Source organism: Thalassoroseus sp., assembly GCF_984380535.1.
The window spans coordinates 115343-167956 of record NZ_CFHRBF010000015.1 but is presented as its reverse complement, the minus strand read 5'-3'; the positions used below and the strand labels follow the sequence as shown (position 1 = coordinate 167956).

Annotated in this window: 37 protein-coding genes (1 of these 37 running past the window's edge); 19 read left to right on the top strand and 18 right to left on the bottom strand. The window is 54.9% G+C overall.

The features are described 5' to 3' along the window. Positions 1 to 113: 113 nt before the first annotated feature. On the bottom strand, positions 114 to 1568 hold the full coding sequence (locus AC5DDB_RS20755) for a sigma-54 interaction domain-containing protein (RefSeq protein ID WP_491741678.1): 1455 nt from the start codon (positions 1566 to 1568) through the stop codon (positions 114 to 116). 377 nt (positions 1569 to 1945) lie between these two features. Between AC5DDB_RS20755 and ispD the strand changes: the two genes are divergently transcribed. Then, entirely contained in the window at positions 1946 to 2701 is a 756-nt protein-coding gene (ispD, locus tag AC5DDB_RS20750; RefSeq protein WP_491741677.1) for a 2-C-methyl-D-erythritol 4-phosphate cytidylyltransferase, read from the top strand. A 12-nt stretch (positions 2702 to 2713) separates the two neighbouring features. Here the strand turns inward: ispD and AC5DDB_RS20745 are convergent, their stop codons facing one another. The 3 genes from AC5DDB_RS20745 to AC5DDB_RS20735 are packed head-to-tail and all read right to left on the bottom strand — an operon-like array spanning position 2714 to position 8074. After that, the gene (locus AC5DDB_RS20745; RefSeq protein WP_491741676.1) at positions 2714 to 4171 is read right to left on the bottom strand and encodes a DUF1501 domain-containing protein; all 1458 of its coding nucleotides are present in this window, start codon (positions 4169 to 4171) and stop codon (positions 2714 to 2716) included. Positions 4172 to 4177: 6 nt separating this feature from the next. Continuing rightward, entirely contained in the window at positions 4178 to 6466 is a 2289-nt protein-coding gene (locus tag AC5DDB_RS20740) for a PSD1 and planctomycete cytochrome C domain-containing protein (RefSeq protein WP_491741675.1), read from the bottom strand. Positions 6467 to 6508: 42 nt separating this feature from the next. Then, entirely contained in the window at positions 6509 to 8074 is a 1566-nt protein-coding gene (locus AC5DDB_RS20735; RefSeq protein WP_491741674.1) for a glycoside hydrolase family 88 protein, read from the bottom strand. 301 nt (positions 8075 to 8375) lie between these two features. Here AC5DDB_RS20735 and AC5DDB_RS20730 point away from each other — a divergent pair, with 301 nt between their 5' ends. Both AC5DDB_RS20730 and AC5DDB_RS20725 read left to right on the top strand, forming a co-directional pair. Next, positions 8376 to 8579 (top strand): small basic protein, encoded by a 204-nt coding sequence (locus tag AC5DDB_RS20730; RefSeq protein ID WP_491741673.1) that lies wholly within the window; start codon positions 8376 to 8378, stop codon positions 8577 to 8579. 187 nt (positions 8580 to 8766) lie between these two features. Further along, positions 8767 to 10449 carry a GH3 auxin-responsive promoter family protein gene (locus AC5DDB_RS20725; RefSeq protein WP_491741672.1) on the top strand — a complete coding sequence of 561 codons (1683 nt, stop codon included), beginning with the start codon at positions 8767 to 8769 and terminating at the stop codon, positions 10447 to 10449. Here the strand turns inward: AC5DDB_RS20725 and AC5DDB_RS20720 are convergent. Beyond that, entirely contained in the window at positions 10442 to 11434 is a 993-nt protein-coding gene (locus AC5DDB_RS20720; protein ID WP_491741671.1) for a galactose-1-phosphate uridylyltransferase, read from the bottom strand. The two genes, AC5DDB_RS20725 and AC5DDB_RS20720, sit on opposite strands and share 8 nt — an antisense overlap. A gap of 194 nt (positions 11435 to 11628) precedes the next feature. Between AC5DDB_RS20720 and AC5DDB_RS20715 the strand changes: the two genes are divergently transcribed. The 8 genes from AC5DDB_RS20715 (at position 11629) to AC5DDB_RS20680 (ending at position 22966) form a co-directional block, all read left to right on the top strand. Continuing rightward, positions 11629 to 12744, top strand: coding sequence for a D-TA family PLP-dependent enzyme (locus AC5DDB_RS20715; RefSeq protein WP_491741670.1), 1116 nt, complete (start codon positions 11629 to 11631; stop codon positions 12742 to 12744). A 173-nt stretch (positions 12745 to 12917) separates the two neighbouring features. Continuing rightward, positions 12918 to 13799, top strand: a complete 882-nt coding sequence (locus AC5DDB_RS20710; RefSeq protein ID WP_491741669.1) for an RAD55 family ATPase — start codon at positions 12918 to 12920, stop codon at positions 13797 to 13799. A 230-nt stretch (positions 13800 to 14029) separates the two neighbouring features. Continuing rightward, positions 14030 to 15034, top strand: a complete 1005-nt coding sequence (locus AC5DDB_RS20705) for a DUF1559 domain-containing protein (protein ID WP_491741668.1) — start codon at positions 14030 to 14032, stop codon at positions 15032 to 15034. Positions 15035 to 15181: 147 nt separating this feature from the next. Beyond that, the gene (locus AC5DDB_RS20700; protein ID WP_491741667.1) at positions 15182 to 15604 is read left to right on the top strand and encodes a carboxypeptidase-like regulatory domain-containing protein; all 423 of its coding nucleotides are present in this window, start codon (positions 15182 to 15184) and stop codon (positions 15602 to 15604) included. Between the two features lie 141 nt (positions 15605 to 15745). Beyond that, entirely contained in the window at positions 15746 to 18631 is a 2886-nt protein-coding gene (locus tag AC5DDB_RS20695) for a DUF1549 domain-containing protein (RefSeq protein WP_491741666.1), read from the top strand. Between the two features lie 57 nt (positions 18632 to 18688). Further along, positions 18689 to 20128, top strand: coding sequence for a DUF1501 domain-containing protein (locus tag AC5DDB_RS20690; RefSeq protein WP_491741665.1), 1440 nt, complete (start codon positions 18689 to 18691; stop codon positions 20126 to 20128). Positions 20129 to 20228: 100 nt separating this feature from the next. Continuing rightward, the gene (gene uvrB, locus AC5DDB_RS20685) at positions 20229 to 22334 is read left to right on the top strand and encodes an excinuclease ABC subunit UvrB (protein WP_491741664.1); all 2106 of its coding nucleotides are present in this window, start codon (positions 20229 to 20231) and stop codon (positions 22332 to 22334) included. Between the two features lie 191 nt (positions 22335 to 22525). Beyond that, positions 22526 to 22966 carry a DUF2721 domain-containing protein gene (locus AC5DDB_RS20680; protein WP_491741663.1) on the top strand — a complete coding sequence of 147 codons (441 nt, stop codon included), beginning with the start codon at positions 22526 to 22528 and terminating at the stop codon, positions 22964 to 22966. 3 nt (positions 22967 to 22969) lie between these two features. On the opposite strand, the gene AC5DDB_RS20675 is transcribed toward AC5DDB_RS20680, so the two are convergent. The 5 genes from AC5DDB_RS20675 to AC5DDB_RS20655 all read right to left on the bottom strand — a co-directional run bounded on the left by AC5DDB_RS20675 (position 22970) and on the right by AC5DDB_RS20655 (position 27185). Beyond that, a complete protein-coding gene (locus AC5DDB_RS20675; RefSeq protein ID WP_491741662.1) occupies positions 22970 to 23257 on the bottom strand; it encodes a hypothetical protein in 288 nt (95 codons plus the stop codon). 68 nt (positions 23258 to 23325) lie between these two features. After that, positions 23326 to 24342 (bottom strand): NAD-dependent epimerase/dehydratase family protein, encoded by a 1017-nt coding sequence (locus tag AC5DDB_RS20670; RefSeq protein ID WP_491741661.1) that lies wholly within the window; start codon positions 24340 to 24342, stop codon positions 23326 to 23328. A 35-nt stretch (positions 24343 to 24377) separates the two neighbouring features. Next, positions 24378 to 25463, bottom strand: coding sequence for an undecaprenyldiphospho-muramoylpentapeptide beta-N-acetylglucosaminyltransferase (gene murG / locus AC5DDB_RS20665; RefSeq protein WP_491741660.1), 1086 nt, complete (start codon positions 25461 to 25463; stop codon positions 24378 to 24380). Between the two features lie 6 nt (positions 25464 to 25469). Further along, the gene (locus tag AC5DDB_RS20660) at positions 25470 to 26108 is read right to left on the bottom strand and encodes a DNA-3-methyladenine glycosylase family protein (protein ID WP_491741659.1); all 639 of its coding nucleotides are present in this window, start codon (positions 26106 to 26108) and stop codon (positions 25470 to 25472) included. Positions 26109 to 26132: 24 nt separating this feature from the next. After that, a complete protein-coding gene (locus AC5DDB_RS20655; protein WP_491741658.1) occupies positions 26133 to 27185 on the bottom strand; it encodes a 3-keto-disaccharide hydrolase in 1053 nt (350 codons plus the stop codon). A gap of 198 nt (positions 27186 to 27383) precedes the next feature. Here AC5DDB_RS20655 and AC5DDB_RS20650 point away from each other — a divergent pair, with 198 nt between their 5' ends. Beyond that, entirely contained in the window at positions 27384 to 28283 is a 900-nt protein-coding gene (locus AC5DDB_RS20650; RefSeq protein ID WP_491741657.1) for a histone deacetylase family protein, read from the top strand. A 5-nt stretch (positions 28284 to 28288) separates the two neighbouring features. Here AC5DDB_RS20650 and AC5DDB_RS20645 read toward each other — a convergent pair whose 3' ends face one another. The 5 genes from AC5DDB_RS20645 to AC5DDB_RS20625 form a co-directional block, all read right to left on the bottom strand. Then, positions 28289 to 29497 (bottom strand): CpaE/TadZ family protein, encoded by a 1209-nt coding sequence (locus AC5DDB_RS20645; protein WP_491741656.1) that lies wholly within the window; start codon positions 29495 to 29497, stop codon positions 28289 to 28291. 360 nt (positions 29498 to 29857) lie between these two features. After that, positions 29858 to 31765, bottom strand: a complete 1908-nt coding sequence (locus tag AC5DDB_RS20640; protein WP_491741655.1) for a type II and III secretion system protein family protein — start codon at positions 31763 to 31765, stop codon at positions 29858 to 29860. Between the two features lie 166 nt (positions 31766 to 31931). Then, positions 31932 to 32936 carry a Flp pilus assembly protein CpaB gene (cpaB, locus tag AC5DDB_RS20635; protein ID WP_491741654.1) on the bottom strand — a complete coding sequence of 335 codons (1005 nt, stop codon included), beginning with the start codon at positions 32934 to 32936 and terminating at the stop codon, positions 31932 to 31934. A gap of 87 nt (positions 32937 to 33023) precedes the next feature. After that, on the bottom strand, positions 33024 to 33578 hold the full coding sequence (locus AC5DDB_RS20630) for an A24 family peptidase (RefSeq protein WP_491741653.1): 555 nt from the start codon (positions 33576 to 33578) through the stop codon (positions 33024 to 33026). Between the two features lie 515 nt (positions 33579 to 34093). Further along, positions 34094 to 34267 carry a Flp family type IVb pilin gene (locus tag AC5DDB_RS20625; protein ID WP_166824357.1) on the bottom strand — a complete coding sequence of 58 codons (174 nt, stop codon included), beginning with the start codon at positions 34265 to 34267 and terminating at the stop codon, positions 34094 to 34096. Positions 34268 to 34773: 506 nt separating this feature from the next. Here AC5DDB_RS20625 and AC5DDB_RS20620 point away from each other — a divergent pair. Genes AC5DDB_RS20620 through AC5DDB_RS20610 form a run of 3 tightly spaced genes read left to right on the top strand, consistent with a single transcriptional unit; the run spans position 34774 to position 36457 of the window. Next, entirely contained in the window at positions 34774 to 35220 is a 447-nt protein-coding gene (locus AC5DDB_RS20620; RefSeq protein ID WP_491741652.1) for a PGPGW domain-containing protein, read from the top strand. Positions 35221 to 35224: 4 nt separating this feature from the next. Then, complete coding sequence (locus AC5DDB_RS20615) at positions 35225 to 35476, top strand: hypothetical protein (RefSeq protein ID WP_491741651.1); 252 nt, start codon at positions 35225 to 35227, stop codon at positions 35474 to 35476. A gap of 27 nt (positions 35477 to 35503) precedes the next feature. Continuing rightward, positions 35504 to 36457, top strand: coding sequence for a dihydrodipicolinate synthase family protein (locus tag AC5DDB_RS20610; RefSeq protein ID WP_491741650.1), 954 nt, complete (start codon positions 35504 to 35506; stop codon positions 36455 to 36457). Positions 36458 to 36595: 138 nt separating this feature from the next. Here the strand turns inward: AC5DDB_RS20610 and AC5DDB_RS20605 are convergent, their stop codons facing one another. Next, entirely contained in the window at positions 36596 to 37405 is an 810-nt protein-coding gene (locus AC5DDB_RS20605) for an enoyl-ACP reductase FabI (protein WP_491741649.1), read from the bottom strand. A gap of 526 nt (positions 37406 to 37931) precedes the next feature. Between AC5DDB_RS20605 and phoU the strand changes: the two genes are divergently transcribed. The 4 genes from phoU (at position 37932) to AC5DDB_RS20585 (ending at position 43472) form a co-directional block, all read left to right on the top strand. Beyond that, positions 37932 to 38624, top strand: coding sequence for a phosphate signaling complex protein PhoU (gene phoU, locus AC5DDB_RS20600; protein WP_491741648.1), 693 nt, complete (start codon positions 37932 to 37934; stop codon positions 38622 to 38624). Between the two features lie 31 nt (positions 38625 to 38655). Further along, positions 38656 to 39357: a response regulator gene (locus AC5DDB_RS20595; protein WP_491741647.1), complete on the top strand. Its 702-nt coding sequence runs from the start codon at positions 38656 to 38658 to the stop codon at positions 39355 to 39357. 29 nt (positions 39358 to 39386) lie between these two features. After that, positions 39387 to 41267, top strand: a complete 1881-nt coding sequence (locus AC5DDB_RS20590) for a MutS family DNA mismatch repair protein (protein ID WP_491741646.1) — start codon at positions 39387 to 39389, stop codon at positions 41265 to 41267. 84 nt (positions 41268 to 41351) lie between these two features. Then, positions 41352 to 43472 (top strand): prenyltransferase/squalene oxidase repeat-containing protein, encoded by a 2121-nt coding sequence (locus tag AC5DDB_RS20585; RefSeq protein WP_491741645.1) that lies wholly within the window; start codon positions 41352 to 41354, stop codon positions 43470 to 43472. A 26-nt stretch (positions 43473 to 43498) separates the two neighbouring features. Here the strand turns inward: AC5DDB_RS20585 and AC5DDB_RS20580 are convergent, their stop codons facing one another. Together AC5DDB_RS20580 and AC5DDB_RS20575 are read right to left on the bottom strand one after the other, a co-directional pair. Further along, entirely contained in the window at positions 43499 to 44152 is a 654-nt protein-coding gene (locus AC5DDB_RS20580) for a YMGG-like glycine zipper-containing protein (protein WP_491741644.1), read from the bottom strand. Between the two features lie 196 nt (positions 44153 to 44348). Continuing rightward, positions 44349 to 52614, bottom strand: the end of a protein-coding gene (locus AC5DDB_RS20575) for a Calx-beta domain-containing protein (protein WP_491741643.1). 9791 nt of this gene lie beyond the right edge of the window; only the last 8266 of its 18057 coding nucleotides appear in the window; its start codon lies off the right edge, out of view; the stop codon is at positions 44349 to 44351.

Below are 52614 nucleotides of genomic sequence, written 5' to 3'. Positions count from 1 at the left end.
TAATCCCCAACTCCTAATCCCCAACTCCTAATCCCCAACTCCTAATCCCCAACTCCTAATCCCCAACTCTTAATCCCCAACTCCTAATCCCTAACCCCCAATCCCTAATTCATTCACTTCATCATGTCATACTTCTTCATCTTGTTATACAAAGTGACACGGCTGATCCCGAGTTCCTTGGCGGTCTTCGTTCGGCTATAGCTGTTATGGAACAACGCTTGCTCGATGATTTCCTTCTCGGTGAGTTGAATTTGGTCGTTCAAACTCTCCGGTTCGACCGCAATGCGTCGATGCCCCAATTGCACCGATGGGTCGTTTGTCGGCCCGACCATTCCGCTGAGGATATGATCCGGAAGTTGCTCGGCGGAGAGCACACCGTCCTGGCAATAAATGACTGCCCGCTGAATGACGTTTTCCAACTCCCGCACGTTCCCCGGCCAGGGGTAGTCGTAGAGGGCATCGAACAAACCGCGTTCGATGCGGTGAATCACAACGCCGTGTTTCTGCTGCTGAGCCTGAATGAATTTCTTCGCCAAAGGCATGATGTCGGCTTTCCGCGCCCGCAAGGGCGGAATCTCGAACTTCAGCATGTTGAGTCGGTAGTACAAGTCCGGCCGGAACTTGCCGCCTTCCACAAGGGGTTGCAAATTGAGGTTGCTCGCCACGATCAAACGGGCTTGCGACTTCATCGTGATATTGGAACCGACCGCCTCGAATTCGCCGGTCTCGATGACCCGTAGCAACTTGACTTGTTGCTCCAGCCCAAGCACGTCGATTTCGTCGAGCAACATCGAACCGCCACGTGCCGCGACAAACTTGCCTTCTTTGTCCGCGTGGGCACTTGTGAACGAACCCTTCACATGCCCGAACAATTCGCTTTCGATCAGTTCGTTCGGCAACGCTCCACAGGCAACGTTCACAAACGGTTCGTTTCGTCGCGGAGAGACTTCGTGGATCAAACGCGACAGAAATGTTTTCCCCGATCCGGTTTCGCCGATGAGCAAGATCGTCACATTATGCTTGGCGGCGACTTCCAAGTCGCGGAGCATCGTTTTGAGTTGTGGCGAATTGGTTTCGAACCGGCGAGAGATGCCTGAGAGCACCGTTTCCGCACCGAGTTCGTTCGAATCATCGGCCTGCGAACCGAACGAAGTAGAAGACTTCGCTTCCGGTGTCCGTACCGAAGGTTCTCCGTTCGTTTTCGATTGTTCATTGCCCACGACAGTGTCGATCAAATCGAAGTCGAAGGGAATACCCACGCGGGATGCCTGCGTACTTCCGATGGCGTGTGTCAGCTTTTCGCTGCAAACTCGTGGCGGAATCACCATCAGCCGACATTCACCGTCTTGGTGACGTAAACTCTCCAAAAGACCGGCTTCGTGCGTACCGTCTCCTTGGGCTGTCTCGAAATCTAACAGAAATGTCTGCGGTTGATGACTCGTCAGAAATCCTCGCAACTCATCCGTTGTTTCCGCCAGCAGTAGGACGCAACGTCCGGCCCATTGGAGAGCGAGTTCGGAGGTGAGTCGAGGGTTCCGCGATAGAACGGCGACGATATGCTGAGACATGAAAAACCTGATCTGCTTCGCATTGCAATCGACTAAAACAGAATTCCGCCTAGTTCGACCCTGCGTGATTGGGTGTCGTTTGAACGAGGACGATCAATCTCAGAACAAATCGAATGCCGGAACGTCAAGCTGCTGAAACACGGTTGACGCAAGCCATTCCCCTCCAACCACTTGCCGTTTTGCAGAAAGGTTAAACTCTTGAAATTCTGCATATGCGAACGTTGCTCAAAGACAACATTTATTTGTGGAACGATGAGATTCGACAACGTGTTGCCCTTGAGAAACACGAATCGTATTTGCCAGGTCTTCAACTTTGGAAACGCTTTCAGGTATGATGCCCGTCTGACCGTTGGAGAGGAACATCGAGGAGTCGACCAATGCCCCAGTTTGCCGTCATCTTGCCTGCCGCCGGACGTAGCACGCGGTTTCGCATGCAGCAACGCAAAAAAACCTTTGTCGAACTGAAGGGGCGACCGGTGTGGGTCCGGTCGGCGGAACACTTCGCGAATCGTGAGGATGTGACACAAACGCTCGTTGTCGTCAGCCCCGATGACAAAGAATGGTTCCGCGAGAAGTTCCGCCCGCACCTGGCATTCATGGATGTGCAAATCGTCGAAGGTGGTGCGGAACGTGCCGACAGCGTGCAGAATGCGCTCGCCCAGGTGAATGCGGACGTCGATTACGTCGCTGTCCACGACGCCGCTCGCCCGCTGCTCGTAAAATCATGGATTGATGACGTCTTCGCCGCTGCGACCAAAAGCGGAGCGGCCATTCCCGCCGTTCGGGTTTCTAGCACGCTCAAACGCGGTGAATCGAAAGATGGCACGCACACGATCAGTGAAACCGTGTCGCGAGAAAATCTCTGGTACGCCCAGACGCCGCAAGTGTTCCGTCGAGAACTACTCATTGATGCCTACGCCCAACGTGGCGATTTTGTGCCGACCGATGAAGCCAGTCTCGTCGAACGACTCGGCCATCCGGTCACGCTTGTGGAGAGTTCGCCGATGAACCTCAAAATCACCACTCAAGAAGACTTCCGCATTGCCGAAGCCCTCCTCGACAAACTCCCCAAAGAGAAAAGCCTCAAAAACCTCCACCCGTTCTCCGATGAGAGGTTGGATTTCTTTTCGTAAGAATGCCGTCGATTAGGTGAGAATCTCATTCACGACGCGGCCGTGGACGTCGGTGAGGCGGAAGTGGCGGCCTTGGTAGCGGTAGGTGAGCTTTTCGTGGTCGACGCCGAGTTGGTGCAGGATCGTGGCTTGCAGGTCATGCACGTGCACAGGGTCTTTGACGACGTTCACACTGTAATCGTCGGTTTCCCCATACGTCATGCCGCCTTTCACGCCACCGCCGGCTAACCAATAGGTGAAGCAGTTCGGGTGGTGGTCGCGTCCGTAGTTGTTTTTCTGGAGTTTGCCTTGGCAGTAGATCGTGCGTCCGAATTCGCCGCCCCACACGACCAGCGTGTCGTCGAGCATTCCGCGTTGCTTCAAATCTTTGAGTAGAGCCGCGGTGGGTTGATCCGTATCGCGACATTGGGCTTCCACGCCTTTCGGCGCGTTGCCATGCGCATCCCATCCGCGATGATACAGTTGAATGAACCGCACACCCCGCTCGGCCAACCGCCGCGCGAGCAAACAGTTGTAAGCATATTTGCCGACCTGTGTGGCTTGCGGGCCGTACATGTCGAGGACGCTCTTCGGTTCGCTACGGACGTCGATCAACTCCGGTACACTCATTTGCATGCGAAAGGCCAGTTCATACTGGGCAATGCGAGTCGAGATCGCCGGGTCGTTGTATTGCTCGGCTTGCTGGTTATTGAGTTTTTGTAGGGAGTCCAATGTCCGTCGTCGTTGTTCGCGTGTCATGCCGGCTGGGTTATACAGATCGAGAATCGGATCGCCTTGGCCACGGAACTTCACACCCTGGAACCGCCCCGGAAGAAAACCGGCTCCCCATAAACGATCGTACAACGGTTGTCCTTGCTTGGCGGTTCCGTTCGATGTAAACGCGACGAACGCCGGCAGATTCGCATTTTCACTTCCCAGTCCATAACTGACCCACGCGCCCATGCTCGGTCTTCCTGCGGTCACCGAACCGGTTTGGAACAGCGTTGCAGCCGGATCGTGGTTGATCGCTTCCGTGTGCATACTTTTGACAACGCAGATATCGTCGACGACTTCCGCCAAGTGTTTTTGCGGTTCGCTGAGCCACGTGCCACTTTCGCCATGCTGCTGAAACTTAAACGACGACGGTGCGACCGGGAATGAGTTCTGTCCCGAAGTCATCGTCGTTTTGCGTTCGTCGGGATACACCGACGTGGGCACTTCTTCGCCGAATCGCTTCGTGAGTTCCGGTTTGTAATCAAACAGGTCCATCTGGGAAGGACCGCCGGACTGAAACAGGTAAATCACTCGGCTGACTTTGGGCGGAAAGTGAGGCAACCCAGCCAGTCCGCCGTGTCGCGTGCGTTGAGCGTCGGCAGCGTGCGTTTCCCTGGATTCCAGTGCGCCCAATGCCATCGCCCCGAGTCCCAAAACGCCGCCTCCTAAAAAAGCTCGGCGTGTTTGTTGCGTTAGAAATTCATTGGCAATGTTCATGACAACTCAATTTTGGCTCATCGATTCATCGAGGTTCAACATCGTGTTTGCGACCAAGGTGTAAGCCGCAAGTGCGGGCACATCGAGTTTCGCGTCGTACGGTTTCTCTCCAATCGTCAACAGTTTCTTCGCAGAGGAGGGGTCGGCTCGAAACTCTTTTAGGTATGCGGAGAAATCGTCGGCCAATACGTTCACTTCGTCTTTGCGAGGTTCGCGACTAGTGACCAACCGGAACGCCCAGCGGATGCGTTCAGCCGGGTCGTCTGCGTCTTGCCTGAGCATGCGTTCGGCTAAAAACCGGGCCGATTCGACAAAGGTCACGTTGTTCAACATCGTGAGTGCTTGCAACGGCGTCGTCGTATGGTCGCTGCGAACGATGCACGTCTCCCGAGCGGCGGCATTGAACGCCATCATCGTGGGCGGCGGAACCGTGCGACGCCAATAAGTGTACATGCTGCGGCGATAGAGTTTGTCGCCTTTGTCTTGAACGTATTTCGCATTCGAAATGCTCTTCCAAATTCCCGGCGGCATATACGGTTTAACCGAGGGTCCACCGATTTCTTCGACGAGCAAACCGCTCTGAAACAACGCCGCATCTCGGATGGCAAACGGTGATAATCGTCGACGCGGCCCGCGTGCCAACAGCCGATTCTCCGGATCACGTCGTAGCAGCTTATTGTTCGCAACCGAAGACTGTCGATACGTCGCACTCATCACGATTCGCTTGTGAAGAGCTTTCACATTCCAACCGCTCTCGACGAATTCCGTCGCTAACCAATCGAGCAACTCCGGATGCGACGGCATCTCCCCTTGGACACCGAAGTTCTCGCTGGTCTTCACCAGTCCCACGCCGAAGTAATGTTGCCAAATGCGATTGACCGTGACCCGTGCGGTCAACGGGTTCTCGGGATCGACCAACCAATTCGCCAACCCCAACCGATTCTCAGGCCAATCATTTTTCCAACCGCCGATGACCTTAGGGACTGCCGGTGAGAGTTCTTCACTTCGGTCAGGTTGATCGTACTTACCACGAATCAAACGGTACGTGGTCCGCGGTTCTTTTAACTCGTGCAACACCATCACGGTTTGCGGCGAACCCGGTTGCGGTCGCGGGACGGACGTCTGCACGACCTTGATTTTCACCGGCTCTGGTTCCACGAACTTCGCTTCCTCTTCGGAAAGATTCGGCCACGATTTCGGCACCGGAATAAATGGCGGACTATTGCCATTGTTCGGCCCCAGACCGGCTTCGGCAATATTGTTGAAGAACGCGAACAAGCTGTAGAAGTCTCGCTGTGTGATCGGATCGTATTTGTGGTCGTGGCAACGCGAGCACGTCAGCGTGAGGCCGAGGAACATGGTGCCCATCGTTTCCACGCGGTCGGCGACGTATTCGACAATCCACTCATCGGGAATCGATCCGCCTTCGGAATTGATTCGGTGATTGCGGTTAAACCCGGTTGCGACCTGCGTGTAGAAATTGCGATTCGGTAGCAGATCGCCCGCCATTTGTTCGGTCACAAACTGATCGAACGGCATGTTCTCATTTAGTGCCCGGATGAGCCAGTCTCGCCAGACCCACATATATCGTAAACGATCGTTCTGATAGCCGTCGGTGTCCGCATATCGTGATGCCTCTAGCCAGTCGAGTGCCATATGTTCGCCATACCGTTCCGAGGCCAACAAGCGATCGACAGCGTGTTCGTACGCATCTGCGGAATCATCGGCCAAGAACGCATCGAGTTCGGCAATCGTCGGCGGCAAACCGGTCAGGTCAAACGTGACCCGCCTAAGCAATGTCGCTTTGTCCGCCGGTTTCGATGGTTCGAGCCCTGAGTGTGCGAGTCGGGTGAGTACAAAATGATCGATGGCATTATGGGGCCAATCCGACTTCTCGACGGAAGGCAAATTCGGTCGCAGGGGTGGAATGAACGCCCAATGTCGGTCGTCTTCCGGCCAATTGCCACCCGCTTTCAACCACGCGATCAATTTGAGTCGATCATCACTGGCGAGAACACGATTGGAATCAGGCGGCGGCATTTGTTCGTGCGGATCGCTCGACTGCAGTCGTAAGAGCATCTCGCCAGAGGATAGCACGTTCGAGTCGATAACCGACTTTCGATCGTCCAACCGCAATTCCGTTTCTCGCGCTTCCGGATCCGGTCCGTGACAGGTGTAGCACGCGTCGGAAAGAATCGGCCGGATATCGCGAGCGAAATCAATGTCCTCGGCAACACCCACGGTTGCGAACAGCAACGCAGCGGCGAGTGCCAAAAATCCCATTGGTTGTGCCATCGTCTTGCTTTTCAATCGTGGAATCTAATCCTCGTGGAGGCATCATTTGGCATTGGCCATTTCGCGTTCCCAGAAAGCCCGTTCGGTAGCCACCATTAATGCCATTGCTCCACCACGGTCATCGCGTCCGAGAATCGCGGTTCGATGGAAATAGGCTTCGAGGTTCTTCTGTTTTCCGGTGCCCGTGCAAACATCAGTCAGATCGAGTCCATTCATACCGATGCGAGACTTGATCGCTCCCCAACTACGAGCGGCCGGTTCTTGGTAGTCGTCAGGGTCCAGCCATCCCATGCGCATTCCCCGCAACATCGCGAAGGTGATCATGCAGGTGCTCGTGAACTCGCGGTAACTTTCGGGACGATCGACAACTTGATGCCACATGCCTGTGGCGTCTTGGTACTTCACAAGGGCTGCGATGTGATCCTGAAATGACTTCAGAATCTCCGACCGTCCTGGCAGATCGGTCGGAAGTTCACCAAGCACCAGAGCCAACCCGAGCGCAGGAAATCCGTTGCCCCGTCCCCACGCGGCCTCATCCAACCGGGAATGCCGATAAATCCCGTCTTCCCGCAGACACATTTTCTGCATGTAGCGGATGTGACTCAAACAAGCAGTGTAATAACGGTTGTCTCCCGTCAGGCGACCGGCAGCGGCCAAAAGCGGCGGGTCCATGAACACGGAATCGCTCATCTCGCTGTGATTGGGCACAATTTGCACGGGCTTGCCAGATTTTTTGTCGATTCCAATCGAGGCAATCTCCAGGACAATTTCCCGTAAACGCGGATCGTGCGTCCGATCAAACGCATCGACAAATACGAGATACCCCGCCACCGTCGATGCCCCCGGTACCTTGCCATCAGCCAGGGTGTGTTTCCGGGCAAGCCAAGGTTTGATCGCTGCGTTGGCCTGTTGATTGTATTCAGGGTTCCCGGTGAGTTCGCCAAGTCGTTGTCGTCCAATGACGGCTAGTGCGGGAATGTACTCAATCGTCCGCAAGTTTTTGCCGTAATGTTGACACAAAGTCGTAGCGACTTCGATCGGCGTGCGATTCCTTCGAGCACGAGTTTGAGCGGCGGCTGAATCCGGTGTGGGTCGGTCGAGGCGTTTCGATTTCAGAGTTTTCGCAACGTCCGCGGCTTTCGGCACCTGAACACAAGCGATCGGCCCCACCTTGCCCACTGGGTTGTTCATCAATGCTTGCTGCAAATTTTCGCCGTCCGCTCCAACGACGAACACCGTGTGGAACCCCTCGGCTCCCATCCACCGCCATAAGTACAAAGCCGCAATGTCGCCCCGGTTGTACGCGGTGCCATTCGGGGGGAAGACGTGGCCCTTGAGCGGAAAGTCAATCGCATACAGCTCAGCCACATCGGCCAAGGCATCAGGTGCCAACCCCGCCAACCATTTCACGCCGCCGATAACCAAAACTTTATCGGTCTCATCGTTCGAATTTTTCGGAACTAACGCGTTCAGGACGGTTCCGTCTGAGTCTCGTCCGATCGGGCGTTTCACCCACTCCGCGACGACCTGAGGCGTACACGTATTCGAACCTAGCCACACAAACAGGAGGAAAAATAAGATTCTGTTTGGGAATTTTGTTCGATTCATGTTCCACAACTCGATTGGAAACGACTCTGCGTGATCATTCGACCGACTATTCATCAAGAATCACCAGTGTAACACGCTGCACTGGAAATCGCACCGCCGTAGGTGACCGTCAGTGTGGACGGAATCTACGAAGCCACATGATATGGTACCGGCCCAAGGCGAATTAGTGGTAATCTGTGGATCGTAGCGTTGACAACAAACATTGGGATGCCATATCTTATTGGACTTGAAATTTCGACGTATTCAACGTGATTGGAGCCGAGTTTCGACGGAGTGCGAAACTGGCTGATAAGGTGATTTGATGACTATTGATAAGAGTCTCAAGCGATCGGGACGTCTCGTGCGGTCTCGGAACGTGCTTAGCCGTGGCGAACGAATTAAGCAGCTCCAAATGGAAGAACGTTGGAGCAGTGGCCAAAGCCCATTCGGTCTGCCGAAGGTCCGCGTGATCAAAACCGTCGTCGGCAAGAAGAAAAAGAAGAAGAAGAACGAAGACGACGAATAATCTCGTCACCTGATTGGTTCACCCAAGCATTCGACATTTCGGTAAGCCGAAATTTGCCGGTTGGGCCACTTCAAAATGCGACGCCGATCGACCGACACAGGCGAATCGGCGTTTTCGCTGCGCTGATCAGCACATACTCTCTCACGACGGCCGATTCCGGCCTTGTGTCGTAAAGGGCGAAACCTGAATGAGTTGGGTCGGAAAACTCCGTCACTGGGTCGGGTCTGTCCCACGTGCGCGAGTTCGCCCGCAACTCCGGGCCTTTCAAGCGGCAACACGCAATTGTCGTGTCGTGCAAGAAACGGTCCTGCGGGACTTGCTGACTCTCAACGCAGACTCGCAATTCGGGCAGCGACACCGTTTGTCGTCGATTCGATCGGTCGCTGACTTCCGTAAACAGTTGCCCCTCACGGATTACGATTTCTATCGGTCCGACATCGACGAAGTCCGCGAAGGTAATTTCAACGCATTGCTGGGGACTGGCAATCGGCTGTTGATGTTCTCCATGAGCAGCGGAACCACGTCGGCGACGAAGTACATTCCGATTACCCAACGCTTCCTCGACGATTACCGTCGCGGTTGGCAGGTGTGGGGTATTCGGATGCTCGACGACTACCCGGGAGTGTCGCAAGGTCGCATCGTGCAACTCAGCAGCAACGACGACCAGTTTCGCACCCCCGGCGGAACACGATGTGGCAGCATCACCGGTTTGGTGGCATCGCTTCAGAAGAAGATTGTGCAATCGATGTACACGGTGCCAGGTGTGTTATCGAAGATCGAAGACGCAGCGACCAGGCATTACACGGCCCTAAGGATTGCGTTGGCCGACCCAGAAGTCGCCCTGATCATGACGGCCAATCCCAGCACTCTGATTCATCTGGCACAACGAGCCGACCGCGAAGCCGAAACGCTCATCCGCGATATTGCCGACGGTACACTCACGGTTGCGAACGAGATCCCTGAGGTTGTCCGTTCCGCCATCGGTCGCCGGATTCGCAAACGCAACCGTCGTCGGGCTGCTGCACTCGACCGGCTGAAAACTACCGTCGGGCGACTCGATCCAAAAGACTATTGGCAGAACCTGAAATTGATCGCGGTTTGGACCGGCGGAAGTGCAGCCGCCTATTTGCCGAGAATGCGGGAATTTTACGGCAATGGCCCGATTCTCGATCCCGGTCTGTCGGCCAGCGAAGGACGCATGACGACACCGCTGCAAGACAATCGGCCAGACGGTGTGCTGGACATCACTAGCCACTTCTTCGAGTTCATCCCGGAATCCGAGTACGAATCCGACACTCCGTCGGTACTCCTGGCCCATGAACTGGATGTGGGGCAGACGTATTACATTTTGCTCACGACATCGTCCGGGTTTTATCGCTATGACATTTGTGATGTCGTCCGTTGCACGGGGTTCTACAACGAGACGCCGATGCTCGAATTCCTGCATAAAGGCGCCCACATTTCGAACCTCACTGGCGAGAAGATCGCAGAATCACAAGCCGTTTGTGCGGTTCGAGAAGCTGCTGAGGAAACCGGAATTCGACTCGAACAGTTCACCCTCGCGCCCGCATGGGGCGATCCGCCGGGTTACGAGATTCTTCTGGAACAGGAACTTTCGGAAGCGGCGAAGTTAGCAGAGGCGATCGACCGCCAATTGAAAATCCACAACAGCGAGTACGCCGACAAACGCGATAGTGGACGTCTGCAACCGCTGCGGTGCGTAACCCTTCCAGCCGGAACCTGGCAGAGATTTGCTAGCCATCGTCAAGGCGGGAAGGGAGGATCTGTGGAGCAATACAAGCATCCGTTTCTCAGCCCGGAAATTGGATTCGGCGAACGAATTCGACGTGAATTTGGTCAGTCTACCTAGTCGATTCCGCATTCCGAAGTTCCTCGGCGGCAACTTCTGGCAGCACAAGATTCACGAATGTGCCCCCGCCAAGTTCGAGTCCCGCCAAACCGGTGATTCGCGGAAAAATGCGAATTTGCCAGCGATACTCCGGGTGTTCCTCGTGAAAGGGAGCGGAGTGCAATACAAAATTCCAAGCGGCATCACCCGTGATAATTTCCAGCCGACGCAACGTGTCTCGAAGCGTTTCCGCCAGTTCCGAGAGTTCCGCATCGGTGACTCGTTCGAAGTGCGAAGACTGCCATTGCGGGAGAATCCACATTTCGTAGGGAAACCGAGACGCAAACGGGCACAACACGACATACCGCGAAGACCGCTGGACAATCCGCGATCTGTCTTCGACTTCAAATTGGATCAGCCGTGTGAAAGGCTCCGGCGACGACTTGTTTGCGAAATTTAGCCCGACTCTCACGATCGGCGGGGCTTCGGCTTGCCCCATCAATTGAGAATGCGCATGTAACAAAGAGGCCCCCGCAAATCGGCCATGATTCTTAAAAATGAAGACATGCCGAATGGTCCCCTCGCGGCTCAGTTGACTCATTCGACTTCCGTAAGCAAGCAGGACATTACGAACTTGCTCGGTTGGCAACCGAGTGAGGTGTGATTCGCGTTGCGGGCATTCGATGATGACCTCATGCACGCCGGTGGCCGGCAATTCGTCACCGGATTGGTGTTCGACTCCGGCATTGATATCGGTTCCCGAGAACACAGGAAATTTATTGGGCACAACTCGCACAGCCCAGCCGGGTGTGTCGGGAGCGGTGTCTCCGTGGCGAATCGCAAAGACTTCATGCGGCGTTTGGTGTTCCTGACCTTCGGCGAATGGGTCGTCTTCGGAGATTCTCCAGTCAATTTGTTCAGACTTCGCGTTGGGGCGACGTAACCGATCGGGCGCGAACAATACCATTTCGCCACTGATTACGTCGCGTCGCCAAACTGCTCCCATTCGGTCACCACCATCGCTGAATCCACGAAGTTGCCAATCGGTTCGCAGTATAGAAGGAGGGCCGGGCGACGGACAATCCGACTCGATTTCACCGGCACGGCGGACAGTCGACAGGAGAGTTGTTAGAATCTTTCCCGTCCAACCGCTCGATCGACCTCACCTTGGAAACCCTCCTCCTTCCTACTGTGTTTGCCATGCCTGAGACCTACAAGATTGCAGATACCAGCGAAATCTTTTCCCCCGCACTCGTGATCTTCACCGAAGTGTTGAATGCGAACATCGCCGAGATGGTCCGCGTTGCCGGTGATCCGAACCGCTTGCGTCCCCACTGTAAGACACACAAAATGCCGGAGGTCGTCAAACGCGAACTGGCCGCGGGCATCACAAAACACAAGGCGGCAACGTTTGCAGAAGCCGAGATGCTTGCGGATGCCGGCGTGAAAGACATCTTCCTGGCTTACAACATGGTCGGTCCGAACATTGGACGTGCGGTCGCGTTTCGCCGACAGTTCCCCGATGTCAAGTTTGCCGTCACTGCAGACGATCCACGGATGCTCTCACAGCTTTCCGAGGCGATGAACTCGGCGGGAACCGACATTGACGTTCTGTTAGACTGCGACACAGGTCTCCATCGCACGGGGCAGAAATTGGTCGCCGAGGCCGAGGCGTTGTATCAACAGATTGCGGACCTGCCCGGTGTGAATCCCGGAGGCTTGCACGTCTACGACGGACATCATCATCAGGTGGATTTCGAAGAACGCAAAACGGCGGTGCTGGCGGACTTCCAGGCGGCCCTCGATTTTCGGGATCGACTCGTCGCACGTGGGTTGAATGTTCCCAAGATTGTCGCTGGCGGGACTGGTTCATTTCCCGTGTACGCCGGTGTCGATGACGCTGCAGTCGAACTTTCCCCCGGCACATGTGTGCTGCACGATTGCAGTTATGGCATCCTTTTTCCCGACCTCGATTTCCAACCGGCTGCATTGATGCTGACCCGCGTGATCAGTCGTCCGACGCCGAATCGCCTCACCCTCGACTTGGGAAATAAGTCGATCGCCGCTGATCCGCCAATGGGTACCCGAGTCGTGTTCCCGGATCTCCCCGATGCAGAGCAAAAACTGCACAACGAGGAACACCTTGTCCTCGAAACACCTCTCGCCGAGAACTACCGACCTGGCGACGAAATTCTTGGTATTCCTCGGCATATCTGTCCCACGTCGGCACTCCATCGGCAAGCATACGTCGTCGAGAGCGGACAGCTGATCGGCCGTTGGGACGTCACCGCCCGCGATCGCCAAATTACGATCTGAACGCGAAGTTCTTCCGTTTCCGACAATGAACTTTCGAAGTCGGAATACCCAAGCACTTCCGCTTTCAGCACGGACACAGTTGACCTAAATTCGGTCTAAGTTCTTCCGGGCTTTGAACTCCAAAGTGTGAAGCCTAGAACCCAATTTATTGAAATCGCAAAAAGAGTTGATCGATGTCACAACGCGTTACGACTGGTCTACCAAAGTTGGATTCGCTACTTGGCGGCGGACTGCTACCAGGCACATTGACCGTAGTGGTGGGTGCGACCGGAATCGGAAAAACCCAGCTTGGTGTCACGTTCGCAAATCAAGGTCGTGAAGAAGACGGCGAGCGGGGAATCATCTTTGACATGACCAGCCGTGGGGATTCCCAAAATCAAATCGACTATGCCAAGCGACTGTTCGACTGGACAATTACGTCAGGTTACACGGACGAAAATATCGATCCCGAAACCGTTTGGGATAGGGCACAGGCTCGGAAGGATTATCTGCACCTCTTTCGTCGCAGTGGTCGACGAGTGACGTTTAGCGATTTGGAAGTCGATGCGAAACGCGAGTGGAAAACGGAACTCGCCAAGAAGTTGAACATTGCGATTGCCTGGTTTTACGGCAACTTCGTTCATGGCGTGCGTCGGTGTGTCATCGATGGAGTCGAACCGACCGAGAAAGCAAGCGATTCGTTTCAGTTCCACACCTTCGATTACGTGTACCATCAGATCTTGCACAAAGACGCGGATTGGGTAGCCAGAGATTTGTTTCGCGTGAAATACCGGCAAAACGCCGACAAGGTCGCAGCGAATCTTTATCGACATGAGGAGATTGCGACCGTGCTGCTTTACACTTCGCACGAAGTCATGTTGGACGACATGTTATCGCGTCCGATCGAGAGCGGCGATGTTCTCTCGAATGCGAATACGATCATCATGATGGGTAAGACACGCGAAGGCAGCAAGATGGGACGGGCTCTTCACGTTGCCAAACACCGAGGCAGCAGTTGCGACGACCGCATCGTGCCATTCCAGATTCAGGAAGGTGGCCTGAAGTTGGAAATTTGAAAAATTTCCCGGTTCCTTTTCGCCGAAACGGGGTTGTGTTTCGGTGGATCATCGCGATACAGGACCTCTCAACTCGGTTTATAATTCTGAGTTGACGAGTCAATCATTCCGATTGTTTCCTCAATAAATTCGTACTTGTTGCGAGCCCTCGATTTCGCGGTTAGCGAATGCTCGCGGTTTTATAAGGATTCTTATTTTCGATCCCTTTTCAATGTATTGGAGACAGTGTCATGGTTAGACCAAACAAGTCCCGTGGTTTCACGCTGATTGAGTTGCTGGTGGTGATTGCCATCATTGCGATTCTGATCGCCCTGCTACTCCCTGCCGTCCAACAGGCCCGAGAAGCAGCCCGTCGAACACAGTGCAAAAGTAATCTCAAGCAAATCGGGATCGCGATACATAACTATTCCGACACATTCGGCTCGTTCCCACCCGGATGTATCAGTGCCACCAACAGTGCGGATCCACCTTCGGGACCTCAACAATGGGGTTGGGGGGTGTTCATCATGCCGATGATCGAACAAGACAACTTGTACACAACCTTGGACCCGACGAATCGCACTTTGGTCGACACTCTCAATGATACAAACCCTAATGACGGCACACCGGATCGCACAATTGTGCAAACGCGAATCGAGGTTTATCGCTGCCCGTCGGACCGCACGAAAGACACGGTCCAAGGCACACCGCAAACCGTGGATTTCGACGGCACGGCTGCTACTGGGACAAACTTCTTTGGCGGGACTTCGAATTACGTCGGTGCCGGTGCATTCGCTGCGCTTGACATCATTGAGCATCCGAGCGGACCACTGTACCGCAACAGTGCCACGACCTTTGCCGACATGATTGACGGGTCGAGCAATACATTCCTCGTCGGGGAAAAAGATTTTGATTGTTCTGCAGGGGTATGGGCCGGTGTGCGAAACGATGGTGGCCCGGGTCCGCGAGGAATCAACTACGTCACCGGACGGGTCAGTATTCCGTTGAACTTCAAGTCGCAAAGAACCGGCAATAATAGTTGCGTGGAAGGCTTCAGTAGCTCACACCCCGGCGGCGCTCAATTCCTGTTTGGCGACGGTGCGGTCGCCTTTATCAGCGAGAACATCAACTTCAGCAACAGCAACGCAAACGTTGGGGACAGCACCGGGCTTGCAGGCAATTTCAACCATGCCAATCTGGGAACTTACCAACGTCTCGGGTTGATGGACGACGAACAACCCGTCAGCGACTTTTAAGCCGCAGACCACGCACACGCAATCAAACCCCTCACGCACCGAAGCGAGAAACTTCGGTGCGTTTTCTTCCCTACGTCCGCACACGGTTGCAAGTTCACGCAGCGGACGGTTGCTTGCTCCCCAAAGAATATCCCCTAAGGACTTTTCATGAAGACTACGCTCAAACGGCTCACCCGTTCTTCCCTTGTTTTCGCGTCAATCAGTTTGCTCATTGGATGCTCGAGCGCTCCGAACGATATGCCAGATGTGGCGGAAGTCAGCGGTCAAGTGACCTACAACGGCGAAGCGTTAGCCGATGCCAGAGTTACGTTCCAACCGGAATCGGGTCGCCCGTCGACCGCAACGACCGACGCCGATGGCAAATACACTCTGATGTACAATGAGAATACGCCCGGAGCAAAAATCGGCAAACATACCGTTCGAATCAGCAAGACCAACGACACAAAAGACGCAAGCGGCGAAGTGGTGAAGTCGGAAGAAATGCTTCCCGCAAAATTCAATCGCGAGACGACACTCGAAGAGACGGTGGAAGACAAGGAAAACGTTATCGATTTCGACCTGCAGCCCTGAACGTGGTTGATCTAGTAGTCGTTCGAATCGTCATTGACAACCAGCTTTTCATGGAAGTTGAGTCGCATCAACAGTGACGTGCGCGTTATACTTGGGAACCGGTTCCTTTCGTGAAATGACTTCACTGGATCGAATTCCACAATGCTTTATCGCCTGCGAAAACTCGCGTTCTTACTAGTACTCCCGTTTCCCGTTTTCGCGCATTCTGCGGCTTCCGCGACCGAACCGATGTTTTCGGCCGACGACGTGCAGTTTTTCGAGCAGAAAATCCGACCGGTGTTGGTCGAGCACTGTTACTCGTGTCACAGCGCGGAAGCCGCCTCGAATGATGAACTGCAAGGCGGTTTGCTAGTCGACACCCGGGCCGGATTGCTCGAAGGCGGTGACAGTGGCCCTGCCGTTCTACCGGGCAAACCAACCGATGGAATGCTCCTTGATGCGTTACGGTACGAAACCTTCGAAATGCCACCCAGTGGGCCGCTGCCCAAGACGGTGATCGCAGACTTCGAAGAATGGATTCGACGAGGAGCGGCCGACCCACGCACCGGCAAATCTCCGTCTACGATCAAACGGGCGATCGACATTGAAGCCGGTCGCGAACACTGGGCCTACCAACCGATCCCCGATGTCGTGGTGCCTCCTAAGACAGGGGACTTCGCCGCGACACCAATCGACGCATTCGTTCAACAGCGGCTGAAGGAAGCCGGTATCCAACCGAATCCTCGGGCAGATCGTCGCACGCTGATTCGGCGACTGTATTTCGATCTGCTCGGTCTACCGCCGAAGCCGCAGCAAATCGATGAATTCATCGCGGACCAGTCATCGGATGCATACGAAAAGTTGGTCGACCGATTGCTCTCATCGCCGGCATTCGGCCAACGGTGGGGACGTCATTGGCTCGATATCGCACGGTTTGCAGAATCGGTCACCTTACGTGGGTTGGTTCAGCATCAAGCGTGGCGGTATCGGGATTACACGATAGAAGCCTTCAATGCCGATCTGCCCTACAACGAGTTCCTAAAACAGCAAATCGCTGGAGATCTGTTGCCTGCCGAGACAATTGCCGAGCAGCGTCGCAACGCGATTGCGACCACGTTTCTCACCATGACCAACGCGAATCTCGAAGACCAAGATAAAGAAAAACTTCGGATGGACGTGGTCGACGAACAACTGACTGTCATCGGCAGTGCGATTCTCGGGCAAACGATTGGATGTGCTCGATGTCACGATCATAAGTTCGATCCGATCCCGACTCGCGACTACTATGCCATGGCGGGCATTCTCAGCAACATTCGCACGTTGCAGACGAGCAATGTCTCTCGCTGGCTCGATTTGCCCCTGGCGGTCGATCCCGAACAGCAAACGCAAATCGATCAATTTGCTCAGAAGACGAAATCTCTCGAAACGGAAATCGCAAGTCTCAAAACGCAACTTGGTCAGGCAGCCCCCAAACCAGTCGTGGCTTCAATCGAGTCGTTGCCCGGTATCATTGTTGACGATGAAGATGCAACATTCGTCGGCGAATGGCAACATTCGACATTCAGCAAACCTTTCGTGGGTCGCGGATATCATCACGATCAAAATACCGCCCGTGGCGAGAAGTTCGCGATTTACAAGACGCAACTACCGATGTCGGGGATCTACGAGGTTCGGGTCTCTGTCTCGATTGGCTCGAATCGAAGTACCCATGTGCCGATCACGATTCACGCTGCCGATGGCAAACACGAGAAGATTATCAACCAACAAGTAAAACCGCCGATCGACGAGTTATTCCATTCGCTCGGAAAGTACGAGTTTCGAGCCGACGAACCCGCGACCGTAACAATCTCGAATGCTGGGGCAACCGGTGTCGTCGTTGCGGAAGCGGTTCAGTTTCTCTCTCCGAAGATTTCTTCGACGACTCCGAAATCTCCGAAAGACAAAGCCAAGGAATTGGAAAAGCAGCAGCGGACGAAAACGCTGACCGCACAATTGAAATCACTTGAGAAAGAACTCAGCACGCTCCGGAAGCAAGCGCCGGTACAACCGGCGTACATGGGCGTTGTCGAGCGGCCGGAAATCAAAGAAACGCGAATCAACATCCGTGGCAATGTCCATAATCTCGGAGCAGTTGCACCGCGTGGTTTCCTGCAAGTGGCGTCCGGCGAGGCTGATTTCGAGATGCCGGCCGATGAAAGTGGTCGAGTGCAATTGGGAGAATGGTTGGCCGATCCTGCGAACCCGTTGCCTGCCCGCGTGATGGCTAACCGGGTGTGGCATTGGCTCTTTGGAGCCGGTTTGGTTCGCACGACCGACAACTTCGGCAAAACGGGTGAAACACCATCGCACCCTGAGTTGCTCGATTATCTAGCGAGACGGTTCATCGACCAGAATTGGTCGGTCAAATCGCTGATTCGTGAAATCGTCTTGTCGGAAACGTATCGACGTGCAAATCACTCGAATCCCGGGGAAGACGAAGCCCATCGCATGACCGTCGACCCAGAGAACCGATTGCTTTGGCGAAGGAATCGCAAGCGGTTGGAAGCGGAATGTCTACTGGATTCCATGCTCTGTGTTAGCCAGGAAATCGACATGCAACATGGCGGCAAGACACTCCGCGATGGGTTGTCTGCCGACTACGATTATCATTACGAAAGTCATCGCCGCGGTGTGTATTGGCCCGTGTTGCGGAATTCATTGCCCGAGATGATGCAGGTTTTCGATGGCGCGAACCCGAGTTTAGTGACCGGTCGTCGGAATACGAGTAGCGTTTCGCCACAAGCACTGTTCCTGATGAACAATCAATGGGTCATCGGTCGCTGTGAGGCCACTGCCAAATGGTTGCTCGCAGACGAAGACGCCACCGATGAAGAGCGAATCCACAGACTGTTTCGAACCGCATTGGGTCGGCCGCCGACATCGGAAGAACTCGCTTTGAGTTTGGAGTTTGTAACAGCCACTACGGACGAAACGACCGACCGTGAAATGCGGTGGTCTCATCTGGTTCAATCGGTATTTTCTTCACTCGATTTTCGATTCGTGGATTAATCCTCCGTAGAGTTTAGCCCTCAAACGCCTCCTATTACGCACGACGAGATTTTCATTATGAACGATCGACGCCACGCCCCGGTTTCTCGACGACAACTTCTGCAGAATGTCGCTTGCGGTTTCGGTGGACTAGCGTTGTCGGCGATGGCTCATCAAAATGCTTCCGCTTCGGCGAAGAAAGCGGGCAACTCGCTCGGAGAGTTACCGACCCATTTTCCGCCGTGTGCCAAGCGTGTGATTTTCATTTTCATGCAAGGCGGCCCCAGTCAAGTCGATACCTTCGACTACAAACCCGCGTTGGCCGAACAAGATGGTAACTCGTTCGAATTCTCCGATGCTCGTGTCAAAGCGAATTCCGGCAAAAAAGTCTCCACACATAAGTTGATGAAATCGCCGTGGAAGTTCCGCCAATACGGCGAAACCGGACGATGGGTTTCCGACCTGTTCCCCGAAACCGCGCGACATGTCGACGACATGGCGATGGTGCATTCGATGCATACCGAAGGGGTCGCTCATGGACCGGCGACAATCTTTCTGCACACCGGAGCCACAAATTTTGTTCGGCCATCGGTTGGTTCGTGGATTACCTACGGCTTAGGAACCGAGAATGCCAACCTGCCTGGTTTCGTCGCGATTTGCCCGTCGGCCGGCAACGGCGGACCGCGAAATTACGGGAGTGCGTTTTTGCCGCCGTCATGTCAGGGAACCGCCATCGGCGATCCGAATTCGCCAGATATCATGATTCGCGATCTCAAGAATCCGTCAACATCAAGGAACGAGCAACAACGACATCTTCAACTCACACAGGCTCTCAATCGCCAACAATTGTTGCAGAACGGAGGTGGTGCCGAGTTGGAATCGGTCGTCAAGTCGTATGAATTGGCGTGGAGAATGCAATCGCACGCGCCGGAACTGCTCGACCTCGTCGGTGAAACTCCGGAAACCTTAAAACTCTACGGCATTGGCGAGAAAGAGACCGATAAGTTCGGCCGACAATGTCTCATCGCCCGACGTTTGTGTGAAGCTGGTGTGCGATATCTGCAGGTCAACTATGGTGATAACGGCGCGAACCCGGCGTGGGATCAGCATTCGAATCTGCCGAAACACGAACAACACGCCCGCCGGGTCGACCGCCCGATTTCCGCGTTGCTCACTGACCTGAAACGTCGCGGCTTGTTGGAAGACACGCTGGTGTGGTGGGGAAGTGAATTCGGCCGCACGCCGTACTCGCAGAGCAACGGCACCGGTCGCGATCACAACCCGAGTGGGTTCACGATGTGGCTCGCAGGTGGCGGTGTGAAACCGGGGATCACCTACGGCAGCACCGATGAATTCGGTCATCAAGCGGTCGAGAACAAAGTGCACATGCACGACATGCACGCAACCATCCTACACTTGCTCGGCATCGACCACGAAAAGCTGACGTATCGCTACTCCGGTCGCGATTTCCGTTTGACTGACGTGCACGGCCACGTTGTTCACGACTTGTTCGCGTGAGCAAGCCAGGGAACATCCCTGGAGGCTTGGACAGATCACTTGGACACGACCTACAATGAAGGAGTAGCCCTATCCGCGTCGTTTCCAAGAAATTGAATCTATGCCGAAATTCCAAGTAGCCAGTGAGTTCGCCCCAGGTGGCGATCAACCTGCGGCGATTGCGTCTCTCGTGGCCGGCATCCGTGAAGAGAAAAAGAACCAAGTGCTGCTCGGGGTCACGGGCAGCGGCAAAACCTTCACGATGGCCAACGTCATCGAACAGGTGCAGAAACCGACGCTGGTCCTCAGTCACAACAAGACTCTAGCGGCTCAACTATACGGCGAATTCCGCGAATTTTTCCCCAATAACGCGGTCACGTATTTCGTCAGCTATTACGACTACTACCAGCCGGAAGCGTACATCCCGCAACGTGATATTTACATCGAGAAAGACTCCTCGATCAACGAGGAAATCGACCGGCTACGGTTACTCGCGACGAGTGCGTTGGTGAGTCGAAGGGATGTCATCGTCGTCGCCAGTGTGAGTTGCATCTATGGGTTAGGGTCTCCGAAAGACTACCTCGAAATGATGATTCCACTGCAAGTCGGTGGAGAAATCGATCGGGATGAACTCTTACGGAAGCTGATTGATATTCAATACGACCGCAACGACGTGGCGTTCGAACGCGGTCGGTTTCGTGTGCGGGGCGATGTTGTTGAAGTTTGGCCGGCCTACGAGGAATTCGCCTACCGCGTGGAATTGTGGGGCGACGAAGTCGAAAAACTTTCGATCATCGATCCACTGACGGGTGAGGAATCCAAGTCGCTGCCAGATGCGTATATCTATCCGGCGAAGCACTTTGTGTTACCTCAGTCTCGCATTGATGCGGCGATGGAAGAAATCGACTCGGAACTCAACGCCTCGTTGGAGACCTTCCGCAAAGAAGGAAAACTTCTGGAAGCACAGCGGTTAGCCGCCCGTACCCGACACGATATGGAACTACTGAAGGAAGTCGGATTCTGTCCGGGAATCGAGAATTACAGTCGTGCACTCGCCGGGCGAAAACCAGGCCAACCGCCTTACACGTTGCTCGACTTCTTCCCCGACGATTTTCTAATGATCATCGATGAATCGCACGTCACTGTGCCGCAAATTCGCGCGATGTTCAACGGCGATCACGCCCGAAAAACAACGCTCGTCAATCACGGTTTTCGATTGCCAATGGCGCTCGACAACCGACCGCTGAAGTTCGAAGAGTGGGACAACATCCGCAAACAAACTGTGTTTGTTTCAGCGACTCCGGCGGATTGGGAATTGGAACAATCGGGTGGGGAAGTCGTTGAGCAGGTGATCCGTCCGACGGGCTTGGTCGACCCGGTCATTCATGTCGTTCCCGCTCGCGGTCAGGTGCCCCACTTGTTGGAGCAGGTCCGTATCCGTATCGAACGCGGCGAACGAACCTTGATCACGACACTCACCAAGCGACTTGCCGAGGACCTCACGACGTACATGCAAGAGGAGGGCATTCGTTGTCAGTGGTTGCACTCGGAACTGGATGCCATCGAACGCGTCGAGATTTTGCGGGAACTTCGGGAAGGGCGGTTCGATGCGGTGATCGGCGTGAACTTGTTGCGGGAAGGCTTGGACTTACCGGAAGTCTCATTGGTCGCCATTCTAGATGCCGACAAAGAAGGCTTTCTACGGAGTGAAACCAGTCTCATCCAAACGATTGGACGATCGGCGCGAAACGTGAACGCCGAGGTCTATCTGTACGCGGATGAAGTCACGCAGAGTATGCAGCGGGCGATCGAGGAAACCGAGCGACGTCGAGCCTTGCAAATAGCTTACAACGAAGAACACAACATCACGCCGGAAACAATTCGCAAGGCGATCCGGAGGGGAATCGAGGACGAGATCGAAGCTCGACAAATCGAACGGGAGGCCACGGGACAAAGCGAAACTCAATTCGTGACCCAGGAGTATCTCAGCGAGTTGGAAGCGGAAATGTTGATGGCAGCCGAGAATCTTGAGTTCGAACGGGCGGCTAGTTTGCGAGACCGCATCACCGAATTGCAGCAGAAACTCGGCGAAAAGATCACTGTGCATTCCGAAGGCGAAGACTCCAACGAACCGAAACGACGTGGTGGTCGCAAGGGGAGGGGCAAAGGCCGACGATCAAACAGCAGTAGCAAACGCATCCCGAAACCTCAGCGACCGGACAGCTAACGTTCTGAGGGAATCTCGGCTTGCAGACTCATTTGAACATGGCAATTCGATAGCCCCGTTGCAAATTCTTCTAGAATTCTGTCTTCCGACCAAAGGATCTGTATCGACATGATATAGTGATTGATCGCGGGCTATTGCCAAAAGGCAACGCGCGTCCGATCACAACTCCTTTCACAGAACCTGGAACTTCCATGAATTTCGACGAACTCATCAATTCGGCCATTGCGCCGATTGGATTGATATCTGGAATCGGGTTATTGTTGCTCAGCTTGGTCAACCGGTACCACCATTGCTTGGACCGCACGCGTTCTCTACTAGCATTGAAACACGATCGGAAACTGTCGGAACAGCAGAATTGGTCCCTTCACTTACTCTACCGCCGCTGTCATCGTTTGCGTACGAGTATCGTCTCGATCAGCTGTAGTGTGTGTTTCAGCGGATCGATCGTGATGTTGTCGGTCATTGAGATCGTACTTGGTTTTCAGTGGTGGCACGTCAAAGCGGGGTTGCTTTTCATGGCGATCTTATGGCTAAACGTTTCTGCGGTCTTGTTCGCCTATGATTTGTTGCAATCGATGAAAAGCCTGCAGGCGGAGTACGAGGAAGAAATGAACCGCAATCCGCCAAGTTAGATTTCACGGGTTCCACATACCGACGTACCACTCAAACCAACCGGCGATCCATTCGTTCTCGCAAAGCAAGACAATCGGGTAATAGATGATATAAACGAGACGATCAATCGAACGGCCGCCGATATTGTAGGCTTCGTAAATTGGCCAATACATCGGGCCGGTCGAGAGCACGTATATCAACAATGTGAATGCGATGCGGTTATAGATTCGCCATCCACGCCCGTCGTCGGGGTCCGACCGATACGATGAATGAGTTGGCTTGGCGGACGTGCCCGGTGGCGTGGGTGTCATCAGTAAGGTCGGCCCTTTTCAAAAACTCGGTTCGATCGGCGATGGTCGCAGGATTGCACCGGTTGAGCTTACGGCACGAGATCATGCTTGCGGTACCACTCTAGAGTGTTCTGTAATCCCTCTTGGAAATCAACTGCGGGAGCATAACCAAGAACCCGCCGAGCTTTCTCGATTGAGTAATCCAAGTTCAATCCCAGAAACTTGATGCGGGCATTCGAGAGAATCGGCGCATGTTTCGCACCGAACAAACGGTACGTTCCCTCAAGGAGTCGAGCCAGTCCCTTAGCAATCGGAAGTGGCACGGTCCGATTGGGGACATCGTAATTCAATCCTTCCGCAATCCCCGCGACCAGTTCTTCCTTCGACACCAACCGACCATCGGTAATGTTGAATGTTTCGCCAACCGCAGCATCGATCTCCATCGCCAGGAAAATTGCATCGACCAAATTCGTGACGTAAGTGTTATTGATCAATTTGTCCCGGGATCCCAGGTAGCGAAACTGTTTTGACTTTAGTCGCTCCATAATCCGTGGCAATACGGTGCGATCGCGGGGGCCGTAGATGAAACCGGGACGAAGGACCACGGCGGGTAAGCGGTTGTCATCGATCTGCTGACGTACGACTTGTTCGGTTTCCGCCTTGGAGACGGTATAGCCATCGATGCCGGTCGTGCTGATGGGTGTGCTTTCGTCAGTCCCATGGTGATCGATCGCAGGATATACGCCAAGCGAACTGACATGAATCATCCGTCGCAATGTTCCTGCTGCTTCGATCGCTGCCAACAAGTTTCTGACGCCGCCCACATTGACAGTGCGATAATCCGCGATCGGGCCCCAGTCCCCCACCTTCGCCGCGCAGTGCACGACGAGCGTCACACCTTCCATCGCGACCTTCAACGAATCAGCGTCGCTGAGATCGCCGGTCACAATTTCGACGTCGAGTTCCTGTAGCAACATAGTGTCACTCGTCGGGCGAACGATGACACGGGTTCTCAATCCGCGTTTGCGAGCTTCCTCGACGACATGACTTCCGACAAGCCCGGTGGCACCGGTGACCAACAACAAGTCCTGATCCATGATTTCCATCAAGCGACAATCCATTGGTTGAACCGACCGCATCATCAACGGCCGGGAAGGAATTCCCCGACAATATCAGCGACGAGACTCGCGGCATTCGGCTTAGCCAACGCTTTCATCGCCTGACGCATTTTGGCACGCACTGAGGAATCGCACAACAGCCGTTGGGTGAGTTCGATCCATTCCTTCGGATCCGCTGCTTGCTCGCACACCTCGGCTGCTCCGGCATCCGCGAAGAACCGGGCATTCTTTCGTTGATGGTCGTCCTTGGCAGTCGGGTAGGGAACCAAAATTGACGGAACACCTGCACATGCCAGTTCACTGAGCGTTGTCGCCCCAGCTCGCGTGATGGCCAAACCAGCATTTGCGTAGTAGGGCGACAAATCTGAATAGAAAGCGGCAACGGTCGCCGAGATGCCGAGTTCTTCGTACCGAATCCGCACACGGTCTTCGTCCCAGACTCCCGTTTGATGCACGATTTCCCAACTCGTCAGCTGCGACTTCAAGTGCGGAAGCATCGATACCACACAGTCATTCACGGCAGTAGCGCCTTGACTACCACCAAGAATCAGAAGCGTTTGGCGTTTTGATCTTGCGTGGTCGGAATGCAATGCAGCGATGTCCGCTCGAATAGGGTTTCCCGTCCAGATGACGCGTTTGGGTTTTGCCGTCTTGAAGTCGGTTTCGGGAAAACTGGTGCACACTGCATCCGCGTTCTTCGCGAGCAACCGCGTCATTCGCCCGGCGACAATGTTCTGCTCTAAGAGAACTGTCGGAATCCCCTGACTTCGACTAAACCAGATCGGTAAGCCCGACGCAAACCCGCCCAAACCGACGACGACAGCGGGATCATAATGGCGACTGACGCGTCTCAACTCCCGAAGCCCGCGATACGAACGAATCGCGAAGCGGAACGGATTGCGAACCGCGGCGTTCAGAGTTTGTACCGGCAACGCGACGTGTGTGAAACCGGCAGATGTGATGATTTCGCGTTCTATCGGCCGGTCGGAACCGACAAAAATGCAGTCGATGGATGGATCACGTCGCCCCAGTTCCTCCGAGACCGCAATGCCGGGCGTCAGATGCCCGCCGGTTCCGCCACCCGCGAACATCACGGTGCATTTCCGCATCCGAGTTTACTCCGCGGAACCGATCGGCGAGGGAAGTTCCAAACTCCGCCAGCAATACCAACTTGCAATGGTCGCAAACGGTCGCCAAGGTGCTGCCAGTTGTTCCACGTCGACCCGGTTGGGCAGTTCATCAAGACCGTACAAATTCTTCAATGCCATGCGAATGCCAAGATCCGCGTGCGGCAGCACATCCATTCGCCCCAACGAAAAGATCAAGAACATCTGGGCCGTCCATTCGCCGATGCCCTTGACCTGGGTAAGTTCCGCGATGATTTCCTGATCCGTGCGTCGCCCGATTGTCCGCAGCTGAATCCGCCCGGTTTGCTCGTGTTCGATGAGGTCTCGAAGATAGCGAACCTTCTGGCCAGAGAGACCAACACTCCGCAAATCTTCATCGCTCAATTCGTTTAGCGAATCAGCGTTGAGGGTTGCCGGCTTCAATCGAGCCAGCAATTTATTCCGGATGGAATTCGCCGCCTTCGTGGAAATCTGCTGGGAGAGAATTGACCGCACGAGCATCGCAAAACGATCGCGTTTGGCCCGTAATGTAAACGGCCCAACGCGATCGATGACGCTTTCGAGCACGGGGTCGGCTTGCTTCAAATGCGTCAACGCCCGTTCGACTTGCACCGTCCGAAATGCCATCCGTGAAACCTTTGCGGTGCTTGACTAGCGTTTTGCCAACGACGGGGCCGGTGCTTCGACATTGCGATGCGGGACCATCCAAACGTTGCGATAACGAACCGGGTTGCTGTGATTCTGCAGTTTGATCGGCAACGGATTCGGTCCTTCACCAACGCTCTGACCAGCTCCGGTAGCACGTTCGATTTCGAACTGGTCTTGCACGGGCACACCGTTGTGATGCACCGAGATGACCGCGTTCTTGATCTTGTTGCCTTCAGCATCAAACCGCGGCGCGATGTACAGGATGTCGTAAGTTTGCCAAGTCAATGGAGGCAAGCACATGTTGACGTTCGGCGGTTGATAGCGGTATAGGGCACCGCACTCATTAAACACCCCATCGAGTGCAAATGAATCGAGAACTTGCACTTCATATCGGCTGTGAATATAGACGCCGCTATTGGCCCGGCCTTGTCCACGAGCTTCGGGCATATACGGGAGTTTGAACTCCAGATGAAGAGTAAAATCGTTCGCAGGTGTGACGATCTCGCAACCTTCTTTCAGGAAGCCTTCCTCATCGAGTTTGCCGTTCTTCAAATACTCACTCGATGTGCTTCCATCAAAAATGACGAAGGCATTGTATGGGGCGCGTTTGCCGAGTGTCGGGCTGTGACGCTCCACTTTCGCCAGTTCGCCGACCATGAGTTTCTCCGTCGACGCAAATTTTGCATCGGACTCGGTCACCACAACTTGCAGGCCGTCACCAGCCAACTCAACCTTGTTGTTCTGTAGTTTGCCACGGACTTTGAACTTCGTTTCCCGATCCCAACCAGAGCCGGGCAGCCCGCCGAGATACACAACTCCGATAAACTCGCCTTTTCCCTGCGCTGCAACTTGTAGACCCATTTTTTGGATTTCGAAACTGCCGTTTCGCTGAATCGCACCTTGGCCGCTGAACTCACCCTGAAACTTGAAATCCTCATCGACGGCGTCCAGATTTGTCGCCGCATTCCCCGGTCCGGCGGCAAACACCGTCCGGTTGAATTCGGCTGATTCCATGGACAATAAGCCGGCGAGCAATACGACTATCGGAATACGCATCGACAGAGTCCTTCGCGTCTTAATTATTGATATCGGAAAGTGTTAAAATGGGCGGACCATCCAGTCTGAGCGGACGACGCGTAACGTGCAAGTGTCCAACGAGAGAAACTGCCGCCGATATGGTCAAACGGTATCAGGTGACTACGATATTGCCGGTTTGACTCGATTATTCTTCAACACTTTTGACATCATCTCATCGTGCAGTTGTTTTACACCGACCATTTTGTGCTCCCGCTTCCTGAAACCCATCGGTTTCCGATGTTGAAGTATTCCCGTCTGCGGCAACGGGTTTCGCAATCCCGCATCGTGGAATCGGGGAACTTGCGAGTCCCGGACGCCGCCACGAATGATCAACTCGAATTGGCTCATCATTCGGAGTACGTCCGGCGGGTGGCGGAGGGGGAACTTACTCGACAGGAGGTCAAGCGAATTGGTTTTCCGTGGTCGCGTGGCTTGGTCGAACGGTCACGGCGTTCGGTGGGGGGAACGATCGCGGCGTGTCGATCGGCGATGGAATTTGGTGCCGGTGGGAACCTCGCCGGTGGCACGCATCATGCGTTCGCGGACCGGGGCGAAGGTTACTGTGTGTTCAACGATGCCGTCGTCGCGGCTCGGGTACTGCAAGCGGAAGGACGCGTGCAGCGGATCGCGATCATCGACTGCGACGTGCACCAGGGCAACGGGTCGGCCGTGATGGCGACGAATGACCCGTCAATTTTCACGTTTTCGATCCACGGTGAAAAGAATTGGCCGCACCGGAAGGAGCAAAGCGATCTCGATATTGGTCTGCCCGATGCCACTGAAGACGCCGAATACTTGGCGGCCCTTAAATCGGGCGTTGAGCAAACGCTATCGAAATCGCAACCGGAACTGGTGATTTACGTTGCCGGGGCAGACCCTTACCGTGACGACTCACTCGGGCGACTTTGCTTAACCAAAGACGGTTTGGCAAAACGCGATCGGCTTGTGATCCAGAGTTGTCGACAACGATGCATTCCGGTTGCGGTCTGCATGGCGGGCGGATATTCACCGAACATCGACGATATCGTCGACATCCATTTTCGAACTCTCGAAACACTTCGAGAGTTCTCCGTATGACCGAATTACTTCGCACCTGCGAATAAGCCGAACAGCCCTTTGCGAGCTTTTTTGTCGTCCTCGGGGGCAACCTCTTCGGCAGTGCTGTCAAACGCCCGTGCGATCTTTTCGATGGCCTTGGTGAGCTTTGCTTTCGGGGCTTTCTGGATCAGCGGGATTCCGTTGTTCCGCGAGTCGACCATCGTGGCGTAATCGTTGGGAACCTCGAACGAGATGTCTCGACCCAGTGTTTCCAGGGCTTTGCTCAAGCTGATCTGTGATTCTTCCAGACCCAACCGGTTGATCACGACTTGTACTCGATCGCCGAACGTTTCGAGTCCATCGAAGAACTGAAGAAGCCGTACTGCATTCCGCAAACTTGGCAAGTCAAGTTGAGTGACCAACAATGTTGCATCGGAAGCCTCCATCGCGGCCAAGTCGAGTGGGCCGAATGTTTTTGTCACATCGATGACGAGGTGTGTGAAGGTGGCTTTCAGCAGTGTGATCACCCGCCGCATTTGTTCAGGCGACATGATCGGCGTTTCTTCCAAATGCACCGGTCGCGGCAACAAGAACGCACCACACTCGTGTTTCGTCAACGAGCGTTTGAGCAATGAGTAGTCGAGCCGAGAGATATTTTCGGAGACGTCTTGAATCGTGTAATCGGGGATGATGTCGAGCCAGACGTCGGCGTCGCCGAGAGCGAAGTCCAAGTCGATACAGGCAACGCTATTCGCTGGATTCTTCGCAAGAATACAGGACAGATTAATCGCCAAACTCGTGCATCCGACACCGCCACTGACCCCAGCAACCGTAATGACTTGGCTTCCGCGAACCGCTCCGTCGCTATTGCCTTTGCCTAATGTTTGTTTGATACGATCAAGGGCCGCAAGAAAGTCATCCAAATTGAGCGGCGAACTTAGGAACTCTTTGGCACCATTTCGCATCGCTTGCAGAATGACGCTGCCTTCGTTGGACTTACTGACCACGAGCACGTTCGTCGAAGGCATATCACGGGTGAGTTGGCCGACCAACGCAAGAGCCTTGGTTGGATCGCTATCCAAACAAACCAGAGCGATGTCGGGGTGTGATTGACTGACGACATCGGAGAAAAACTCGTAGCGGGAACAATCAGCATCAAGCCAAACCTGATCGATTCCCAACAACAAGTTCTTCAACGAGGCGCGGGTTGCATCATTGGGGTCGACAATCGCGACACGCACAACGTTGTTCATTTTGAAGTCCGTCCATTCCCAGGTAAACCGTGTTCTCTCACCAAATCGATATCGACGATCTGCCAAACGTGTGTTGATCGGAATGCGAAATCGGCGAGAACCGCCAAGATCCCAATCCCGACGCGCACTAAATGCAGCCGGAACCGTAGGGATCTCATGAATTGGTTATCCTAAACATAGCTTATGAATGTCATCGTGGATCAAATTGATGTCGAGAATTTGCAGCGAACCCGAATCATGTGAAAGGACGTCTTGAGTTTTGTGCAGGAACCGACTTTGCAATTCCTCGTTCCCAACGAAAAAAGCCGATGACGTGGGCACGTCATCGGCGATGGATCGGCGGAACCGCGAACGTTTCGCTTATTGGGGAGTGATCAAACCTCGCCGCTGGGGCGTTGCATACTGGTTGCCGGCAGGAACGACCGGAGACTGATTTGTCGGCTGCCAATTCGGACGACCTTGACGTTGTGTCGTCGGAAGTGGTGGCGGTTGAACGGCGTCGTTCGGCGTTGGGACACCAAGTCTTGGCAACTCGAATGCCGAATCCGGTTGCGGATGGACGGGTTGCACGGTTCCTGTCGGTTCCATGGCCGGGAGTTGTGCCGGTGCGGACTCCATCGCTGGTTCGTAGACCGGATTCGACGGTCCGATCGGTTGCGGGGCCGGTTCCATCACAGGAGCAGCACGCATCGCTGCGTCGCCCATTTCCGCACCGGAGTAGTGCATGCGGCTGAACGGCACGCCGGCTCCGGTCGGTTCACAATCTGGACACACTCCGCCATAGTTCGGGACTTCGATGAAGCCATCACGGTACAGTTCACGATCGGTCGGAACGTCTGTGCTCAAGCCAGGTCCGCCGGCGGGAACTTCATATGGATCGAGCGGGCCAGCCAACTCGGGGGTGACAAGAATCACTAACTCGGTTTCGCCTTCGTCATATTGGACTCGGCGGAACGCGGCTCCAATCCAAGGCAACTCACCGAGGAACGGAATCTTACTGGTAGTGGCTGTCCGTCGTAGAGAAAGCAGACCGGCCAACATGTAGGTTTGGCCGAACTTCATTTCCACCTGTGTGTTCACACGACGAGTCGTCAAACCTGGGACGGTGAAACCGTTGATGTTGACGGAGTTCGAGAAGTCTCGTTCGCTGACTTCCGGTTGAAGTTCCAATCGGACGCGTCCCGCACCAAGGATCGTGGGAACCGCTTCCATGCGGACACCAAATTCCCGCCATTCAATTGTGGTTGTCCCTAGAGACTGTGGCACCACGATCGGGAACTCACCCCCGGCCAACATCTGAGCCGGCCGACCGTTGGTGGTGTTGAGTGTCGGTTCCGCCAAGATCTTCAGGAGTCGTTCTTGTTTCAACGCATCCAAGAAGGTTTGGAAGATATTGTTGTCGTCGACAATCCCGCCGGCGAGCGACAACGAACTCAACGCGGTGTTCAGGATCTCTAGCCCCTGTCCACCAGCGCCGTTACCGGTGAAGTTCGCGGTCGAGTTCGATAGTGGAACCAGCGTTCCCGGCGTTGAACCGACGAAGCCGTTGTCGTTGACGTACAGGAAGTTCATCCCCAACTGGCGGATTTTGGATCGTTGAACTTCCATCACCCGACATTTCAAGATGACTTGCTGCATTCCACCGACATACATTTGGTTCAACACATGCGGGTAGAATCGCTCGGCGATCTCGACGATCTTGGTGATTTCTTCCGGTCGTGTGACCCACCCACGCAGCACGACGCTGTCCTGAACGGCGACCGCTTTGACGGCAGAGCCAGGAAACAGACGATCGATGTAGGCCTGCAAGTGTCGCACGTCACCTGCGACGAAAGCTTCCACCGTGTAGACGGCACCGAATTCATCGGTGAAGACCACGGTTGTTACGCCCGGCGTGAGAGCTTGCAACCGAAAACTCGTGGCCGACAATGCGGTGACATTCAAGACCACCGGGTCGAACCCATCCACGCGGGAAATCCGCTGTGGGAGTTGAATCACCTTCGAAAACTTCTCGGTGATTTGAGTCTGGGATTCCGGTTTGTTCACGACGAACACCGGATCGTTCGACGATACCGATTGATCGACTTCCGCCGGCTGGGCGAATCCAACCATGGGAGTCGCCAGAATCGCCGCAACGGCGAGCGTCCAACGGGTCACGAATCGAGTGACGCCAGGGTCGGTAACGCGGAGCCGTGTCCGTTTAGTGAGGCAACTGTCTGTGTTGCCTGTTGTGTGTGCCCAACGCGGGTCCGCGGGTTTTCTCTGCATCCATGCACCTCAGACAGGTAATAACGCTGGCTGGATTTCGGCTCCGCCAGAGCCGGAGATGGGAAATTGATCAAAACACTTACTCGTGGGGTGGTCAAAAACACCCTAGAGCAAGTGTCAAGATCAATAAACGGTTTTTCGGCCCGTTATCCAACTCTATCGTCTATCAGAGGGTCGGAACTTTCGGCATGTCCGCTGCAACCCCATTTTCCGTCAAATCTTCTTCATTCGAATCCAAATCAACCTCTTCGACCCGATGATCATTGCCGGAAAAAATCTCAATCTTCCATTTTTCCTGGACGACGGGGGCAGGTTCGGTCGAAGGGGCCGGCGCCGGAGCAGCCGGTTCTTGTTGCTGCTCGAGTTCCATTTTCAGTGCTTCCTGAACGCTCATGGCTGACGAAGCGACCGGGTTCGCGTCGTCCGTCTCGCCGAACATGTCTTCATTCAAGCGGCCCATGCTGGTCCCGGAGTCTTCGAAGATCGCATCGTCGACCGATTCCGTTTGGACAGTGCCCTGATCCATTTTGTTCCGCAATGCCAAGTGAATCGGTCCTTTGTTCTGGGCAAGCATCACCAGATTGGCTTGGTTCGGATCGACCAACAAAGAGATGTTCTTGGCGACGTGTTCGGTTTCTTCTGTCACAGCGGATGAACGCACGCTATCAGACGCGAAAACCTCGATGTATTCCAAGATGGTTTTGGTCTTGTTCGACATCCCACGCTCGGTGCGGATTTTGTAAGTTACCAACACATCGACCCGGTCACCGGCTTGAATCAGACCGGAGTGAGTCTTGGTCGCATCCACCGGCACCGAAACCACCCGCATGCCCTCAGGAATCTCCAACGAAGCTCCGTGCATGCCCGGTTGGTTCAGCTTGGCTTCCAACACAAGGTCGCCGGCAACGACGGCAGCTTTCAGAGAGCGATCGGCATACTGCTCTTCTGAGGTGACGGCTCCCGGCGGAATGGCGTCGATCGGCCATTTCTGGAAGGCGACATTGTCTCCATTAAGCGGAATACCGGGTTGGATGTTTGCCAACGCGACCAGAACCTGTCCGTATTCGTCTTCCGCAGGGCCATCCTTGGAAACGTATTTATTGGCCAGCACGACGCCGACGAGTCCCATGCTGACCGAGAAGGCCAATAGGACAAAGGATTTCATTCTCATAGGAAGACTCTCAATCGATACAAAGTAGAGTGGGCCGAAAAGACCGTTTCACCCGAACGGGCCGTGAACGAGTGAACGGCTGAAGTCTCAATACAACAAGCCGGCGTAGCAGAAGTAGCCAATCGACCCGATGCAAATCGGAATGCCGTATGGCAACAGGAACATGGTTGGCTTGCGTTCCTTGGCGATTTTCGAGAGTTCCGCAGGGTTTCGGACGGTCATCCACTCGTTCATGATCATCAAAAACTGTGCATAGTGCTTTTGAAAACCTCGTTTATAGAGCACCATGAGAACAGCCATGACCGCACCGACGACAACCGTCGCCACGAAGGCATAGAAGGTAATGTAGGAACCCAGCCAAGCACCAATCCCCGCCATGAGTTTGACGTCGCCCGCGCCCATTCCGCCAACGGAATACAATGGTAGAAGCGTGAGCAACCCCACGATCATCCCGAGAAACGCAAACCAAAGACCGCCCCATCCACCGACAACGGTGTTATAGACAAGTCCACTGAGGACCATGGAATACGTCAACCAATTGGGAACACGCAGTTCCTTGCCGTCGATCCAAGCCGCCACGATCAACACGACCGCGACGAACTTTACGTGCATGTTCTCTGTCAAGAGAGCTTGCCAGTCCATTGTCTGCCGCCTTTCTATTCAATCATTTCGCCATCGCATGGTTCTCTCGACGGTTTCCGGGAAGCCAAAGGGCGTTCCGCGTTGATTGCGTCTGCAAGTACCGCACGTCGGCCGTAGGCCGCATGGCTGGAGGGGAGTTACTCGGAATTGTCGCAAGACACCGGGGACGGCCACCGTAATGTCGACGGCGGCGGTCCTCACTGTCTGGCCCGTTGACGTGAGAAAGCTTTCAAGCGGTTCCGCGACCGAACATCAGCGATGCCAACCAAAGAGTGACCGCAACAAACACAGGCGAGAGTTGCCAAAGTGTCGAGAAATCGATCCAAAACGCAGACATACCGGAGATCTCCGTCGTAGAGTTTCAAAGGAAGTTCAAAGACGAATAGACGTAAAGGGAGGCCGACCGATGGAGTCCGAAAGAACTCCATCGGGCGGCCCAACCCGTTGACCCCGCAACTTGTCTGACACAACCAGCGGGCCGGCTGGCTTCGAATGAATCGCGTCGATTCAGTCGATTATGTCAACGCGTCGCGAACACCTTCGAATTTGGTGTTGGCGTTGGTGCCGATTTCACCAATCGCTGTCAAGCAGACGATGACGATCAACGCCAGCATGACGGCGTATTCGACGGCCGTCGGGCCATCTTCGGAGACCAGGAATTGTTTGACACTGCTGAGGATGTTCTTCATGAGTTGCCCTTTCTGGACTTGTGTCACCCCAATTGGGGTACGACCTGTTTGCGGACCTTAGCGAGACGGCTGACCCTCCGACTCACTGGACACCGCGACCCGAAAAACCTCACCGCGAGGTTTATCCACAGAATGATCTCTCAAACGACTATCAAACAGATGTCGATCGAACGTTCGAAAGCCGATCCCCTAAATCATTTTCAGGAAACCGTTTACGTCGCCAGGCTTGATTGAATCCGCCTGACACGTCAAACCTAGGTCACGCTAGCGAACTGTCAAACTGCGATCTTTAGAATAAATAGAGATTTTGGAAACTTTCTTCGGGTCTGTACTTCCGATCCCTGGTTTCACAAGTCGCACCGGGGATCGAATCCCCCGTCACTGTTGGCCGTCAGCGTTATAAAACGGCTCTCCTGGGCAATCGCCCGTTCCCTGGCTACACTGAACTCGCAGTGATTTTTCCTGGCAGGTGATTTGCGGTCAGCCTCAATGGGGTGCGGGTTGGAATGTTGTCAAAACTGGTCTTCAATGTCACGGATTGGATGGACGAACACTCCACGTTCGTTTGGACGGTCTCCATCTTGTCGGTGGTCACGTTCATTGCGAGCCTGATCCTCGTACCACTCTTAATTACCAAGGTACGTTCCGACTACTTCATCACCGAAGAGCCAAAGGCACCCGCATTCACCGCCCGACACCCGTTTCTGCGTTATGCGTTTTTAATCGCAAAGAACGTTCTGGGGCTCGTTTTGCTGCTTGGCGGAATCATGATGTTGGCACTTCCCGGGCAAGGGTTGCTCACGATGCTGATTGGCATCTCACTACTGAATTTCCCCGGCAAACGGGAACTGGAATTGTGGATCATCCGCCGACCTGCAATTTATCGTGCCGTCAATTGGATTCGCTTGCGACGTGGCGGCGATCCGCTGCAACTCCCTGAATCGTCGGACTGAAACCATGACGAATTCATCCCCGGAGAAGACTCCTTCGCAACGTCGCGTATTTGGTGTGCTCGCATTCGGAGCGATCATACTGTTGCTTTGGCCGCTGAGCTTGGGACCTGTCGTGTGGTTGTATGATCGTGGATATATGAGCGACCAAACCGCACAAATCATCGGTGTGCTTTACCAACCGTTAAGTTGGCTAATGGAATCTTCGCCCATCGTGGAGGATCTCGTAATGCACTACTTAGGACTTTGGCGACCGTAAACTTGAACTTCGAGGAATTATTGACTGATGAAATCTGCTGCGATTGATCCCACTCAAATGATCAAACCCATTCGTAAAGTCTCGGGGATTTCTGCGATTCTGTTGCCTTTTCTTGACTCCGGCGAGGTCGACTGGAAAAGTTTCAACGCCCATGTCGAGCGAACCATGAATGCCGGACTGACCCCGGCCGTCAACATGGACACCGGTTACACGCACCTGCTTGACGGGCAAACGAAACTCGATGTTTTAAAGCAGACCCGTGAAGTGTTGTCCGGGGAGTCTTTTGTCGCAGGAGCATTCGTTAAAGACCAACCGGGCGACCAATTCAATTTCGACATCTACGCCCGAGAAATGACCACGATTCAAGAATACGGCGGTTTGCCGGTCGTGTTCCAGTCGTTCGGGTTGATCGAACAAGCCGGCCCGGAGATCGTCGAGTCATACCAGGCACTCGCGGGAAGTGTGGATCGATTCCTGGGGTTTGAACTCACGCAGGACTTGGCACCGTTCGGCAAAGTGTACGATCTGGAAACGTATGCCGGCATGATGGCCATTCCGCAGTGCATCGGGGCGAAACATTCGTCATTCCATCGGGAACCCGAGTGGGAACGTCTGCAACTTCGCGACAAGAACCGGCCGGACTTCACCGTCTATACCGGCAACGACTTCGCGATCGACATGATCATGTACGGCAGCGATTACCTGCTCGGACTCAGCACGTTCGCGCCGGATTTGTTCGCCAAACGGGATGGCATGTGGGAAGCCGGCGATCCCGCGTTCTATGAACTTAACGATCAGCTGCAATACCTGGGTTACTTCACGTTCCGTGCCCCGGGAGCCGGCTATAAACACTCTGCCGCTCAGTTCCTAAAACTTCGCGGTTGGACGCAAACCAATCAGACTCATCCCGACAGCCCCACCCGTCCCGAAAGCGACATCGCCGTCCTCCAAGAACTCGGCGAACGTCTGGGCGTACTGTGAATTCACGATCGTAATTGTAGGTCAGGCTGTGCCTGACATTTCAATGGAATCCGTCAGGCACAGCCTGACCTACTCCCCGCCTAAACCGACCGCATGCGGTCGGTCTGCCGAGGTGGCGACGGTTCGAAGAACCGGCCGTTACGCTTCCTCGGCGTCGACTGGGGGTGCGCCCATGATGTGGTAGCCACAATCGACGTGCAATGTTTCTCCGGTGATGCCGGAGGCCATATCACTCAAGAGAAACGCGCCCGCTTTGCCGACTTCGCTATGCGTGACATTGCGACGCATCGGCGAGAAGGTTTCGTAGAGCTTGACCATCTGGCTAAAATCACCCACGGCCGACGCTGCCAACGTTTTCAGCGGACCGGCACTCAACGCATTGACGCGGAAACCTTCCGGTCCCAGTTCGCTGGCGAGATAGGTCATCGTGCTTTCCAAAGCGGCTTTGCAGATGCCCATCAAGTTGTAACCGGGAATCACCGTTTCGCCGCCGAGATATGTCATCGCAAGCAAACTGCCGCCCGGATTGAGAATCTCCCGCCCGCGACGAGCCAGTTCGATCAGGCTATACGCACTGATATCCATGGCGAGCGAGAACCCTTCGCGGGAAACCTCATAGACAGGGCACTTCAGTTGATCGATCGCTGCGAATGCCATCGAATGCAAAATGAAGTCAATCTTGCCGAACGATTCTTTGGCCTGATCGAAGACGGCATCAACCATTTCGGCATTTTGAATGTCGCATGGCATTGCGAATTTCGCACCGATCGGATCGACAAGTTTTCGAAGTCGATTTTCGTTCTTCGGTCGTGAGGGGTCTTTGTCGGGCAGGTGTGTGAAGCCCATTTCCGCACCGTGTTGGTGCAATTCCTCCGTGATGGCCCAGGCAATGGACCGGTCGTTGGCGATACCAAAAACCAGACCTTTTTTTCCTTCAAACAACTTCATTTTCCGCTCCTTCTCACGACACCAACCGACTGATCGAAACGCTCGGTATCAAATCAGTTGGAAAGGCCGGGGATAATCGTCAATGCCGAAATGTTTTGCAGTTGAGAGCCAATTTCAAAGCTCGTCTGTTACCGCCGTATGAAATTTCGATTGTAGTCGAAGTCAGGCGTAGAGATATCACACCCGATTGCGGTGATCAATGGTAGCGAATTTTGAAGGTCGGGCGAATCCACACCATTCGCTCGCAGAAAATTAACAGTTTCCGTCTAAGTTATCGGCGTTCGCATTCGGGCCGTCATTGGACCAGGCGTTATGCCAGCCCCATCGGCCCTTGTGTTTTTCTCCTCGTCTGCGATTATGAATAGAACATTCCAACGAGAGCAGTTCACGTTTCACCGTAGCGGATTCTGTCAGGTGGTAGTCCGTAAACCCAGGTTTTTCGCGGCCACCACAAATCCAGAAGACGCTAGTATGGTTTAAGCTCTTACCACGGAACCTTTGTTCTTTTCTTGTCGGCGACTGAAGCATGACGATACACCTGATCCGAGATTTAGAAGCGATTCACCGCGACATTCTTTCGATGTGCGCGCAGGTGGAAGACATGATTCACCTAGCGGTGGACAGTCTAAACGAACCTAATCAAGAAAGTGTGCAAACACTTCGCGAGCGGGATCTCAAGATCGATGCTTGGGACGTTCAGATCGAAGAAGAATGCCTGAAAATCCTGGCGTTGCACCAACCGGTTGCCATTGATTTGCGTCGGATTATGGCAGTGATGAAGATCACCGCGGAATTGGAACGTGTCGCGGATTTGGGAGTACATATTGCCGAACGGGCCTGCGGGTTGATCGGCTACCCGGAACTTCATGTCCCGGAGAAGCTGAAAACAATGGCCCAGGTTGCCCTGGACATGCTCCATCGCAGCATCGACTCCTATGTGGAACTCGACACCAAAGTTGCCAGACGAGTTTGCTCCGAAGACGATTTCGTTGATCAGATGAATCGAGAGATGATCGACGGATTGCTGAAAATCATGGGGCAACAACCTCACCTGATCGATCCGGCGATGCATGTGTTTTCGGCATCTCGCCATATCGAACGCATTGCCGACCACGCCACCAACATTGCGGAGGATGTCGTCTATCTCGTCGAGGGAGAGATCATCCGCCACAAACCGCCGTCCGAGTACTCGACCAATGATAACAAACACCAAGATTGAACCCACCTCAGCCCCCCGTGCCAGTAAAGACATGAGCAAGCAAAAAATTCTGGTGATCGAGGACGAACGCTCGATCGTGGAGGTTCTGACGTACAACCTGACGCATGAAGGTTTCGTTGTCGTCAGTTCGACCGATGGGCAAGATGGATTGCGAAAAGCACAGCGGGAGTTGCCGGATCTCATCATTCTCGATTTGATGTTACCGGTCACCGATGGGTTGCAGGTATGTCGTCAACTCAGAAGCGACCCCAAAACACAGCATATCCGCGTGCTGATGCTCACCGCCCGCAGCGAAGAAATCGACGAGATTGTCGGGTTCAACATGGGAGCCGATGATTACGTCACCAAGCCGTTCAAAATGAAGCCGTTGATTCATCGAATCAAAGCGCTTCTGCGACGCCCAGCGAGCGACTCCACGAATGTCGATAAAGTCGCCGTCGATGGCATCGAAATCGACAAGTTGAATCATCAATGTCGGATCGACGGTGAAGAGGTGATGCTCACGCCGACGGAGTTTCGACTGCTCTGGGAGTTGGCCCGGCAACCCGGCCGGCCTTTCACTCGACATGAGCTGATGGACAAAAGTCGCGGTGAAGATGCCAACGCATTGGAACGCACGATCGATGTCCACATTCGCTCGTTGCGTCAGAAACTCGGACCGTATGCGGACTGCGTCGAAACCGTCCGCGGTGTTGGCTATCGATTCCGTCCGCAATCGTCCTCCGGTAGTTAGTTTGGCGAAGTCAGAGAAACTTCTTCGCGGTGTGGACTGGTCCACCGGGCGGTTTTTCGTTAGAAGTTGCAGGCGAACACCCGGAATTGCTGCTCCAATTGTTAGAACGTATGCCGGACACACTGCGAACCACGCCCCGCAACGAATACTCTGACCGATTGCAATCGCGAGCCGCCGTTGTATCGGCCTTGCAAGTCACCGACGGTCGGATTGCGTCCGCGCGTGGCATTGTCTTCATTGCCGGAATCGTGCTGACGATTCTCGTCTTTCAAGAAGTCGTACCCCCCGCGTTAATCCTGCTCCCTATTGCGGTGTTTGTGGGATTGGTCGTGTGGCACGCTCGTGTTCTCAAACGCTTGGAAGCGGCCCGGCTTGCCGTCACCTATTACGAACTCGCAATGAAACGACTCGACGACGACTGGTTTGGAACCGGCGTTGCCGGCGAACGCTACCGGGACGCGAACCATGTCTACTCGGGCGATTTGGACTTGTTCGGGGATGGGTCGCTGTTTCAGTTGATTTGTCGCGCACGGACTCGTTTAGGGGAAGATGAACTGGCGAAATGGCTGTTGTCGCCAGCCGATCCGCAAGAAATTGAACAGCGTCAGCAAAGTGTGCAAGAACTTAGTCCGCGACTGGATTTGCGAGAAGAACTCGCATTACTCCGGGCGGAAGTTCACGACGACTTCGATCAGAACCGACTTCGGCGATGGTCGACGGAACCGCCTGCCCCCATCGAACCTTGGCGTCGAATTCTGGCGATCGTTCTATCAGTCGCGACACTAACCGGCTTGATTCTTTGGCTAGGTTTTGGAAGCCGCTTGTCGCTTTTTGTGGCGCCGCTGCTACTCGAGATCGTCTTTGTTGCCAGCTCTGCACGAGCCATCCGCCGCGTGTTCGACTCAGTCGACATCGGCAACGTCGGGCTCCAGATCTTGTCCGACGTGCTAGTCGTCATTGAAGCATCAAAGTTCGAGTCCGAATTGTTAGTCAAAAGTCGTCAAGATCTGGAAACCGACCATCTGCCGCCGTCGGCACAGATCGCCAGATTGAGTCGATTGACCGGTTGGTTGAACAACAGTTTGCAAAACCAGTTTTTCTTTCCGTTTGCCTTCGTTTTGTGTTTGCCGTTACATCTCGTGCATGCCATCGAAAAGTGGCGGGAAGACGTCGGTTCGCATATTCCTCAGTGGTTAGATGTCGTTGGTCGATTCGAAGCTCTGACCTCGCTGGCGGGGCACAGTTATGAACGACCCGACGATCCCTTTCCAACGGTCACATCCGAGGGACTCGTGTTCGATGGGGTCGCGTTGGGACACCCGCTCCTCCCGGACGCGGAGTGCGTTCGCAACGATTTGAAGTTGGACGAGAATCGGCAACTGGTGCTGATCAGCGGTTCGAACATGTCCGGTAAGAGCACGTTGCTGAGGACCGTTGGGACGAATGTCGTCTTGGCACTTGCGGGCGGACCGGTCCGAGCGAAATCGCTGAAGTTGTCTTCGTTGCAGGTGGGCACAGCGATGCGAATCAGCGACTCGCTCCAAGACGGGCGATCGCTGTTCTACTCGGTGCTACGACGGTTAAAAGCCGTTGTGGACTTGGCCGAGGGTGATCGGCCGTTACTGTTTCTCCTCGACGAAATCTTGCAAGGCACGAATTCTCACGACCGTCGCGTCGGATCGGAAGGCGTGATTAAGAAACTGATCGAGAAAGGTGCGATCGGGCTTGTCACAACGCACGACTTGGCACTTACGGACATCGTGCAGGAACTCGATGGCACGGCGGAGAATGCGCATTTCGAAGACCACATCGAAGACGGCGAGATGACATTCGATTATCAAATTCGGCCGGGCGTGGTTCAGAAAAGTAATGCGTTGGAACTCATGCGGATGATCGGCCTCGACGTGTAAGCGTTGGCACTTCTTTCGTTCGCCGATAGACTGAAGGCTTTCACCTCCCGCAAACCCGCAACCGGTCCGGTCCAGGGTGTTTGAATGCCGCATGAATTTTGGGTTCGCTCCGCCAACAACGTGCGTGGACCGTTCGCCGCGTCCGACTTACAACGCATGGCGCGTGACGGACAACTACAACCGACCGACGAGATCAGCCGCGACCAATCTCGTTGGAAACCGGCGGAAGAAATCCGCGGCCTTCAATTTTCTACGCCCACACAACAGCGTGCCCCTGTTGCCAGCCCCCAACGCAATTCGCTTCTCATCGGTTTGGGGACCGCTTTACTGATCGCACTGACAATCGCCACCGGCATGGCCGTTGCATCGGCGGGACCGTTGCAGACCAGCGTCGTTGTGTTGTTGTTCGCAGTCATGGTCGGACTTGGCTACTCCGCAACGAACATTGGCTGGATGTCCGCAGGACTCTACGGGGTTCTGGTGACCGGGTTCGGGGCGTTCGTGCTGGCGGATCGATTCTCCACGTACACCGGGCCATTGGCTGTCGGTCTGATTGTCGCGGGATTGGTCGTGCTTGCGTGGAAACTGATCGCCATCGGCCTCGGCCACGACTACCAAGATGCGACGATCACTCAACAAGACCTCGGCCATTTCACATCCACTCGGCTCAGCGAACGCGAACTTCGTCGTGTGCAGAAGACGCTCGGCGGGGCACCGACCGGGACAAACCCCAAACGTGTTCGTGTGCGACTCGATCCCGATGATTTGCTCCGTACCGAAGACACATTCACCGAATCGTTCGAAAAGGAAACCAAACGCAGCCTACCAGCACTCGGTATCAGCTTGGCCGCCCACGCTCTTTTGCTCGGCATTCTTTGGCTATTCAAGATCAGTTTGCTCGATCAAACACGAATCGAGATCAAGGGCGGATGGATCACCGAACGCGAACAAACCGATGTGGTCGTCGAACCCAAAGAAACAGGGACTGTGGAGCTCAAGGGACTCGATTTCAATGCCAATGCGACCTCCCCACCCACCAGAAACCCATCGCAAAAATTGGATGATGAGTCGAAACTCTCAAGTTCAACTCCGGCACTGGCCAACGTCAAGGAATTGCTCGCACAACGCTCGGAGGACAAACGCCGCGAAACGCTCGCAAAATTTGAAGGAGCCGAACGCATCGACGAAGCGGTGACGGCCGGTCTGAACTGGTTGAAACGCCATCAGCAACCTGAAGGAAATTGGCAGCTCCATACCGGGTACCCGAACGCAAGCGAAGTCGTGCTGAAAACCGATACCGGTGCGACTGCGTTAGCACTTCTCGCATTCCTGGGCCATGGTCAAACTCATGTGAACGCCGATGATGAATCCACACGCGATGCCGTGGCACGAGGCTTGAATTGGCTGATCGATACGCAAAAGCCAAACGGCGATTTTCACGACTGGGACGAACTCGGTCGTCAAACCGCTTACTACGCGCACTCGCAGGCATTAATCGCAATTTGCGAAGCCTACGCGATGACCGGCGACCGAAAACTCATCGATCCAGCCGAACGGGGCATTCGCTTTCTGCTGGAAAGTCAGCAACCGATCGAAGGGGGATGGAAGTATCAGCCGCAGGATGAACAATCGGTCGGGGATTTGTCCGTCACTGGTTGGGCACTGATGGCACTACACACCGCTCGCGTGGCAAACTTGCGTGTGCCGTCCGAACCATTCCAAAGAGGACACAAGTTTCTGGATTTAGTGCAACTCGAAGACGGGGCACGGTACAAGTACGAACCGCGACCCGGGTGGGATGCGACTTATGCAATGACCGGAGCAGGGCTGCTTTGTCGCCAGTACTTCGGCTGGACGCAGAAAGAACCGGCACTTGGCAGCGGCGTCGACTACTTGCTCTCACCACCGAACGAACCGGTGTGGACCGGGGGCAAACGAAATGTTTATTCGTGGTATTACACGGGCCAAGTGCTACACAACTTAAACGACGACCGCTTCACAGAATGGTACCAACGGACGGCGACGGAGATTCTCGACCATCAGTTTACTGGTGGCGGTCGTGCGACGCGGGGCAGTTGGTCACCGATCCCCGCGGGCGATCCTTACGAGTACGGCGAAAAGGCCGGTCGGTTATATCTGACTGTGATGTGTCTGCTCATCCTCGAAACACCATACCGACACGTTTCGTTGAACGCCTCGATGTGAAGACCGACAGCATGGACATTCGCCACCTAAAGATCGATATGTAGGTGGGCACTGTGGCCATGCCGGCGATAGGGACGCCAGCGACGAGGCGGATGATGGCAGAATGGCGGCGGGTGGACGACGATCGGTACCGGGTGTGGTTCGACAACGATAACTTCCGGGCTATGGATCGGCGGTGGTGGCAGGACGGTGGTCGTCGTGACCGGTGTGATCGGCGGTCCGCCCGCTTGCATGGTCGCGATGACCGCATCGGAAACGCCGCTGTTCTTCAGCCAAATGAGAGCGTTTGGACTGGTATCGAACTGCCCGCCGCGGGTGCGAATCGCGTTGATAATCACGTCCTGGCTAAGACCATTTTGCGTCATTGTCACAACGTCGGCGTTTGTCACAGCCCGCGCCGCGACCTGTTGTTGTTCCATTTGATAGGCGTGCGCCCAAGCCGCATCACGTTGACGGGCACTGTCTTCAGCGTTTCCAACCAACGCTCCGCTGAGCGCACCGGCTGCAGCTCCAATCAACGCCCCATTGCCCGCGTTGCCGCTTGCACTACCGATGATTGCCCCCGTCGTCGCCCCCAGACCGGAGCCAAACAAAGCTCCGTTCCCGGTCGACGTGGCACAGCCTGCCATCGGTAGAGTGGCAAGAATGGCTAAAATGGTGAATATCCATCGTGTCCGCATGGCGTTTCGTCCATGAAACAATGCCCGCGCGTCGTTCTAGTGAAGCGCGGGATATTAATTCTTCGTGACGACCGTGTCACCCCCGAATTCTTTCGGCAATGGCACGCGAAACCACGATCGAAAAAACAGCATCATCACAAAAAAAGCCGCCTCGTAAGTCACGAAGCGGCTTGTGTTTGATCAATATCGGACAGGTTTAGACCGTTCGGCTAGCGAGTCGGTTGAAGCCACCGATCGGATCGAAGAAGAACAATTCGTCTTCGGCTCCGCCGTTGAAGTTCAGACCAATTACAATTTGGAACGTTCCACCATTGATCGCCCCAGCGGCGACGCCGTTGGTTTCCAGGCCGTAGCTGATGCCGTTGGTGTTATCGACGAAGGCAGCTCGGTTCCGTCCGGTTTGTGGGTTCCAGAAGAACAAGTCGTCGTCGCCATCACCGTCGTAGTCGGCCACCGTCAGCTCGATGAAGTCATTGCCATTGAGTGCACCAGCACTGATGACGTTGGTCATCACCGTATCTTGGATAACCGGCGATCCCAGCCCGCCGGATTGAACCAGCGTGACATGACGGTTCTTACCAGTGGTTCGGTTCCAGAAGAACAAGTCGTCCAGTCCTGTTCCGTTGAAGTTGCCAGTGACGACGGTATCGAAATCGTTACCGTTGATCGCCGCCGGGTCGACAAAGTTCGTTTGAACGGCTGCTTGCGTCGGTGATGGGCTTGTGGAGTTGAAGGCCACAATACGGTTCTTACCGGTCGTTCGGTTCCAGAAGAACAGATCGTCACCGTCATTCGCAGCAGACACCAAGAAGTTGCCGGATGTCACATTCGTGAAGTCGTTGCCGTTGATGGCGGTTTGATCCACGATGTTCGTATCGACTTTCAGCACACCAGGTCCTTGGAAGGTCACCATGCGGTTCTTCCCGGTGAGCGGATTGTAGAAGAACAGGTCGGTAAAGCCGGCTGCTCCGCCAAAGTCACCCGCGACGAGTTGCGTGAAGTCGTTACCGTTCAAGGCCGTCGGATCGATGGCGTTCGTCAGATTCGTGAATCCGGCAACGCCGTTCATCACGAAGCGGTTGGCCCCGGTGAGCGGATTGTAGAAGAACAAGTCTTCGCCGCCATCACCACCGTCGAAGTTACCTTGAACCACTTGTGGGAACCCGTTGATCGCAAACCGATCGATCGGTTGATCGGTCACGACGGCTTCCGGTCGCGACAGAACTGTCAGACGGAAGGTGTCGGTGGCGGTTTCATTAGTCGTCGTGGCAGTCACTGTGATGTCTGCGGTTCCGATGAAGTTCGGAGCCGGATCGAGGACGATCCGATTTTCCGTCACCGTCACCGTGACTTGGTTGTTGTTGCTCACAGCAGTGTAGGTGATGATTTCACCCGTCGCATCCGTTCGTGGGAGAGTGATTTCACGAATGTCTTCCGTGGTCAACATGCTTTGGTTCGGAATCTGAATCAGTTCCGCAAGCGTGGTGTCACGGTCGAGAATCGTACCCACTCCGATACCATCAATGATGCCGGCGTTCATGGCGTCGCTGAGGACGAGTTCGAAGTCTTCGAACAATTCGTCCACATCGTCGATCTTGATCGGCACCCGCACGATTTGGCCTGCAGCGTCCGCATCCGTGAAGGTCAGCATGCCGCTGGTGGACTGGTAGTCCAAACCGGCGTTTGCGGAACCGTCTCGTGTTTGGAAGCGAACCGAGGAGGTTTCGCCAGGCAGCGGAAGCTCGGTCATCGTGACGAGGAACTCGGCGAAGTTAACTTGGCCTTCGACAACTGTCACGTCGTTGACCATGAACTTCGGCGAATCATCGTCGAGGATTGTGCCCGTCGCTTCCCCATCGAGCAAGATTGCGGAAACCGCCGGTGGGTTCGGGATGTTCGGATCGTTCGGTCCCGGCAGCGTTAAGAGCATCGTAAACTCTTCGTCGCCTTCGCGGATATCGTCGTTGGTAATCGTCACTGAAATCGTTTGCGAGTCCGGTCCGACACCTTCGAGGAATTCCAATCGACCCATCACTGGAGTGTAATCCGATTCTGTTGCCGTTCCCGGAACCGTTTCGTAATCGACGTAGTAGTCGCCGGTCGCGGGACGGTTGAGCAACGTCACGGTGAAGACAGCCGTTGCCGGTGTGTTCGGATCGTCGCCTTCGATCACCGTAACATCGCTGATGGTGAACGATGGGGTGTCGTCATCGATGATCGTCCCGGAGACCACAACTTGATTGTTGAGCCCGCCGACCAAATTCGCCGAACCGGGGTTCTGCAGGGACATAATCAGCGAGAACGTTTCCGAAGGCCCTTCGGCGATATCGTCTCCGAAGACTTTGACGCGAACGTTGTAGGTTCCCGCTGCGGTCACGGTGATCATCGCGTCTTGCAGTTGGAAGTCGGCGTTCGCAGCTGGGAAGCCGGTAGCCGTTCCGTCAACCGTTTGGAAGTTCAACTGGAACGGTGCGACAACTTCGCCTTGCACTTCCACGCGGAAGTCGAGGAAGCGGTCTTCACCGTCAGCACCTTCGATGACCGTTGCCGAGAACAGCGAGACCGTTGGCTCGTTGTCGGTAATGGTTCCCGTCGCTACTCCATCCGCAACTCCGATCGTTCCCGGCAAGGTTCCAGTGATTTGGCCGGAACCGTCGGTCGACACTCGGCGAGCGTTCGAGAGCACCAAGTTGAACCGTTCGGCGGATTCGACGAGTGAATCGTCCAACAGTTCCACGCGAATCGGTACAACCAAGTTCGACACGTTCGATGCATCGATCGGACTCAATTCCCGCGTCGAGCCACCCGAGTGAATGAACACGCGGTAGGAATCGCTATCCACGTCGTACTTGAGAACCAAGGTGCCCGAAACAGCGGAGTAATCAGCCCCGGCGGTTGCAGCGTCGGTCGCCATCAGGTCTTCGGTCGCGAAATCGACGGCCACACTGGCTTTCGGGTCATCGAGCAACGCAACTTGGAAGATGATTTCGCCACTGTTCTCCGGAGCTGTCGGATCGCTCACGCCAACCGGGAAGGAGAACTTCGGATCGTCATCGATAATCGTTCCCAATCCGACTTGGTCGGCCGGGTTGACGAATCGAGCGTTGACCGGGTTACTCAGCATAACCTGGAACGTTTCGTCGTCTTCGATCAGCGAGTCACCGATGATCGGAATCGTGATGGTTTGCGTCGTCTCACCTGGGTTGAACGTCACGGTCCCCGTGATCGCTCGGAAGTCGACGCCCGCTGTTGCCGCGGTCATGCCACCATTCGGATCGACCATTGCTTGGTACTGAACCGAGACGGTCGAAGCGGACGGCGAACTAAGAGTCACGGTGAAGTTGGCCAACGATTCGCCGAAGTCGCCTTCGGTAATCATCGGAGCATCACTGATGGTCAAGCCCCCGGCTTGCAGTTGGATCGTGAATTGAACCGACCCGTCACCTTGGTTGCCGACGAGCGGGTTGCCAGCTTCGTCACGAATGCCGGTGGCCGCTCCGGTACCATCGACCGAGTTGTCGATCAGGATCGTGTAGGTTCCGAACGGATACAGTCCCGCAACTGGAGCCAACGTGACTTCGTTGGTGTTCGAGTTGTAGAAGAACAGGTAGTCCGCCGTGAGTGCCAGCGTGCGTGGTCCGGTGCCATCGTTGAAGATGACGGTGAACCGATCGGAGGTCACGCTGTCGTCGTCAATCCCGATGCCGAGATCATTGAACTTGATAACGAATCGTCGTTGGGCCGGGTTGTCCAAGCGGACGACGGTATCAGCCGGATCAAGGTCCAACGGATCGTTGCCGTTGTCATCTGGATCGATCAGTTCGACGGTCGGTCCGTTGAAGTCGGCTCGTTCGACAGCACCGCGGTCTTTGATGATTTCCTCGGTCCCGCCGCTGAACGGTGGGTTTTGCTGAGGATCATCGACTCGGGTCTGCCCGAAGCGGTCGATATCGGGAGCCAAGATCGTCGATTCCGGAATCCCCAAAGCATTCGCGAAGGACGTGATGCTGGCTCGGTCCGGCAGCGAGTTGGTGGCACTGTCGATCGCCGGTGAACCGTCGGCAGGATAGAAGTTGTTGGTCGATGGATCGACAAACAACTGCTGGGCCGGATCGGCGACGATGTCTTGCGTGCCGACAACGGTGTTCGGTCCGAAGATCGCCCCGCCGATGCTCGCGTTGTTGCCGTTGTTGCTATACAGGTTGAACCCGGTCACGGTGTTAGCCGCGTTCGAAGATGCGTCGACAACAATCCCGGTGGTCAAGTTCGCCAAGATGTTGTTGAGAATCGTCGGGCTGGCGTTGTTACTAACGCTGATCCCGGTTCCGGCAGGAGTTTCACCACCGTAGATCGTGTTGTTGATCACTCGGGCGAACGGCACCACGGCGTCTCCGACGTTGCCCGCGTTCGCATTCCCCGAGAGTGAAATCCCGGACTGACCGAAGGTCGCGACAACGTTGTTGACGATCTTCACCCCAGGAACGAGGTTCTGCGTGTTCTGTGGCGAGAAGTTGATCGGCACACCCATCGCCCCTTGCGGGCCAGCGTCGACCGAAATGCCGGTGTTCAGGGTATCGGTGATCTTGTTCTGCGAGATGACGAGTTGTCCCTGCTCACGTTCCAGGTTCGCGTCACCTTTGCCGGTGTTCACGATGTAGGACAGCGGGCTTTGTTTCTCGCCGATGTTCGCACCCGTTCCGGCATCGGTGTTCGCGACGAACACCGCGTAGTTCGGGCCAGTGCCTTCCTTGAAGCGTCCCGAGACCGTTCGGGTATCTCCCGTAATCGGATGCTCGAACTCGAACGTTACAATCGTATCGATGAGTTCCGGTCCGATTGGCAGACCAGTGATGAACGGAATACCGAAGTTGAATTCTTCACCAGCTTCGAACGGGTTGGAATCGAGGATGTCGATCGTCGCTGTCGTTCCGGTCGCGTCGACCTGCACTTGTGGCGAAGGCAAGTTGATCGGCGAAGTCGTGCCGCGAATCGACAAGCTGGTTGCAGACGGATCGAAGAGCGGAGCGGTCAGACCAAGTTCGTTGCTACGAAGTCGTGCTTCGGTGAGATCGAACGTGATCGACGTAATCCATTCTCCGGTCGGCGAATCGTTCGTGAAGGTGAACAAGTCAGCCAAGAATTGCTCATACTGTGACGTTCCGAATCCGGACTCGAACAACGGAACCCCAAGCGGGCCGGGATCGAGGTTCGAGGCGAACGAGTCGTCACGAATCCCACGATTGACCGCACCCGTTACACCACGAGTCAGGTCGATGTTCACTCCGTTCGGAGCGAAGAAGTCGACCGCACCGAACAGATTGACTCGGTTGCTAGTGCTGGAAGAGGCACTTGCGTCGGTTCCATCATCGATACCGGCGACCACGTCCAGCAAGACTGGATCAAGCGGGTTGAGCGGTTGCGGGTTCGGATTCGATTTCGACACTCGGTTGATTGCATCGCGAATCGCAGCAGCAATCTGGTTCGCTCGGTCGTCCACGAAGAACGGAACCGCAACGTGTCCTGGTCGGACACTGCTACCACCGGTAATTCGGCCGGCTGGTCCGTTCATATCGGGAACCGGCTGGAAGGATTCGTTGAGAACGACCACGCCATTCACATCGCGGAAGAGCACTTGCGTGCCGACGATGTTCTGCCCCGTGACGGTTTCTTCGCCGTTGTTCGGATCGCCGTCGTTGAAGTCGACGTCGAGACCGAAGGAAACGGTTTCACCCGGTTCGAAGTTGCTGAACGACACCCGCATGACTCGTCCGACACCGTCCAAGAAGATCGGTGTCGAGTTGATTCCCGTCAAACTGCCGCCCGAGGAAACCGTGAGTGGAACATCGTTGATGTCGAAGACAAGGCCGTTGGGCAAGGTCAAGTCGACCGTCGCGATGTTGGTGTCACCGGTATTCGTTAGCGTGAACAGGCTACCGTTGCCGAGCGTGTTGCCACGGGCCAATTCGGCGGCGAGTGCGGTTTGTGCAAACTCGAACGTGAAGGTGTTCACGCCATCGCTCACCCGGAACGTTTGCCCTTCGGCAATTTCCGCTCCACGTGGTGCAACGATGGTAACATCCGATCCGGTTTGCAGATCCTTGATGTCGATCGTGAAGTCCAACGTCGAATCGTAGTTGGTGTTGCTGTTCTTCTGCTGGAAGATTTCGAAGGCATCGTCACGACGATCGATGTCGAATTCGGTCGCTCGTCGAATTTCGAGTTGGTACAACCCAGTTTCGATTTGGCTTGCGGCCGTTGTCGTGAAGGTGGTGTTCTGGGCCTGCGAGTAAACGTCGGTCCCGGTGACATACTCACCTCGGCCGGCGAAGCCGATGATGATGTCGTCGATGTAAACGCCTTCGAATCCGTTGTTCTCAAGACCTTTGCTATTGGCCCGCGAGCCGAAGCTATCGCCAGGCATTGCAACGCCGAGTTCACCGCCGATGATCGGCAACAATTGATTACTGAAGACGTCTCCGCCTTCGGTGCGATTGATCTCGGTCAATCCCAGTGGACCGGCGTCAGTGACGTCGAGACCGATAATGCGAATGACTTCGCGGTAATTCTTGAAGACTGACTCGCGGAAGTACGCATCGGCATTTTGATCGGTGAAGACATTGACCAAGGCATCTTTGATCTGCGTCGCCACGTCAGAGAACGCTGGGTTCTCGGCTCCCAGGCCGTCGAAGTTGACGGAAGTTCCGTTGAACCCAATGAAGTTCGTCCCTGGTACCGTATCGTCAAACCGGTTCATACCGGAGTGAATCCGGATGCGGTTATTGCTGCCGAGGAAGCCTGCTTGCCCTTCCACAGCAATCTGAGTGGAATTGACGGTCACATCGATCGCGTCGGCGACCGAGAAGAGGTTGACACGCTGTGGCTGATCGAGTTCGTCGTTCACGACCAAGTCATTGCCGAACGTTGCCCGGACAACATCGCGGAAGGCCCGAGCAACTTCTTGAGCGGTATCGGTCTTGCTGTACTCGACTGGGACGTTCGCCCCGGTGTAGTTGGCAGCATCTTGGGTAAACTCGAACGTGAAGTTCTGCACATCGTTGACGACGATGGTGTCACCGTCGTTAACTCGCGACCCAGTCGGGAAGATAACGGTGAAGTCATTGTCGAATTCGAACGTGCCATTCACAGCCGACGGATCGTTCGGTTCGACTTCGGCAATCGTGTTCGGGCCAGCGTTGGTTGGGTGATTGTCCAACGACATGTGCAAGGTGTAGACACCGCCATTCGGAGGAGTTGCCCCTGTCACAAAGCCGCCACCGTCGAAGGAATTGAACGCCCCCACGCCAAGGTAATAAGTCCCGGCTGCTGGGAAGGTGAAGTTCTGAATCAATGATGCGAGACCAGTTCCACCACCGTCCGAATTATTGTCGTCATTGAAGGCGAGCAGGTTACCCGCGGCATCGTAGAGGAAGAGTTCAGTGTCGAAGGAGTTGCCATCGATATCGAACGTTCCAACGTCCCCGGCATTGGCGACACTGAAGCGATAGTAATCGAACGTGCCGTTGCCGGTCCCGTTGATCGTGATATGCGGACGAGTCGTCGAATCGAGAACATCTGGGTTGTTCGACGTGTTCCAGCCGGCGTTGTCCACGTTCTGAGCCGATGTCAGAATCTGCAGCGGAGTCGGCGAATTTACAGTTCCAGCACCTGCGATCGTGAAGGTTTCACCGTTGGTGATTTGCCAACCATTGACCGCTCGCAATTCCTCACCGACGGAGTCAATCACACCGGTCGCCATCGAACCGAAGGTGCTAAAGTCCATCCGCAAACGGAGGTTCTCACGTCCGGCAAATGGGCTCAGATCGACTTTGACTTGTCGCCAAGCTCGTTGCGATTCGATGTCGAAGGTTTGCTGAACGTCGAACGGGGAAACGTTGTTGAGTTCGTCTGCGGTTTCAACATCGAACTCATCGTATTCGTTGTTTGTCGTCAACAGCTCCCATTGACCGGAGTCGTCGGTGATGAAAACTCGGAACGAGTCGAGCATCAACTGATCGAGTGCGAACGGGTCGTACTGTTGATTTTCGGTGTCCAGGAAGTAGTTGAAGTACAACGCGGGTTGATCGAGTGCGGAGTAACCCGTGAGATCGAACGTGTTGGTTTCAACGGTCCCGTATGCCCCACCGGCGAAGCTGTAGCTGCTGTCGTCATCGACACCGAACATCAGCGTGCTGCCACCTGCCGTGGCGACGTCACCATTGAGTGACTCTGGATTCCGCGGGTCGTAGCGGTCTGTGGCTCCATTGTCGAACGCACGGCGACGATCGAATGTTGTATCGACACCATGTCCAGGATCGAACGCGCGATCGGGGTCATTATCGAGGTGCCAGAGGTTCTCCGTGAGGTTTGAGAACACCAAGCCTTCGATACCCGAGATTCCGAGATCGACGCTGGTCTGTGCATTGACGAAGATCGGCAACAAGTCGGTCGGCACTTCGACGGTC

Coding starts and splice junctions, on each gene's coding strand:
- AC5DDB_RS20755 (WP_491741678.1), bottom strand. CDS start 1,568: ATGTCTCAGCATATCGTCGCCGTTCTATCGCGGAACCCTCGACTCACC.
- ispD (WP_491741677.1), top strand. CDS start 1,946: ATGCCCCAGTTTGCCGTCATCTTGCCTGCCGCCGGACGTAGCACGCGG.
- AC5DDB_RS20745 (WP_491741676.1), bottom strand. CDS start 4,171: ATGAACATTGCCAATGAATTTCTAACGCAACAAACACGCCGAGCTTTT.
- AC5DDB_RS20740 (WP_491741675.1), bottom strand. CDS start 6,466: ATGGCACAACCAATGGGATTTTTGGCACTCGCCGCTGCGTTGCTGTTC.
- AC5DDB_RS20735 (WP_491741674.1), bottom strand. CDS start 8,074: ATGAATCGAACAAAATTCCCAAACAGAATCTTATTTTTCCTCCTGTTT.
- AC5DDB_RS20730 (WP_491741673.1), top strand. CDS start 8,376: ATGACTATTGATAAGAGTCTCAAGCGATCGGGACGTCTCGTGCGGTCT.
- AC5DDB_RS20725 (WP_491741672.1), top strand. CDS start 8,767: ATGAGTTGGGTCGGAAAACTCCGTCACTGGGTCGGGTCTGTCCCACGT.
- AC5DDB_RS20720 (WP_491741671.1), bottom strand. CDS start 11,434: ATGGGAGCAGTTTGGCGACGCGACGTAATCAGTGGCGAAATGGTATTG.
- AC5DDB_RS20715 (WP_491741670.1), top strand. CDS start 11,629: ATGCCTGAGACCTACAAGATTGCAGATACCAGCGAAATCTTTTCCCCC.
- AC5DDB_RS20710 (WP_491741669.1), top strand. CDS start 12,918: ATGTCACAACGCGTTACGACTGGTCTACCAAAGTTGGATTCGCTACTT.
- AC5DDB_RS20705 (WP_491741668.1), top strand. CDS start 14,030: ATGGTTAGACCAAACAAGTCCCGTGGTTTCACGCTGATTGAGTTGCTG.
- AC5DDB_RS20700 (WP_491741667.1), top strand. CDS start 15,182: ATGAAGACTACGCTCAAACGGCTCACCCGTTCTTCCCTTGTTTTCGCG.
- AC5DDB_RS20695 (WP_491741666.1), top strand. CDS start 15,746: ATGCTTTATCGCCTGCGAAAACTCGCGTTCTTACTAGTACTCCCGTTT.
- AC5DDB_RS20690 (WP_491741665.1), top strand. CDS start 18,689: ATGAACGATCGACGCCACGCCCCGGTTTCTCGACGACAACTTCTGCAG.
- uvrB (WP_491741664.1), top strand. CDS start 20,229: ATGCCGAAATTCCAAGTAGCCAGTGAGTTCGCCCCAGGTGGCGATCAA.
- AC5DDB_RS20680 (WP_491741663.1), top strand. CDS start 22,526: ATGAATTTCGACGAACTCATCAATTCGGCCATTGCGCCGATTGGATTG.
- AC5DDB_RS20675 (WP_491741662.1), bottom strand. CDS start 23,257: ATGACACCCACGCCACCGGGCACGTCCGCCAAGCCAACTCATTCATCG.
- AC5DDB_RS20670 (WP_491741661.1), bottom strand. CDS start 24,342: ATGGAAATCATGGATCAGGACTTGTTGTTGGTCACCGGTGCCACCGGG.
- murG (WP_491741660.1), bottom strand. CDS start 25,463: ATGCGGAAATGCACCGTGATGTTCGCGGGTGGCGGAACCGGCGGGCAT.
- AC5DDB_RS20660 (WP_491741659.1), bottom strand. CDS start 26,108: ATGGCATTTCGGACGGTGCAAGTCGAACGGGCGTTGACGCATTTGAAG.
- AC5DDB_RS20655 (WP_491741658.1), bottom strand. CDS start 27,185: ATGCGTATTCCGATAGTCGTATTGCTCGCCGGCTTATTGTCCATGGAA.
- AC5DDB_RS20645 (WP_491741656.1), bottom strand. CDS start 29,497: ATGAACAACGTTGTGCGTGTCGCGATTGTCGACCCCAATGATGCAACC.
- AC5DDB_RS20640 (WP_491741655.1), bottom strand. CDS start 31,765: ATGCAGAGAAAACCCGCGGACCCGCGTTGGGCACACACAACAGGCAAC.
- cpaB (WP_491741654.1), bottom strand. CDS start 32,936: ATGAGAATGAAATCCTTTGTCCTATTGGCCTTCTCGGTCAGCATGGGA.
- AC5DDB_RS20630 (WP_491741653.1), bottom strand. CDS start 33,578: ATGGACTGGCAAGCTCTCTTGACAGAGAACATGCACGTAAAGTTCGTC.
- AC5DDB_RS20625 (WP_166824357.1), bottom strand. CDS start 34,267: ATGAAGAACATCCTCAGCAGTGTCAAACAATTCCTGGTCTCCGAAGAT.
- AC5DDB_RS20620 (WP_491741652.1), top strand. CDS start 34,774: ATGTTGTCAAAACTGGTCTTCAATGTCACGGATTGGATGGACGAACAC.
- AC5DDB_RS20615 (WP_491741651.1), top strand. CDS start 35,225: ATGACGAATTCATCCCCGGAGAAGACTCCTTCGCAACGTCGCGTATTT.
- AC5DDB_RS20610 (WP_491741650.1), top strand. CDS start 35,504: ATGAAATCTGCTGCGATTGATCCCACTCAAATGATCAAACCCATTCGT.
- AC5DDB_RS20605 (WP_491741649.1), bottom strand. CDS start 37,405: ATGAAGTTGTTTGAAGGAAAAAAAGGTCTGGTTTTTGGTATCGCCAAC.
- phoU (WP_491741648.1), top strand. CDS start 37,932: ATGACGATACACCTGATCCGAGATTTAGAAGCGATTCACCGCGACATT.
- AC5DDB_RS20595 (WP_491741647.1), top strand. CDS start 38,656: ATGAGCAAGCAAAAAATTCTGGTGATCGAGGACGAACGCTCGATCGTG.
- AC5DDB_RS20585 (WP_491741645.1), top strand. CDS start 41,352: ATGCCGCATGAATTTTGGGTTCGCTCCGCCAACAACGTGCGTGGACCG.
- AC5DDB_RS20580 (WP_491741644.1), bottom strand. CDS start 44,152: ATGCGGACACGATGGATATTCACCATTTTAGCCATTCTTGCCACTCTA.